Annotated in this window: 51 protein-coding genes, 5 tRNA genes and 1 riboswitch (1 of these 57 only partly in view); of the genes, 28 read left to right on the forward strand and 28 right to left on the reverse strand. The window is 58.5% G+C overall.

Annotated features, from left to right (window positions below; genetic code table 11):
* The 3 genes from HBN61_RS13470 to HBN61_RS13480 form a co-directional block, all read right to left on the reverse strand.
* A partial coding sequence (locus HBN61_RS13470; RefSeq protein ID WP_170046965.1) for a ribonucleotide-diphosphate reductase subunit beta occupies positions 1-433 on the reverse strand: 433 nt, incomplete at its 3' end.
* 504 nt (positions 434-937) lie between these two features.
* Positions 938-1195: a heme utilization protein gene (locus HBN61_RS13475; RefSeq protein WP_170046966.1), complete on the reverse strand. Its 258-nt coding sequence runs from the start codon at positions 1193-1195 to the stop codon at positions 938-940.
* A 115-nt stretch (positions 1196-1310) separates the two neighbouring features.
* Positions 1311-1574: a DUF2790 domain-containing protein gene (locus HBN61_RS13480; RefSeq protein ID WP_094993798.1), complete on the reverse strand. Its 264-nt coding sequence runs from the start codon at positions 1572-1574 to the stop codon at positions 1311-1313.
* Positions 1575-1993: 419 nt separating this feature from the next.
* Here HBN61_RS13480 and acs point away from each other — a divergent pair, with 419 nt between their 5' ends.
* From acs to argR, 7 genes are all read left to right on the forward strand, one after another.
* The gene (gene acs, locus HBN61_RS13485; protein ID WP_094993800.1) at positions 1994-3949 is read left to right on the forward strand and encodes an acetate--CoA ligase; all 1956 of its coding nucleotides are present in this window, start codon (positions 1994-1996) and stop codon (positions 3947-3949) included.
* Positions 3950-4456: 507 nt separating this feature from the next.
* Positions 4457-5239: an L-arginine-binding protein AotJ gene (aotJ, locus tag HBN61_RS13490; RefSeq protein ID WP_170046967.1), complete on the forward strand. Its 783-nt coding sequence runs from the start codon at positions 4457-4459 to the stop codon at positions 5237-5239.
* A gap of 90 nt (positions 5240-5329) precedes the next feature.
* Positions 5330-6019 (forward strand): ABC transporter permease, encoded by a 690-nt coding sequence (locus HBN61_RS13495; protein WP_094993802.1) that lies wholly within the window; start codon positions 5330-5332, stop codon positions 6017-6019.
* Positions 6016-6714: an ABC transporter permease gene (locus HBN61_RS13500; RefSeq protein ID WP_094993803.1), complete on the forward strand. Its 699-nt coding sequence runs from the start codon at positions 6016-6018 to the stop codon at positions 6712-6714. The genes HBN61_RS13495 and HBN61_RS13500 overlap by 4 nt, the downstream gene beginning before the upstream one ends.
* Before the next feature lie 3 nt (positions 6715-6717).
* Positions 6718-7830 carry a succinylglutamate desuccinylase/aspartoacylase family protein gene (locus HBN61_RS13505; RefSeq protein ID WP_170046968.1) on the forward strand — a complete coding sequence of 371 codons (1113 nt, stop codon included), beginning with the start codon at positions 6718-6720 and terminating at the stop codon, positions 7828-7830.
* A gap of 23 nt (positions 7831-7853) precedes the next feature.
* Positions 7854-8618 carry an ABC transporter ATP-binding protein gene (locus HBN61_RS13510; RefSeq protein WP_094993805.1) on the forward strand — a complete coding sequence of 255 codons (765 nt, stop codon included), beginning with the start codon at positions 7854-7856 and terminating at the stop codon, positions 8616-8618.
* 124 nt (positions 8619-8742) lie between these two features.
* The gene (gene argR / locus HBN61_RS13515; protein ID WP_094993806.1) at positions 8743-9723 is read left to right on the forward strand and encodes a transcriptional regulator ArgR; all 981 of its coding nucleotides are present in this window, start codon (positions 8743-8745) and stop codon (positions 9721-9723) included.
* 3 nt (positions 9724-9726) lie between these two features.
* Here argR and HBN61_RS22660 read toward each other — a convergent pair whose 3' ends face one another.
* Positions 9727-13860, reverse strand: coding sequence for a leucine-rich repeat domain-containing protein (locus tag HBN61_RS22660; protein ID WP_170046969.1), 4134 nt, complete (start codon positions 13858-13860; stop codon positions 9727-9729).
* 396 nt (positions 13861-14256) lie between these two features.
* Between HBN61_RS22660 and HBN61_RS13525 the strand changes: the two genes are divergently transcribed.
* The 7 genes from HBN61_RS13525 (at position 14257) to astE (ending at position 21910) form a co-directional block, all read left to right on the forward strand.
* Entirely contained in the window at positions 14257-15477 is a 1221-nt protein-coding gene (locus tag HBN61_RS13525) for an aspartate aminotransferase family protein (RefSeq protein WP_094993808.1), read from the forward strand.
* Between the two features lie 82 nt (positions 15478-15559).
* Positions 15560-16579 carry an arginine/ornithine succinyltransferase subunit alpha gene (gene aruF / locus HBN61_RS13530; protein WP_094993809.1) on the forward strand — a complete coding sequence of 340 codons (1020 nt, stop codon included), beginning with the start codon at positions 15560-15562 and terminating at the stop codon, positions 16577-16579.
* A 55-nt stretch (positions 16580-16634) separates the two neighbouring features.
* Positions 16635-17672 carry an arginine N-succinyltransferase subunit beta gene (gene aruG, locus HBN61_RS13535; protein ID WP_094993810.1) on the forward strand — a complete coding sequence of 346 codons (1038 nt, stop codon included), beginning with the start codon at positions 16635-16637 and terminating at the stop codon, positions 17670-17672.
* On the forward strand, positions 17669-19135 hold the full coding sequence (astD, locus tag HBN61_RS13540) for a succinylglutamate-semialdehyde dehydrogenase (protein ID WP_170047003.1): 1467 nt from the start codon (positions 17669-17671) through the stop codon (positions 19133-19135). Before aruG ends, astD begins: the two co-directional genes overlap by 4 nt.
* A gap of 40 nt (positions 19136-19175) precedes the next feature.
* Positions 19176-20522 carry an N-succinylarginine dihydrolase gene (gene astB / locus HBN61_RS13545; RefSeq protein ID WP_169966051.1) on the forward strand — a complete coding sequence of 449 codons (1347 nt, stop codon included), beginning with the start codon at positions 19176-19178 and terminating at the stop codon, positions 20520-20522.
* A 64-nt stretch (positions 20523-20586) separates the two neighbouring features.
* Positions 20587-20874, forward strand: a complete 288-nt coding sequence (locus tag HBN61_RS13550) for a hypothetical protein (RefSeq protein WP_047276959.1) — start codon at positions 20587-20589, stop codon at positions 20872-20874.
* Positions 20875-20887: 13 nt separating this feature from the next.
* Positions 20888-21910, forward strand: a complete 1023-nt coding sequence (astE, locus tag HBN61_RS13555) for a succinylglutamate desuccinylase (protein ID WP_170046970.1) — start codon at positions 20888-20890, stop codon at positions 21908-21910.
* Here astE and HBN61_RS13560 read toward each other — a convergent pair.
* Together HBN61_RS13560 and HBN61_RS13565 are read right to left on the reverse strand one after the other, a co-directional pair.
* Complete coding sequence (locus HBN61_RS13560; RefSeq protein ID WP_170046971.1) at positions 21895-23361, reverse strand: M91 family zinc metallopeptidase; 1467 nt, start codon at positions 23359-23361, stop codon at positions 21895-21897. The two genes, astE and HBN61_RS13560, sit on opposite strands and share 16 nt — an antisense overlap.
* Positions 23362-23506: 145 nt before the next feature.
* A complete protein-coding gene (locus tag HBN61_RS13565) occupies positions 23507-24019 on the reverse strand; it encodes a 6,7-dimethyl-8-ribityllumazine synthase (RefSeq protein WP_047276954.1) in 513 nt (170 codons plus the stop codon).
* 129 nt (positions 24020-24148) lie between these two features.
* Positions 24149-24319: riboswitch (FMN riboswitch) on the reverse strand.
* A 214-nt stretch (positions 24320-24533) separates the two neighbouring features.
* On the opposite strand from HBN61_RS13565, the gene ltaE reads away from it, so the two are divergent.
* The 9 genes from ltaE to mgtE all read left to right on the forward strand — a co-directional run bounded on the left by ltaE (position 24534) and on the right by mgtE (position 32511).
* Positions 24534-25538, forward strand: coding sequence for a low-specificity L-threonine aldolase (gene ltaE / locus HBN61_RS13570; protein ID WP_094993816.1), 1005 nt, complete (start codon positions 24534-24536; stop codon positions 25536-25538).
* 146 nt (positions 25539-25684) lie between these two features.
* On the forward strand, positions 25685-28303 hold the full coding sequence (gene alaS / locus HBN61_RS13575) for an alanine--tRNA ligase (protein ID WP_094993817.1): 2619 nt from the start codon (positions 25685-25687) through the stop codon (positions 28301-28303).
* Positions 28304-28386: 83 nt separating this feature from the next.
* A complete protein-coding gene (locus HBN61_RS13580) occupies positions 28387-29622 on the forward strand; it encodes an aspartate kinase (RefSeq protein WP_094993818.1) in 1236 nt (411 codons plus the stop codon).
* A 187-nt stretch (positions 29623-29809) separates the two neighbouring features.
* Positions 29810-29998 (forward strand): carbon storage regulator CsrA, encoded by a 189-nt coding sequence (gene csrA, locus HBN61_RS13585; protein WP_003175645.1) that lies wholly within the window; start codon positions 29810-29812, stop codon positions 29996-29998.
* 61 nt (positions 29999-30059) lie between these two features.
* Positions 30060-30150 (forward strand) — tRNA-Ser (locus HBN61_RS13590).
* Between the two features lie 107 nt (positions 30151-30257).
* Positions 30258-30334: transfer RNA gene (locus tag HBN61_RS13595), tRNA-Arg, on the forward strand.
* Positions 30335-30403: 69 nt separating this feature from the next.
* A tRNA-Arg gene (locus HBN61_RS13600) sits at positions 30404-30480 on the forward strand.
* A 70-nt stretch (positions 30481-30550) separates the two neighbouring features.
* Positions 30551-30627 (forward strand) — tRNA-Arg (locus HBN61_RS13605).
* A gap of 441 nt (positions 30628-31068) precedes the next feature.
* Positions 31069-32511, forward strand: coding sequence for a magnesium transporter (mgtE, locus tag HBN61_RS13610; protein WP_047276945.1), 1443 nt, complete (start codon positions 31069-31071; stop codon positions 32509-32511).
* A gap of 116 nt (positions 32512-32627) precedes the next feature.
* Here mgtE and HBN61_RS13615 read toward each other — a convergent pair whose 3' ends face one another.
* Positions 32628-32954 carry an Arc family DNA-binding protein gene (locus tag HBN61_RS13615; RefSeq protein WP_047276944.1) on the reverse strand — a complete coding sequence of 109 codons (327 nt, stop codon included), beginning with the start codon at positions 32952-32954 and terminating at the stop codon, positions 32628-32630.
* A gap of 363 nt (positions 32955-33317) precedes the next feature.
* On the opposite strand from HBN61_RS13615, the gene phnN reads away from it, so the two are divergent.
* A complete protein-coding gene (phnN, locus tag HBN61_RS13620; protein ID WP_170046972.1) occupies positions 33318-33896 on the forward strand; it encodes a phosphonate metabolism protein/1,5-bisphosphokinase (PRPP-forming) PhnN in 579 nt (192 codons plus the stop codon).
* Here the strand turns inward: phnN and HBN61_RS13625 are convergent.
* Together HBN61_RS13625 and HBN61_RS13630 are read right to left on the reverse strand one after the other, a co-directional pair.
* On the reverse strand, positions 33888-34067 hold the full coding sequence (locus tag HBN61_RS13625) for a PA3371 family protein (RefSeq protein ID WP_170046973.1): 180 nt from the start codon (positions 34065-34067) through the stop codon (positions 33888-33890). The two genes, phnN and HBN61_RS13625, sit on opposite strands and share 9 nt — an antisense overlap.
* A gap of 18 nt (positions 34068-34085) precedes the next feature.
* Entirely contained in the window at positions 34086-34322 is a 237-nt protein-coding gene (locus tag HBN61_RS13630) for a hypothetical protein (RefSeq protein WP_170046974.1), read from the reverse strand.
* A gap of 356 nt (positions 34323-34678) precedes the next feature.
* On the opposite strand from HBN61_RS13630, the gene HBN61_RS13635 reads away from it, so the two are divergent.
* Positions 34679-34755, forward strand: a tRNA-Arg gene (locus HBN61_RS13635).
* A 31-nt stretch (positions 34756-34786) separates the two neighbouring features.
* Here HBN61_RS13635 and HBN61_RS13640 read toward each other — a convergent pair.
* From HBN61_RS13640 to HBN61_RS13685, 10 genes are all read right to left on the reverse strand, one after another.
* On the reverse strand, positions 34787-35056 hold the full coding sequence (locus HBN61_RS13640) for a hypothetical protein (protein WP_178088655.1): 270 nt from the start codon (positions 35054-35056) through the stop codon (positions 34787-34789).
* A 168-nt stretch (positions 35057-35224) separates the two neighbouring features.
* A complete protein-coding gene (locus tag HBN61_RS13645) occupies positions 35225-36124 on the reverse strand; it encodes an SDR family oxidoreductase (RefSeq protein WP_170046975.1) in 900 nt (299 codons plus the stop codon).
* Positions 36125-36244: 120 nt separating this feature from the next.
* Positions 36245-37552: an MFS transporter gene (locus HBN61_RS13650; RefSeq protein ID WP_170046976.1), complete on the reverse strand. Its 1308-nt coding sequence runs from the start codon at positions 37550-37552 to the stop codon at positions 36245-36247.
* A gap of 46 nt (positions 37553-37598) precedes the next feature.
* On the reverse strand, positions 37599-38834 hold the full coding sequence (locus HBN61_RS13655; protein ID WP_170046977.1) for a sugar MFS transporter: 1236 nt from the start codon (positions 38832-38834) through the stop codon (positions 37599-37601).
* A gap of 45 nt (positions 38835-38879) precedes the next feature.
* Positions 38880-39248 (reverse strand): L-rhamnose mutarotase, encoded by a 369-nt coding sequence (locus tag HBN61_RS13660; RefSeq protein ID WP_094993825.1) that lies wholly within the window; start codon positions 39246-39248, stop codon positions 38880-38882.
* Complete coding sequence (locus tag HBN61_RS13665; protein ID WP_170046978.1) at positions 39245-40021, reverse strand: L-fucose dehydrogenase; 777 nt, start codon at positions 40019-40021, stop codon at positions 39245-39247. Before HBN61_RS13665 ends, HBN61_RS13660 begins: the two co-directional genes overlap by 4 nt.
* A complete protein-coding gene (locus tag HBN61_RS13670; protein ID WP_169966026.1) occupies positions 40018-40881 on the reverse strand; it encodes an amidohydrolase family protein in 864 nt (287 codons plus the stop codon). Before HBN61_RS13670 ends, HBN61_RS13665 begins: the two co-directional genes overlap by 4 nt.
* A 33-nt stretch (positions 40882-40914) precedes the next feature.
* The gene (locus HBN61_RS13675; protein ID WP_170046979.1) at positions 40915-42192 is read right to left on the reverse strand and encodes an L-fuconate dehydratase; all 1278 of its coding nucleotides are present in this window, start codon (positions 42190-42192) and stop codon (positions 40915-40917) included.
* A gap of 14 nt (positions 42193-42206) precedes the next feature.
* Positions 42207-43055 (reverse strand): ureidoglycolate lyase, encoded by an 849-nt coding sequence (locus HBN61_RS13680; protein WP_094993829.1) that lies wholly within the window; start codon positions 43053-43055, stop codon positions 42207-42209.
* Between the two features lie 38 nt (positions 43056-43093).
* Positions 43094-43834, reverse strand: a complete 741-nt coding sequence (locus HBN61_RS13685; protein WP_169966022.1) for an SDR family oxidoreductase — start codon at positions 43832-43834, stop codon at positions 43094-43096.
* 239 nt (positions 43835-44073) lie between these two features.
* Between HBN61_RS13685 and HBN61_RS13690 the strand changes: the two genes are divergently transcribed.
* Positions 44074-44835, forward strand: coding sequence for a FadR/GntR family transcriptional regulator (locus HBN61_RS13690; protein ID WP_170046980.1), 762 nt, complete (start codon positions 44074-44076; stop codon positions 44833-44835).
* A 36-nt stretch (positions 44836-44871) separates the two neighbouring features.
* Here the strand turns inward: HBN61_RS13690 and HBN61_RS13695 are convergent, their stop codons facing one another.
* The 7 genes from HBN61_RS13695 to HBN61_RS13720 all read right to left on the reverse strand — a co-directional run bounded on the left by HBN61_RS13695 (position 44872) and on the right by HBN61_RS13720 (position 52013).
* Positions 44872-46182, reverse strand: coding sequence for a histidine-type phosphatase (locus tag HBN61_RS13695; protein WP_094993832.1), 1311 nt, complete (start codon positions 46180-46182; stop codon positions 44872-44874).
* 149 nt (positions 46183-46331) lie between these two features.
* Complete coding sequence (locus HBN61_RS13700) at positions 46332-47636, reverse strand: histidine-type phosphatase (protein ID WP_170046981.1); 1305 nt, start codon at positions 47634-47636, stop codon at positions 46332-46334.
* Positions 47637-47673: 37 nt separating this feature from the next.
* Entirely contained in the window at positions 47674-48432 is a 759-nt protein-coding gene (locus tag HBN61_RS13705) for an oligogalacturonate-specific porin KdgM family protein (protein ID WP_170046982.1), read from the reverse strand.
* A 152-nt stretch (positions 48433-48584) separates the two neighbouring features.
* Positions 48585-48881, reverse strand: coding sequence for a hypothetical protein (locus tag HBN61_RS22665; RefSeq protein WP_262498773.1), 297 nt, complete (start codon positions 48879-48881; stop codon positions 48585-48587).
* Positions 48871-49941: an MFS transporter gene (locus tag HBN61_RS13710; protein WP_262498774.1), complete on the reverse strand. Its 1071-nt coding sequence runs from the start codon at positions 49939-49941 to the stop codon at positions 48871-48873. The genes HBN61_RS22665 and HBN61_RS13710 overlap by 11 nt, the downstream gene beginning before the upstream one ends.
* Before the next feature lie 79 nt (positions 49942-50020).
* Positions 50021-50854 carry an inositol monophosphatase family protein gene (locus HBN61_RS13715; RefSeq protein WP_170046983.1) on the reverse strand — a complete coding sequence of 278 codons (834 nt, stop codon included), beginning with the start codon at positions 50852-50854 and terminating at the stop codon, positions 50021-50023.
* A gap of 148 nt (positions 50855-51002) precedes the next feature.
* Positions 51003-52013 carry a LacI family DNA-binding transcriptional regulator gene (locus HBN61_RS13720; protein WP_170046984.1) on the reverse strand — a complete coding sequence of 337 codons (1011 nt, stop codon included), beginning with the start codon at positions 52011-52013 and terminating at the stop codon, positions 51003-51005.
* A gap of 279 nt (positions 52014-52292) precedes the next feature.
* Here HBN61_RS13720 and HBN61_RS13725 point away from each other — a divergent pair, with 279 nt between their 5' ends.
* Both HBN61_RS13725 and HBN61_RS13730 read left to right on the forward strand, forming a co-directional pair.
* Positions 52293-53534, forward strand: a complete 1242-nt coding sequence (locus HBN61_RS13725) for a glutamine synthetase family protein (RefSeq protein ID WP_170047004.1) — start codon at positions 52293-52295, stop codon at positions 53532-53534.
* 103 nt (positions 53535-53637) lie between these two features.
* The gene (locus HBN61_RS13730) at positions 53638-54978 is read left to right on the forward strand and encodes an MFS transporter (protein WP_094993839.1); all 1341 of its coding nucleotides are present in this window, start codon (positions 53638-53640) and stop codon (positions 54976-54978) included.
* Between the two features lie 46 nt (positions 54979-55024).
* Here HBN61_RS13730 and HBN61_RS13735 read toward each other — a convergent pair whose 3' ends face one another.
* Positions 55025-55765, reverse strand: a complete 741-nt coding sequence (locus HBN61_RS13735) for a flagellar brake protein (protein WP_094993840.1) — start codon at positions 55763-55765, stop codon at positions 55025-55027.
* Between the two features lie 93 nt (positions 55766-55858).
* Positions 55859-56307: the 3' portion of a flagellar protein FlgN gene (locus tag HBN61_RS13740; protein ID WP_094993841.1), read on the reverse strand. 19 nt of this gene lie beyond the right edge of the window; only the last 449 of its 468 coding nucleotides appear in the window; its start codon lies off the right edge, out of view — the gene reads right to left on this strand; the stop codon is at positions 55859-55861.

Here is a 56307-nt window from a genome sequence, read left to right on the forward strand (position 1 = left end):
TGCGGCGTTCGTCGTCAGTCAGGCCTTCCGGGTTTTTCCAGAGGGCGATGTCGGCGGTCATGTTGACTTCTTGCGGCATCCAGTGGTTTGCGCAGCCGTCGAGGTACTTCTGCCAGGCCCAGTCGTACTTGAACGGCACGAGCTGGTTAAGGTCGGCGCGGCAGTTGATCATCATCTTTTCATCAACGGCGACACGGGCGCTGGCGCCTTCGAGTTCGGCCAGACCTTCAGCGATGTCGAGGTTGTCCAGGGCTGCCTTGGCACGCTTGATAGCCTCGGAGTCAGTGGCCGTGACAGCGCGAGCTTCTAGCGCCGCAACGCCGCCGGCGGTGTCCAGGCGGTCCATGTTGGCTTCGGTTGCGTGACCGGCATTGGCGCCTTTGACGGCGACTTCGCCTTCATCTTCTTTATCGAATTCGTCCCAGCTCAGCATGACGTGTCGTCTCCTGCGTGAGGGCCTGACGCCCGTGTGATAACGCTTAATAGTTGGGTTGTCACACGGCCATTGGCCGTTTGGATCTAAGGAATGTTGCTTGCAGCAGCGGTAAGCGCACGCAAAAACATGAATGTATTCGTAGGGTTGGCCCGCTGTCGCTGAGGGGATGCAGTGGTTTGTGCATCGCAGCCTGGCCTTGGGCCGGAGCAGCGTGGGTTTATAACCCGTGAAGGGGATATATCAAGCCCTTTTGACGGCGGCAGTATACGGGTTTTGTACAGGGTATTTCAGCCAGTTTTTTTTTGCGGATGCGACGAAATGCCCTGATTTTCAGGTGGACTTGGGCGAGGCTGCGGCTGGGCGAGGGTTTGACTGGGCGGATTTTTTTTGCGTGGGGCCTGGCGAGGAGCGCGCGAGGTGCGCAGAGGTGGGGAGGGGGCAGGCATTTCCCATTCGGGGGACTAAGCCCGGTTAAAACCGGGCGTTAAGTCACTCGCGGTATCAGCTCAAGCGATGACCATTGGTGCGGTCATAACCATCTTCGGCAAATGAAGCCGAGCGGGTGTTGTCGTAGCCGTCCTCGGCAAAGGAGGCCGAACGGGTGTTGTCGTAGCCGTCCTCGGCAAAGGAAGCCGAGCGGGTGTTGTCGTAGCCGTCTTCAGCGAAAGTTGCTGAATGAGTGCGGTCATAACCATCTGCTGCAAAGGCAGCACTTGCCAATACCGATAGACTAAAAGCCAATACCAGTGAGCGTTTCATTTACGCGTGTCCTGAGTTGTTACTGGCGGGTATTAACGCATCACCTGTAAACCTAGTGTGCTGTTAACGTTGCGCCCTGAATAAAGAAGTTGTCGTTTTAATTTAAAACAGCAAGTTAGCCGTTAGAGCAGCCATTACCCATAACGCGGTATTCCAGGGTGTGCTGCATGCCGTGGGAGTCTTCGTAAACCATCTGTGCCGGTACGACTTCGCAAACGTTGGGCACTTCAGTCATTGAGATAACTTTGGCAATGTCCAGTTCGGAAGAGTAGGAATAGTGTTCAACGGCAGGTTGCGGGTTGGAAACCGGGGTGTTTGATGTATCGGCCATGGCGGTTAAACACACACTGCTGAGGGCCAGAACTAACAACGCTTTCATTTCAGGGGTACCTGTTTTTGGTCGAGTGGGGTCACGTAGCCCTTATGAGGCCACGTGTGAAACTTAAAAAGTTAAGTGCGACTAAGCGTGCCTTCGTGGGGGCTGTAACGTGTGTTAATCGCGGTGCCTTGGTTGGCGAGAGGAATTTTATGCCTGCACCGGGCCTGCATATAGAGGGCGTTTTGATAAAGACTGTTGACAGATTCTGCAACAATCGCCGAAAACAGGGCGTCAAGGGCGCTTCGCGGCACGTCGTTTTGCAGGGTGAGAGGCTGTAAGTACCGAGCTTGAGCCTTCTGCCTATAAATGACGCTTTTCAGGCTGGTTTCTTACTACCAACGTCGAATGGAACTCACGCAGTGGCCCGGCTACAACAGGGTCATAAAACAACAACTACAAAAAAAATTGAGGTGTGGAACATGAGTGCAGCTTCCCTGTATCCCGTACGCCCCGAGGTCGCAGCCAACACGTTGACCGATGAGGCGACGTACAAGGCGATGTACCAGCAATCTGTCGTCAATCCGGATGGTTTCTGGCGCGAGCAGGCCAAGCGTCTCGACTGGATCAAGCCTTTTACTACGGTCAAGCAGACCTCTTTCGACGATCACCATGTCGATATCAAATGGTTTGCCGACGGCACCCTCAACGTGTCTTACAACTGCCTGGATCGACACCTTGCCGAGCGTGGCGATCAAGTGGCGATTATCTGGGAGGGCGATGACCCTTCCGAGCAACGCAACATTACCTACCGTGAATTGCACGAAGAAGTGTGCAAACTGGCGAACGCCTTGCGCGGTCAGGACGTGCACCGTGGCGACGTGGTCACGATTTACATGCCGATGGTGCCCGAGGCGGTCGTTGCCATGCTGGCTTGTACCCGCATCGGCGCGATTCACTCGGTTGTGTTTGGCGGCTTCTCACCTGAAGCGCTTGCCGGTCGTATCATCGACTGTAAATCCAAAGTGGTCATTACCGCCGACGAAGGTATTCGCGGCGGCAAGCGCACGGCCCTCAAGGCCAATGTCGACGAAGCGCTGACCAATCCTGACACCTCCAGTGTGCAAAAGATCATCGTGTTCAAGCGTACTGGCGGTGATATTGCCTGGTACAAACACCGTGACATCTGGTACCACGACCTGATGGCTGTCGCCTCGACGCACTGCGCGCCAAAAGAGATGGGTGCAGAAGAAGCGTTGTTCATCCTTTATACCTCCGGTTCCACTGGCAAACCCAAGGGCGTACAGCACACCACCGGTGGCTATCTGCTGTATGCGGCCCTGACCCATGAGCGTGTGTTCGATTACCGTCCGGGCGAGGTGTACTGGTGCACGGCCGACGTGGGCTGGGTCACCGGTCATACCTATATTGTCTACGGGCCGTTGGCCAACGGTGCCACCACGGTGCTGTTTGAAGGGGTACCGAATTACCCGGACATTACCCGCGTATCGAAAATCATCGACAAGCACAAGGTCAACATCCTCTACACCGCGCCGACAGCTATTCGCGCGATGATGGCCGAAGGTCAGGCAGCTGTTAAGGATGCAGACGGCTCCAGTCTGCGTTTGCTGGGCTCGGTGGGCGAGCCGATCAACCCGGAAGCCTGGAACTGGTACTACACGACTGTCGGCAAAGAGCGCTGCCCGATCGTTGACACTTGGTGGCAGACCGAAACCGGTGCCTGTCTGATGAGCCCGTTGCCGGGTGCGCATGCGCTCAAGCCGGGGTCGGCTGCCCGGCCATTCTTTGGTGTCGTGCCAGCGTTGGTGGATAACCTGGGCAACATCCTGGAAGGCGCTACCGAAGGCAACCTGGTGATCCTCGATTCATGGCCGGGTCAGTCGCGCACCCTGTACGGCGATCACGACCGCTTTGTGGACACCTACTTCAAGACGTTCCGTGGCATGTATTTCACCGGTGACGGAGCGCGCCGCGATGAAGACGGCTATTACTGGATCACCGGTCGCGTGGATGACGTACTCAACGTCTCAGGGCACCGCATGGGCACCGCGGAAATTGAAAGCGCGATGGTTGCGCACCCTAAAGTGGCCGAAGCGGCTGTTGTGGGCGTGCCCCACGACATCAAGGGGCAGGGCATTTATGTGTATGTCACGTTGAATGGCGGGGAAGAGCCGTCCGAAGCGTTGCGCCAGGAGTTGAAGAATTGGGTGCGCAAGGAGATCGGTCCTATCGCTTCGCCGGATGTCATTCAGTGGGCGCCGGGCCTGCCGAAAACCCGCTCGGGCAAAATCATGCGTCGCATTCTGCGTAAGATCGCCACGGGTGAGTACGACGGGCTGGGGGATATCTCGACGCTGGCAGATCCGGGCGTGGTGCAGCATTTGATTGAAACCCACAAAGGCATGAAGGTCGCGTAATACGTGGCCGCATCGTAAAAGCCCCGCCTGGCACAGTCAGGCGGGGCTTTTTGTTTTGTACAGGCGAGAAGCCTGTGTAAGGTGTTACCGCTGATGTAACCGGGCGCACGGAAACGGGGCTTTGCGAAACGAAGAGCACTGTTTTGGCGCAGCTTTTGCGGGCCAAATAAATTAGATGAAACGCTGCACTTGCCGGAATAGAAGGCTTTGCGAATAATAGGCCCGCTATTTGCAACTCATATAGGTTCTGCACCTTTTGCTCTTGCATGATTTTGGAGAGCTGTCAATGCCTGGAGTCGCCTTTCTCGGTGCATTTGTAATTAGTTGTCGCATTGAAGAAATAACGGCTTGAAGCCTGTCGTTAGAATGCCGATCACTCGCTCGTCGTTGTTGTGCTGACCTCAGCACAACGCCAGTAGGACGTGGCGCCGCATTCCCGGTTTAACCTCCGCATATTGGGCTCAGGCTCACTCTGCATTTTTTGCCCTTTACCGATGGAGTCCTAAGATGAAGAAACTCGTGCTTCTTGGCGCCCTGGCACTGTCTGTGCTGTCCCTGCAGGCTTTTGCTGATGAAAAACCTCTGAAAATTGGTATTGAAGCTGCTTACCCTCCGTTTGCCTCCAAGGCACCGGATGGCAGCATTGTCGGCTTTGACTACGACATCGGTAACGCCCTGTGCGAAGAGATGAAGGTCAAGTGCGTTTGGGTTGAGCAAGAGTTCGATGGGCTGATCCCTGCGCTGAAAGTGCGCAAGATCGACGCCATCCTGTCCTCGATGTCCATCACCGAAGATCGCCAAAAATCCGTTGACTTCACCCAGCGTTACTACCTCACTCCAGCACGCCTGGTGATGAAGGAAGGCACTGCCGTCAGCGACAGCCTGGATGAACTCAAAGGCAAGAAAATCGGTGTGCAACGTGGTTCGATCCACGACCGCTTTGCCAAGGAAGTGCTGGCGCCTAAAGGGGCCACTGTTGTTCCTTACGGTTCGCAGAACGAAATCTACCTGGACGTACAAGCCGGTCGCCTGGATGGCACCGTTGCCGACGCCACCCTGCTGCAAGACGGTTTCCTGAAAACCGACGCAGGTAAAGGTTACGCGTTCGTAGGCCCGCAATTTACCGACGTCAAATACTTTGGTGACGGCGTAGGCATCGCGGTACGCAAGGGCGATGCGTTGAAAGACAAGATCAACAAGGCCATCGCCGGTATCCGTGAAAACGGCAAGTACAAGCAGATCCAGGACAAATATTTCGACTTCGATATTTACGGCGCCGACGCGCAGTAAGTCATCGCAGCACCCTGTCCGAAATGGCGCAAGCAACAGGAATTCTGAAGTTTGCGCCATTTTTTCATCCAAATTTTGAGGACCTGAATCATGTTGAAAGGCTACGGGGCTGTCATCCTCGATGGCGCTTGGTTGACGCTTCAGCTCGCCTTGTCGTCCATGGCCCTGGCCATTGTTCTAGGTCTGATCGGTGTTTCTTTGCGCCTGTCGCCGGTGCGCTGGCTGGCCTGGTTGGGCGATTTGTATTCCACAGTCATTCGCGGCATTCCCGATCTGGTGCTGATCCTGCTGATTTTCTACGGTGGTCAGGACTTGCTGAACCGCGTCGCGCCCCTGCTGGGCTATGACGACTACATCGATTTGAACCCGTTGGCGGCCGGTATCGGCACCTTGGGTTTTATCTTTGGCGCGTATTTGTCCGAAACGTTTCGGGGTGCCTTCATGGCCATTCCCAAAGGACAGGCGGAAGCGGGGATGGCGTATGGGATGAGCGGTTTTCAAGTATTTTTCCGGGTGTTGGTGCCGCAGATGATTCGCCTCGCGATTCCGGGCTTTACCAACAACTGGCTGGTGTTAACCAAAGCCACGGCCCTGATCTCGGTGGTCGGGTTGCAAGACATGATGTTCAAGGCCAAGCAGGCGGCAGATGCCACGCGCGAACCTTTCACCTTCTTTCTGGCCGTCGCGGCGATGTACCTGGTGTTGACCAGCGTATCGCTGCTGGCGTTGCGACAACTTGAGAAGCGCTACTCGGTAGGCGTTAAGGCGGCTGATCTATGATCTTCGACTACAACGTCATTTGGGACAGCATGCCGCTGTACCTTAATGGCCTGCTGGAAACCCTCAAGTTACTGGGTATTTCACTGTTCTTCGGCTTGTTGGTGGCAGTGCCACTGGGGTTGATGCGCGTCTCCAAGCAGCCGCTGGTCAACTTTCCGGCCTGGCTCTACACCTATGTGATTCGCGGCACGCCGATGCTGGTGCAACTGTTCCTGATCTACTACGGGCTGGCTCAGTTCGAGACCGTTCGTGAGAGCTTTATGTGGCCGTTGCTGTCCAGTGCAACCTTCTGCGCCTGTTTGGCGTTTGCCATCAACACCAGCGCTTACACCGCCGAAATCATCGCCGGTAGTCTCAAGGCCACACCCCACGGCGAAATCGAAGCGGCCAAGGCGATGGGCATGTCGCGCGGCAAGATGTACCGCCGCATTCTGTTGCCGTCTGCCATGCGCCGGGCGCTGCCGCAGTACAGCAACGAAGTCATCATGATGTTGCAGACCACCAGTCTGGCGTCCATCGTCACCCTGATCGACATTACGGGCGCCGCGCGTACCGTGAATGCGCAGTACTATTTGCCGTTCGAGGCCTACATCACCGCCGGTGTTTTCTACTTGTGCCTGACGTTCATTCTGGTGCGCCTGTTCAAAATGGCCGAGCGCCGCTGGTTGGGCTACATGGCCCCGCGCAAGGCCTGACCCATGGAACGTATCGATCATCCATTGCCCTGGAGCAGCCTGGGCACCGAGCGTCATCTGTCGGTGTTTCGTTTTGGCGCGGGAGAGCGCAAGGCCTACATTCAGGCCAGCTTGCATGCGGACGAGTTGCCTGGCATGCGCTGCGCCTGGGAGCTGAAAAAGCGCTTGAGTGCACTGGAAGCTCAAGGGCTGTTGAACGGCGTGATCGAACTGGTACCCGTGGCCAATCCGCTCGGGCTCGGGCAATTGCTGCAAGGCAATCACCAGGGGCGTTTTGAGTGCGGCAGCGGCAAGAACTTCAACCGCGACTTTGTCGAGCTGAGTGCGCCGGTGGCTGCACGGCTTGAAGGGCGCCTCGGGGATGACCCGCGAGCGAATGTTCACCTGATCCGTCAGGCCATGCGCGACGTGTTAGCTGAATTGCCAGCTGCCACCACTCAGTTGCAAGGCATGCAGCGTGTGCTCCTGAATCATGCCTGCGATGCCGACGTGGTGCTCGACCTGCATTGCGATGCCGAAGCGGCCTTGCACATGTACGCCTTGCCCCAGCATTGGCCGCAGTGGCGCTCGCTGGCCGCGCACCTGAATGTGCGTGTTGGTTTGCTGGCTGAAGACTCGGGCGGTAGCTCTTTTGACGAGGCGTGTTCCTTGCCCTGGTTGCGTTTGCAGCGTCACTTTGGCGACGCGCAAATTCCGCTGGCCTGCATGGCCACCACTGTGGAGCTGGGCGGGCAGGCAGACACCGGTCGTGAGGAGGCGCAGCGCTATGCCGAAGGGATTCTGGCGTTTCTCGCCGAGCAGGGGCTGATCGGCGGGCAATGGCCGGCTGCGCAACATGAAGCGTGTGAAGGCATGCCTTTCGAGGGGACTGAGTTGTTGTTTGCACCGCACCCCGGTGTGGTGAGTTTTTTACGTCCGGCGGGCGCCTGGGTTGAAGTGGGCGAGCCGCTGTTCGAAGTGATTGATCCTTTATCCGACCGGGTGAGTACGGTATGCGCAGGTACGGCCGGTGTGCTGTTTGCCGTTGAGCGCCTGCGCTATGCGCAACCCGGTTTCTGGCTGGCCAAAGTGGCGGGGCGCGAGCCTCTGCGCCACGGGCGCTTGCTCAACGACTGACTGTTTCTGTGAGAACCGACAGCATGTACAAACTTGAAGTCCAAGACCTGCATAAACGCTACGGCAGTCACGAAGTGCTCAAAGGCGTTTCGCTGGCCGCCAAAGCAGGCGATGTGATCAGCATCATCGGTTCCAGCGGTTCCGGTAAAAGTACCTTTTTGCGTTGCATCAACCTGCTTGAGCAGCCGCACGCGGGCAAAATCTTGCTCAATGGCGAAGAACTGAAGTTGATCGCCAACAAGGACGGCGGCCTCAAAGCCGCGGATCCCAAGCAGCTGCAACGCATGCGTTCGCGCCTGTCGATGGTGTTTCAGCATTTCAACCTGTGGTCGCACATGACTGCGCTGGAAAACATCATGGAAGCGCCCGTGCATGTGCTGGGCATGTCCAAAATAGAGGCGCGGGAAAAAGCCGAGCATTACCTCAACAAGGTCGGTGTTTCTCATCGCAAGGATGCTTACCCGGGCCATATGTCCGGCGGTGAGCAGCAGCGTGTGGCGATTGCCCGGGCGCTGGCCATGGAGCCGGAAGTCATGTTGTTCGACGAACCGACGTCGGCCCTTGACCCCGAGCTGGTGGGTGATGTGTTGAAGGTTATGCAGGACCTCGCCCTTGAAGGCCGCACCATGGTGGTGGTAACGCACGAAATGGGCTTTGCCCGCGAAGTGTCGAACCAACTGGTGTTTCTGCACAAAGGGATCGTCGAAGAGCGCGGCGACCCGCGCGAAGTTCTGGTCAACCCGAAATGTGAACGTTTGCAGCAGTTTCTTTCAGGTAGCCTGAAGTAACTGCGATTTCAAGACTGCCGCTGTGCACCAAAATAGGTCATGCTCCGCACCGTGCGCGGCTGGCCTGGTTCAGTGTCTGGCGTATGTGGTTTCTCACTCTCGTTTTCGTTCCGGATAGCACGCTATGACCGCCCATCGAATTGGTTTCCTCATTTGGCCCAGCACCAAAGCCTTGACCCTGGCGCTGGCCGAAGAGGCGTTGCGTGTTGCCCAGCGCGTGCACCCGGAAGTCGTTTACGAGTTGCTGTTTCTACAAGCAGAACCCCCTGTAGAAGGCGAGTGGCGTTTGCCCGGTGAGCCGTGGGGCGGAAAGATTGAAGGCTGCCAGAAGCTGTTTTTGCTGGCCGATGAGCCGCCGCTTTCAGTGGCGCCGGCGCTGAGTACTGCCCTTAAGCAAGTGGTGCGGGCCGGGTGCGTGATTGGCGGGTTGTCGGCGGGTGTTTATCCGCTGGCGCAGTTGGGGTTGCTGGACGGCTATCGCGCAGCCGTTCACTGGCGTTGGCAGGATGATTTTGCCGAGCGCTTCCCCAAGGTGATTGCCACCAGTCACCTGTTTGACTGGGACCGCGACCGCCTAAGTGCCTGCGGCGGGATGTCGGTGCTGGATCTGTTGCTTGCTGTGCTGGCCCGCGACCACGGTGCCGAGCTGGCGGGGGCTGTGTCCGAAGAACTGGTGGTGGAACGCATCCGTGAAGGCGGCGAACGCCAGCGCATTCCGTTGCAGAACCGTCTGGGTTCCAGTCACCCCAAGCTGACGCAAGCGGTGTTACTGATGGAAGCCAATATTGAAGAACCCTTGACCACCGACGAAATCGCTCAGCATGTGTGCGTGTCCCGTCGGCAGTTGGAGCGGATCTTCAAGCAATACCTCAATCGCGTCCCAAGCCAGTACTACCTTGAGTTGCGCCTGAACAAGGCCCGGCAAATGCTGATGCAGACCAGCAAGTCGATCATCCAGATCGGTTTGTCGTGCGGCTTTTCGTCCGGGCCGCACTTCTCTAGCGCCTACCGCAATTTCTTTGGCGCCACACCGCGTGAAGATCGCAATCAACGCCGCAGCAGCAGCCCGTTTGAGTTGTCCTCTGCGCCCGCCGAGCGTGGTTGAGGGTCACTCTTCGATATCCGGCGCCTCCTCCGGGACGTCAACGTCCAGCTCGATGTTCATGTCCAGGCCTGTTTGAGCGAAATAGTCGCGAACGCGATTCAGGCTGGTCACTGACAGCGGATTGCCTTGCAGGTCGAGGCCTTGGGTGATGGAGGCGGGGGCCTCAAACAGCGCTTCGGGCAACTCAATAATCAGGTTTTCACTCAAATCAATCACCTCCAGCCCCGGCAGGTCCAGCACGGAAAGCGGGAACTCCGTCAGTTCGGTGTTGCTCAAGTGCAGGGTGTTCAAATTTGTCATGCTGCTGAAGTCGGGCGTGACATTGAGCGGGTTGTCATCCAGGTCGATGTACTCCAGACGCTCCATTCCCGCCAGCCTTTGGGCTGTCTCAGGGGTCAAGGTGATTGCGCTGCTTTCGAGGTGGATATCGGTGAGGTTGGGCATCGAAAAAATCGACTCGGGCAGCACGTCCAGCTCAAACCCTTGGAGTTGCAATACACGCACTCGCGGGAAGCGCTGAAGAAACTCATCCACCCCGGTCACAGGCCCGAAGCCTCGCAAGGAAAGAAACGTCACATGGCTGAAATCAGCGTTGACTGGCGGCATGCTGTCGACTATTAACCGTGTGAATGTCAGTTCAAAGCCATCACGTTCAGGGTCGGCATAGTGGTTGTCGAACGCTGTTTGATGGCGCCAGCAACGCTCCAGTTCACGGCTGAATGCGCGGCGGTCCTGAACATTGGCCACGCGCTGGCTCGGTGGGAGTAACTCCCCTGTACGCTGATTCACCGCAGGTGCGTCAAGGGTCCAGGCTTCGAGGTCATCACGTAAGCCCTGCAACGCTTGCCCCAGATCGGTCAGTGCCTGATGGGCCTGAACCCGGTCTGTGGGCAGGCCCCGGATGATCCGTGCCCGCTCCCTGATATTCAGGCTGGGGTACAGCTCATACACCCGCTGGTCGAGCGGGTCGGGTGCGGAACCGGGGGCATCGGCGCCCAACAGGGGGTAGTCGCGGGCGGTTTGTGGCAGATTCGCGAGAGGGTCTATATCCAGCACGGTGCGGGCGGGTTCAATCTGTGCGCTGACCCTGTGACGTGGCAGGAGGGGATGGTGGCGAACGGCACGTTTCAAATCACTCCCCTGACCGACATGCGGGAAGCCCAATTGATTGCGTTCGGCATCCGGCAACGCATGCAGCACCGCGGCATAGAGGTCGTCGGGGCCATGTAATTCCCGGTCTTCAGCATCCCGGGCGCTGTAGCGGTTTTCAGATTTGATCAATACCTTGCGTACAGCGGCCTGCTCATCCCCGAGGCTGTTAAGCAGAAGGCCGTCAAAGTGGTCCTGGCGAACCTCCAGGCGCAGCGCTTTTGACCAGCCGGGGAGGGATTCGATCGTGTTCAATATCAGCCATTCGGTCTGCGGGCTGGACGTGGAATCGAGGAATAACCCTTCGTAGGTGCGATTGACGCGTGATTCATGCAGGAGCTGCAAGGCCTGGGTATGCAAGCGGGGCGCCAGGGTGCGTTGATTGAGCAGTTGCAGCAGTTCGTCACCCCGGGCATTCCAGATCAATGCCTGAGCCGCCGCTGTCGGCAGCTCGGGACAGGCCGCCTGCAACACGCGTATTTCGTCATTAGTGGCCGGTGACGCTGACGCATAGTGGGACTTGAATAACTCGACACGCTGGCGGCGAGCCTGTTCGGCCAAAAGGGTGCGCAACCGACTGATTTGAAGAGGCGTATCCGGCAGCGGATCACCAAACGCGGGGTCGATGGCCAGTAACGTTTTGGCATCTGGCTCATCCAGAGCCTGCAACACGTCCTCCAATAAATGGCCCTCACGCACCCGGCTGTGACGGACCTGCAGGCGCTCTGATGAACCGGAGGCCGGCGGGTAATCGGCCATCACTTCGCCGCTTTCACTGACGACCCTTAACCCTTTGGGCACATTCCACAGGTCGCGGTGGGTTAACAGCTGCAGTTGTGTCTGAGTGTGTGTCTGTTGCTGTACCAGCGGGTCCAGGCTTTCCATGTCGTCGATAAAGCCTTGGATTTCGCCCTCGATCACGAAGCGTGAAATGCTGTCAGCCAGTAAGGGGGGGGTGGGCAGAGCGTCCACATGAAGGCGGCGCAGCAGATCGGGCCCGGTGTCGGTGAGGGCCAGCAGGCGTGAGGCTTGGTCCGCCGGTAGCCTGGCGGCGGTCGGGCTCAGGCGTTGAAATAATTTCACGTCATCCCAGTACAGCGGCTGCTCGGTTTCTGCCGACCATGCGCCCGTACCGTTGTGCCGCAAGCGGGGCGAGTACGCCCGTGTGCGGGAGGGGTGTTTGATGCGCAAGCGCTGGGTGCGGGCTTCTTGTTCCACACGATAGGTGCGATCGTCCAGGGTTAAAAACTGGGCTTCTTCGTGCAGCTGCAAGCCGCTGTCGTTAACCGGCACATGCTCGGGTAACGGTGCGGTGTGGGCGTAGGGGGCGAGGTCCGGTTCCCACAGACGGCTTTCACCAGTGGGCAGGGTGACGGGTTTTAAGCGCGCAATAAACGGAGTGAGCGCGTCACCGGCAATTTTGCCGCCAATCGCCAATGCGCCTGCCTGGGTCAGGCTTGAAACCACATTAAACAGATGATCCCACGCTTCCAGGGTTTTGCCTTCGGTCCAGTCTTTGATGCCCTCATACGTGTCATCCAGAATTTGATAGGCCATTTGCAAGAGCATCAACTCCCCGAGACCCGGCACGAAAATGGCACCGACCATTTCGAGTGCATTGAGTGCCCATTCCCCGACTTTCTTCAGGCGCGCCTGCCGGTCATGGCGCGTTTTCTGGTCTTCGGCGTCGGTGCTGACCGCAATCAGGGGCGCGTCGGCCAGCAGTTTGCGGCGCTTCTCCTCAAACAGGTACTCGTCGAAATCCTGAGGGATGTCGCTCAGGGTGTACTCCAGTACGGGGTGTTCAATCACGCGGGTGCGAATGTCGAGGGGGTAATCCTCGGGCCAGCCTTGTCCCTCGGGAAGGGAAGGCGGGTCTGCGGTGATGTGAAACAGAGCGCGTTTTAAATCAGCGAAAAATTCGCCCACATGCTGGTGGTCGATGAAGCGGCAGAAGTACTGCTGGTACAGGGGGGCGCGTAATTGAAGTGCGAGCTGGGCAACGAAGTCAGCCATTGAGGCGTAGCGTTTGAGCGGGTTCAGTGGATCATCCGGCACGTAAGCAATGATTTCGCTGTTGGCCGGCGGCAAAACCCGATGAGCACTGAAAATCAGGACCCCGGTCAAGGTTTTGCCCAGTAAGGTCATGCTGTGCGGGTACAGCGGGGCCGGGCCGGCACGGGTCCAGCCCCGGACTTCGCCCAGGTCGTTGAGGGACGCCTGCTGGCTGGGGGTAATCTGGCCGTGCGCCTCTGCACGATGGGCGCAGGCTGCCAGCGCGTTTTTTGCGTAGTCGCGTACAGCGGTTTTGAGCGCGAGCGCTTTGCGGCGATCCGTCAGGCCGAGCGCGTTGTCCAGATGCGCTTTGTACTGTCGGCCAATGTCCAGTTGGCGGCACAGTTGGATGAAACCTGGCACGGGCAGTTGCCGGGTTAACCCATGCAGCACGTGAAATTGCCCGCTGGGTGTCGGTTTTGAAATGAAGCCCGAGTCCCCAGTATGTGCACCCGGCTCGCCCTCAAACGCTTCAAAATTATGCAGGGCAGCCCCCAGCATGGACGTGCGCCAGTTTTTGACGGCGCCGGTCGGGATGTTCAAGAGGGGCGTGGTCAGCGGGATATACAGGTTGATGAAGGTGGCCTTGAGGTCCAGTGCGGGGTCAATGGCGTACTGGCGTATTAGTGCCTCTCGCAGCAAAGAAGTGGCGAATGCCTCAATGTCCGTGAGCGTGTCGAGGTGTTGGCGAGTGGCGTGATGGGATTTCCAGTGCGCAACGTGGGCTTGGTTAAGGGCTGTTCGTTGTGCGTGAGGTAACTCGGGCGGCCAATGCGCGGGCGCGGGCTTGATCTGCCTGAGTGTTTGGCGCGCTGCCTCGGGGGCCTGCACCAGCCAGTCAGGCAGCGTACGTTCAATCAGTCGCTGGTGAGCCAGTACAGGCGCTGCGGTGGGGGTTGGAGGGGGGGAAGCGGCATTGATGGCATCAGGCATTGATTCACTCATTGATCAGCGGGTAAGAGCCCTAAAGATCGGCCCCGGTGTCACTGATAAAAAGCGCAAATACCTGCTTAAAGCCGCACCCAACAGATCGCAACTATGCAATCAAGGGATAAAAAAATAGCCCCAGGTGCGCCGTGAAGGGGTTGGGGCTGAGTGCCCGTGTCCAAGCCTCTGCAAATCAACCTGACGTGGCGCTGCCGTTAAGCGTGCTCAGCGTTTAAACTGCGCCTTTGTGACGCAATATGTCGCATTGCCGAAAGCCTGAGAAAATCGTGGTTGAGCGCTATAAGAAGTTGTCGCTTGGCGGCAAGGCGTGATGCCCACGTGTCCTTACAATCCTCCCATCGCTCGCCAGTTTAGGCAGGCGTTCCTCTTCAGGAGACTCCGATGTCCGTTGAGCAAGCCCCGGTGCAACGCGCCGATTTCGATCAGGTCATGGTGCCTAACTACGCACCTGCCGCCTTCATTCCTGTGCGCGGTGCGGGTTCCCGAGTATGGGATCAGTCGGGTCGCGAGCTGATTGACTTCGCGGGCGGCATTGCCGTTAACGTATTGGGCCATGCGCATCCGGCACTGGTCGGGGCGTTGACTGAGCAGGCCAACAACCTGTGGCATGTGTCCAATGTGTTCACCAACGAGCCGGCACTGCGCCTGGCCAAAAAACTGGTGGATTCGACCTTTGCCGAGCGCGTGTTCTTCTGCAACTCGGGCGCTGAAGCCAACGAAGCAGCTTTCAAGCTCGCACGTCGTGTGGCCCACGACCGCTTTGGTCCTGAAAAATACGAAATCATTGCCGCGCTCAACAGCTTCCACGGGCGCACCCTGTTCACTGTTAACGTGGGCGGGCAGTCGAAGTATTCCGATGGCTTCGGGCCAAAAATCACCGGCATCACCCATGTGCCGTTCAACGATCTGGACGCGCTCAAAGCGGCCATTTCCGACAAGACCTGCGCCGTTGTGCTGGAACCGGTACAGGGCGAGGGCGGTGTGCTGCCTGCCGAGCAGGCTTACCTGCAAGGCGCGCGTGACCTGTGCAATCAACACAACGCGCTGCTGGTGTTTGATGAAGTGCAAACCGGCATGGGCCGTACGGGCGAGCTGTTTGCCTACATGCACTATGGCGTGACCCCGGACATCCTCACCAGCGCTAAAAGCCTGGGCGGCGGTTTCCCGATTGCAGCGATGTTGACCACTGAAGCGCTGGCCAAGCACCTGGTTGTCGGCACCCACGGCACCACATACGGCGGTAACCCGCTGGCGTGCGCGGTGGGCAATGCTGTAATCGATGTGATCAACACGCCTGACGTGCTGGACGGCGTGAAAGCCAAACACGACCAGTTCAAGACCCGTCTTGAAGCGATCGGTCAGCAGTACGGCCTGTTCACGCACGTGCGTGGCCTGGGCCTGTTGATCGGCTGCGTATTGAGCGATGCCTGGAAAGGCAAGGCCAAGGACATCTTCAATGCCGCCGAAAAGGAAGGCCTGATGATCCTGCAAGCTGGCCCGGACGTGGTGCGTTTTGCCCCGAGCCTGGTGGTCGACGAGGCCGACATCAAAGACGGTCTGGACCGCTTTGAACGCGCAGTGCAGAAGCTGACCCAAGCCTGATCGGCACCCCTGACGGGAGCGTGCATGCTTCCCGTCAGGGTTTCTTCGTTTCTTTCTATTTCAAGAATTAAGGAGTGACACCATGCTGGTGATGCGCCCTGCGCAAATGGCTGACCTGGGCGAGGTACAGCGTCTGGCTGCGGACAGCCCGATTGGTGTCACTTCATTGCCGGACGATGTGGAACGCCTGCGCGACAAGATCGCCGCGTCCGAGGCATCGTTCGCCGCCGAGGTGAGTTTCAATGGCGAAGAAAGTTATTTCTTTGTCCTCGAAGACACCGCGACCGGCACGCTGGTGGGCTGTTCGGCCATCGTGGCATCGGCCGGTTACTCGGAGCCGTTCTACAGCTTCCGTAACGAGACCTTCGTCCACGCCTCCCGCGAGCTGAAGATTCACAACAAGATTCATGTGCTGTCGCAGTGCCACGACCTTACCGGTAACAGCCTGCTGACCAGTTTTTACGTGGTCCCGGAGCTGGTGGGTTCGGCTTTTTCCGAACTCAATTCCCGTGGCCGCCTGCTGTTCGTTGCCAACCATCCCGAGCGGTTTGCCGACTCGGTTGTGACGGAAATCGTCGGCTACAGCGACGAAAACGGTGACTCGCCGTTCTGGGATGCTATCGGCCGCAACTTCTTTGACCTCAACTACGCTGCCGCCGAGCGCTTGTGCGGGCTGAAGAGCCGTACCTTCCTCGCCGAGCTGATGCCGCATTACCCGATCTACGTACCGCTGTTGCCTGACACCGCGCAAGAAGCCATGGGGCAAGTGCATCCACGGGCACAGATCACCTTCGACATCCTGATGCGCGAAGGCTTTGAAACCGATCATTACATCGACATTTTCGACGGCGGCCCGACCCTGCATGCGCGGGTGTCCGGTATTCGTTCGATTGCGCAAAGCCGCGTGGTGCCGGTGAAAATCGGTGAATTGTGCAAAGGCGGTGGCCGCCAATACCTGGTGGCCAATGCGCAGCTCCAGGACTACCGCGCGGTGCTGATGGAGCTCGATTGGGCGCCGGGCAAGCCGGTCACGCTGGACCTGGAAGCGGCCGAAGCCCTGGGCGTTGGCGAAGGTGCCAGCGTGCGAGTGGTTGCGGTTTAACGCCTTTGAGCGAGTTTCGCGGGGTTCGTCAGCGAGCCCTGCATGAGGAGATAGCATGATCGTTCGCCCTGTACGCAACAGCGATTTACCTGCCTTGATCGAACTGGCCCGTAGCACAGGGACCGGTCTGACCACGCTGCCCGCCAATGAAGAGCGCCTGCTGCACCGCGTGACCTGGGCCGAGAAAACCTTCCGCGGCGAAGCTGAGCGCGGCGATGCCGACTACCTGTTTGTGCTGGAAGACGACGACGGCAAAGTGGTCGGTATTTCGGCCATTGCTGGCGCCGTGGGCCTGCGTGAGCCCTGGTATAACTTCCGCGTCGGACTGACCGTCAGCGCGTCGCAAGAACTGAATATTTACCGCGAAATTCCGACGCTGTTCCTGGCCAACGACCTGACCGGCAATTCCGAGCTGTGCTCGCTCTTTCTGGGTGAGGGGCACCGCACCGGCCTGAATGGGCGCTTGCTGGCCAAGGCGCGGATGCTGTTTATCGCCGAGTTCCCGGAGCTGTTTGGCAACAAGATCATTGCTGAAATGCGCGGTATGTCTGATGAAGCCGGGCGTTCTCCGTTCTGGGAAAGCTTGGGTCGGCACTTCTTCAAAATGGAATTCAGCCAGGCCGATTACCTGACCGGGGTCGGTAACAAAGCGTTTATCGCTGAACTGATGCCCAAGTTTCCCGTGTACACCTGTTTCCTGTCCGAAGACGCGCGGGCCGTGATCGGCAAGGTGCACACCCACACCGAGCCGGCCCTGAATATGCTCAAAAGCGAAGGGTTTAGCTATCAGGGCTACGTCGATATTTTTGACGCAGGCCCGGCAGTGGAGTGCGAGACGGACAAGATCCGGGCCGTGCGCGAAAGCGAAGCGCTGGTGCTGGCCATTGGCACGCCCGGCGACGACGCCACGCCTTACCTGATTCACAACCGCAAGCGCGAGGACTGCCGCATCACGGCGGCGGCGGCGCGTCTGGCTGCGGGCACGCTGGTGGTCGATCCGCTGACTGCCAAACGCCTGCAATTGAGCGCGGGCGATCAAGTGCGCGCGGTGACGTTATCCGCCCAGCCAGTGGCCCCACGGGAGAAAAAATAATGAGCACGTTGTACATCGCAGGCGCGTGGCAAAACGGGCAGGGCGAAGCCTTTGAGTCGCTGAACCCAGTGACCCAGCAGGTGCTGTGGTCCGGCCAGGGCGCCGATGCCAATCAGGTGAATGCCGCCGTCAACGCAGCACGTCAGGCTTTTGCGGGGTGGGCCAAGCGTTCTTTTGAAGCGCGACTGACAGTTCTGGAGGCCTTTGCCGCCAGCCTCAAGGCCAATGCCGACGCGTTGGCGCGCTGTATCGGTGAAGAAACCGGTAAGCCGTTGTGGGAGTCGGCGACTGAAGTCACCAGCATGATTAACAAGGTGGCGATTTCGGTTCAAAGCTACCGCGAGCGCACGGGCGAGAAAAGCGGCCCGCTGGGTGACGCCACGGCCGTGTTGCGCCACAAGCCGCATGGCGTGGTGGCGGTGTTCGGTCCGTACAACTTTCCTGGGCACCTGCCTAACGGTCACATTGTTCCGGCCTTGCTGGCCGGCAATAGCGTGGTGTTCAAGCCGAGCGAGCTGACACCGAAAGTGGCCGAGCTGACGGTCAAGTGCTGGGTCGAAGCCGGTCTGCCAGCGGGGGTGCTGAACTTGCTGCAAGGCGGGCGCGATACGGGCATTGCGCTGGCGGCCCATGCGGGTATCGATGGCCTGTTCTTTACGGGGTCGAGCCGCACTGGTAACGCACTGCATCAACAGTTTGCCGGTCGCCCGGACAAAATCCTGGCGCTGGAGATGGGCGGCAATAACCCGCTGGTGGTCGATCAGGTGGCTGACGTCGAAGCGGCGGTGTACACCATCATTCAGTCAGCGTTCATTTCAGCGGGTCAGCGTTGCACCTGCGCCCGCCGCTTATTGGTGCCTGAAGGCGCCTGGGGCGACAGTTTGCTGACGCGTCTGGTTGAGGTCAGTCAGCGCATCGAGGTGGGCGCGTTCGATCAGCAGCCTGCACCGTTCATGGGGTCGGTTATTTCGTTGCAAGCCGCGCGGGCCTTGATGGATGCCCAGGAAGTGTTGCTCGGTTCCGGGGCAGTGGCTCTGCTTGAAATGAGTCAGCCGGACAGCAATGCCGCGTTGCTGACGCCGGGCATCATTGATGTGACCGAAGTCAGCGAGCGCAGCGATGAAGAGTTGTTCGGGCCGTTGCTGCAAGTGATCCGTTATGCCGATTTCGACGCCGCGATTGCAGAGGCCAATAACACGGCCTTTGGTCTGGCAGCCGGTTTGCTTTCCGATTCCGAAGCGCGTTATCAGCAGTTCTGGCTCGAAAGCCGTGCCGGTATCGTCAACTGGAACAAGCAATTGACGGGGGCTGCCAGCAGCGCACCTTTTGGCGGAATCGGCGCCTCGGGTAATCACCGTGCCAGTGCGTATTACGCAGCCGATTATTGCGCCTACCCGGTGGCCTCGCTCGAAACGCCGATGCTCGCGTTGCCAGCGGCGCTGACGCCGGGCGTACGTTTGTAATTTCGAAATGCTTATAAAACCGTTTGCCGGAGCCTCGCTGATGAAGTCCTTTGAAGTCAATTTTGACGGTTTAGTGGGGCCGACCCATAACTACGGCGGGTTGTCCTTCGGCAACGTCGCGTCCCAGAGCAACAGCCAGCAGGCTTCCAACCCCAAGGAAGCCGCGCTGCAAGGCCTGGAAAAAATGAAAGCGCTGATGGACATGGGTTTTGTCCAGGGCGTTCTGGCCCCGCAAGAGCGCCCGGACGTGGCTGCCTTGCGCAGCCTGGGGTTTGGCGGCACCGATGCTCAGGTCATTCAAAAAGCGGCCAAAGACGCCATGCCGTTGCTGGTAGCCAGTTGCTCGGCATCAAGCATGTGGGTGGCCAACGCGGCGACGGTCAGCCCGAGTGCCGACACGGCCGACGGGCGGGTGCATTTCACCGCCGCCAACCTCAACTGCAAGTTTCATCGCAGTATTGAACACCCGACCACCAGCCGTGTGCTGGGGGCGATGTTTGCGGACCCTCAGTATTTTGCCCACCACGCGGCTTTGCCGGCCGTGGCGCAATTTGGTGATGAAGGTGCGGCAAACCACACCCGGTTCTGCCGGGACTACGGCGAAGCCGGCGTCGAGTTCTTTGTGTATGGGCGCAGCGCCTTCGACAGCCGTTATCCGGCACCTCAGAAATACCCGGCACGCCAGACGCTTGAGGCCTCTCAAGCGGTGGCGCGCCTGCACGGCCTGAGTGAGGCGGGCGTCGTGTTTGCGCAGCAGAACCCGGCGGTCATTGACCAGGGTGTGTTCCATAACGATGTCATTGCGGTAGGCAATGGCGAACTGTTGTTCCATCACGAAGATGCCTTCCTGAACACTGACCAGGTGCTGGCCGAGTTGCACGGCAAGCTGCAGGCACGTGGCGCGCAATTCCAGTCCATTTGTGTGCCGCGCGACCAGGTGGCCGTTGAAGATGCGGTGCGCTCGTACCTGTTCAACAGCCAATTGTTGAGCCGTGCGGATGGTTCGATGCTGCTGATCGTGCCTGAAGAGTGCCGCAGCAACCCGCGTGTCTGGCAGTACCTGCAAAGCCTGACCGCCTGCGGCGGACCGGTTCGTGAGGTTAAGGTTTTTGATCTCAAGCAAAGCATGCAGAACGGCGGTGGCCCGGCTTGCCTGCGGCTGCGGGTCGCACTGAAAGAAACAGAGCTGGCGGCGGTCAATCCGGGGGTTATCATGACGCCCGCGTTGTACGGCACGCTCACCCGTTGGGTGAACAAGCACTACCGCGATGCGCTGCGCGAAAGCGATCTGGCGGATCCGCAGTTGTTGCTTGAATGCCGCACGGCACTGGATGAACTGACGCAAATCCTTAAACTGGGCGCGGTCTATCCATTCCAGATCAATTGAACACCGCTTTGTACGGGCGTTGATGCCCGTACTGGCCACTCCACTTTCCACTGAGTACGAAACTATGAGCGATTCTCTGCAGCTGATCCTTGAAGACACCGACGGCACGCAATTGCAAACGTCCTGCACCCGCGTTGCGGTCATGTGGCAGGGCAAGGAGCTGTGGATCCAGCAAGACGGCCGCGGCCAGTTGTTGATCGGTGTAGACGTGGAAGAAGGCGACGCCGAATATGCCAACCTGCTGTTGCGTCCACTGGCCACCAACCTGGTGAGCCTGCAACTGGAAATGGAACCGGCTGACATGAGCGATGACGAAGACGGTCACGTCCACGGCCCGGACTGTAATCACTGATTAAGGATGCTCTATGCTCGCCCTCGGCAAACTGCTTGAACTGACCCTGGCCGGTCGTGAACCGGCCCAGAAAATTCAACTGACGGCCGAAGGCGTGCGATTGCGCTGGCTAGGTGAGGGCGCACTGGATGTTACGCCGCCCAGTGGCCAGGACGTTGGCCTGGATTTACTGTTGTCAGCGGGCATTCACGGTAACGAAACAGCGCCGATCGAGCTGCTCGATCGCCTGTTGCACGGCATCGCACGTGGACACATCACGCCGCGTGCACGCATTCTGTTCTTGTTCGGCAATCCGGGTGCCATGCGCACCGGTGAGCGTTTTGTCGAGGAGGACCTCAACCGGCTGTTTAACGGCCGTCACGAAAGCAGCTGCGGCCCTGAAGCCCTGCGCGCTTGTGAGCTGGAGCGTTTGGCTACGGTGTTTTACAGCCAGCCGGACCGCACACGTTTGCACTATGACCTGCACACCGCGATTCGCGGTTCGAAACTCGAACAATTTGCCCTGTATCCGTTTAAGAAAGATCGCGTCCCGTCGCGTCGCGAACTGGTGCGCCTGCGTGCGGCGGGCATGGAAGCGGTTTTGTTGCAAAACAAGCCGTCGATTGTGTTCAGTGCTTTCACCCGCGAAAAACTGGATGCCGAGGCGTTCACCCTTGAGTTAGGTAAAGCGCGGCCGTTTGGGTGCAACGCAAGTGTGAATGTAGAGCGCCTTGAGCAACGTTTGAAACAGATCATTGAGGGCACTGAGCCGTCACTGGACGAGGCGTCGCTGGACGGCTTGCAGCTGTTTCGCGTGGCGCGAGAAGTCATTAAGGAAAGTGACGCGTTTATTCTGCATTTGCCGTCCGATGTTGAGAACTTTTCAGAGTTGCCCAAAGGTTATTTGCTGGCTGAAGATGCCGGGAAAACCCGCTGGATCATTGAGGAGAAGGGCGCGCGGATTATCTTTCCCAATCCCAAGGTCAAGAGTGGTCTGCGCGCCGGGATCATTATTGAGCCCGCGTCTGAAGCGTTGCTGGATCAATCATTGGCGTAATAAATGTAGGTTTTGCGCAGTTGCAGGCCCAGCTCCTCGAGTAACGCATTTTCGGTGTAGGGGGTTGGGTTGGTCACTCGGGCAGGGGTGGCTGGGTCATCGTCGAAGTCAAACGGTTCAATGTTGCAAGGCAGTCCCACAACCTGCAGTTCGAGGTTGTTGACCATCGGCGCGGACTTGGTCCCGCCGTGTCCGTCAGGGCTCATGCCCCCGAAAACCGAGCCTGTCACAAAGTTATAGGCATGGCACAGTTCGTGATAGAGCGCTGCGAGCGGCACGTCTTCGGATTCTGAGTAGGTTGGATTGTAAAAAACCGTGCCGCCATAGGTTCGAGTGCCCGGCTTTCCCGACGCAGCGAATGCGGTGCCATCATTGAGCGTGGGGACATACAGGCCGTTTCGAACATGCTTGAACTCACGAATGGTGATGGGTTTCTTGCTGTCACGAATACTTTTGGTGAGTGCCCTTAACAGCTGGTGGCCATTGTCCGAACCGAGCAATAACCTGAGGTCATCCTGAACCCGCTCAGTGAAGGTGTCGCTGCCTTCAATAATCAGACCGGTTTCGGACAGTGGTTGCGACGTGACCTTGAATACCGTTCCGATTTGCTTATCTGGCGTGTACGCGCCTTCTGTAATGGGCGTGATTTGACTCCCCGTGTAGATCCGGTCACTGGCCTTGAGGTTATCGATGATGTTTTGCCCGTCGCCTGTGTAGATCACGTTGGTGGCCGGGCCTGCGGTGATCAGGTCGTCCCCGTCGTTGCCACTTAATATGTTGTGTCCCTGGCCACCGATGATGAGATCGTCACCTTTGCCGCCATCCACAAATACCCTGCCAGCGTCTCCCCGGAAAAAGTCGGCGCCACTGCCCAGATAAGCCGAAGTGGTGCCTGAGCCACTGACATTCACGATGTCGTTGCCGACGCCCGTGTTGACATAACTGCGCTCGGAGCCAGTCAACACCATGTCGTTACCAGCGCCGGTGAGGATGTTTGTTTTTTTCGCGTGGGTGATGACGGTGTCATTACCAGCGCCGGTTTCGATATGAAACGGATTTTTGAATGCGCTGGCGATATACACCGTGTCATCACCTTGGGATGTGTGTATTTCAATGATCTGTCGGGTGTTGGCGGGACGAATGTGGAAGCGCTGGTGATTGAGGTCAACGATGATCGTGTCGTTTTCCCCTTGGGTGACGAACAGGGACGTACGTGGCGCAGAGGTACGAAACTCCAGCCGATCGACCGGCCGTTCGTACAGCACGCCCTCTGTAACGTAACGAAAGATCGAAACATACGCGCTCAGATGCAGCAGGCTTCTGGTAGTGGTTTCCACAACATGGGGGGTTGGGCTGGAGACGGTTTTTTCGGTCAGCTCCGGTGGGCCTTTGCTGGCGCCATCAATATGGAATTCAGGGCCCTCAGGCGCTGCAGGGGGGGTAGGGCACATACGGTAAGGCTCCATAGCATGTGGTTCAAACGTCTGGGGCAACCCCATTGATAACGATTGAAACGCTTTGAGTGCTTACGCGTGCTTTAGATAGTTAGTGCGCAATCCCGACTGACCGGGGGATGGTCAGTCGGGAATTCAGGCGTTATACCGCGCGCTTTTGCTGGGTATCGAGACGCTTGATGTGGCGGATTTTCTGCAAAGTGTCGACGCAGGTCTTTGCCGCTTCCTGGCCTTTGTGCACAAAGTGGTCAAAGAAAAATTTCTGGTGCTCTTCGCCCGCGTGGAAATGATGCGGGGTCAGGCTAACCGAGAACACAGGCACTTCGGTTTCCAGCTGCACTTGCATCAGGCCGCTGACCACTGACTGCGCGACGAAGTCATGGCGATAGATGCCGCCGTCCACCACCAGGGCTGCACCCACAATGCCTGCATAGCGGCCGGTCTTAGCCAGCAGCTTGGCGTGTAGCGGGATCTCGAAGGCGCCACCGACTTCAAAAAAGTCGATGTCACTTTCCTGATAGCCCTGCTCCAGCATTTCGGCCAGAAAGCCCTTACGGCTTTGATCGACGATTTCTTTGTGCCAGCTGGCCTGAATGAACGCGACGCGCTCGTTGTGGTGGTTTTTGCTTTTGCTGTCGATTGCGGTGGGTTGCATGTTCAGACTCCTGTTTGTGTGAAAAACAGGGCATATGAATCGAATGGGATTTAAGGGTGCATCCAGACAGGCCGCACGAGTGTGTAACCTCGACACTGGCCTGCCCGACTGACGGCCCTTTGGCGCCAATCCCGTTCTCTCTTCATCCGGACTATGACCGTCGGCCCCGGAATCACACCGGGTCTGCTGACCTTGCCAAGCCGTCTGCCGTAGCCTTCGGACCTGCCAAGCGCTCGCGGGCTATACGCATTGCGCGCAATTACCGCCGGTGGGGAGTTACACCCCGCCCTGAGAACGTTGCCGCCAGCCTTTCTGGCGGCGGGCATTTTGTATCACAAATGTTTCAGGGATGCATTGATGCTTTTTGCTAATGGTCATCGAAATTTCTGATGATTTTATCGGCTGGCTCGGACAATGCCGTTTGATTAATCTCGCGATAACCTGCACTCCTCTTGTTCGACAGGTATTTCACCGCTTAGCATCCAGTGCTTATCTCCTTTGGCTGAGGCTTCCAATGACTGTTATCGATCTTCGCAGTGACACCGTGACTCAACCCGGGCCAGGCATGCGTGCGGCCATGGCCGCCGCGCCGCTAGGGGACGATGTGTATGGCGAAGACCCGACGGTCAATCACCTGGAGGCTGAGTTGGCGCACAGGCTCGGGTTTGCGCAGGCCCTGTTCGTGCCCACCGGGACCATGAGCAATCTCTTGGCGCTGATGGCGCATTGCGAGCGGGGCGATGAATACATCGTCGGGCAGCAGGCCCACACGTATAAATATGAAGGCGGCGGGGCGGCGGTACTGGGGTCTATCCAGCCGCAGCCGCTGGAGGTACAGACCGACGGGTCGCTGGACTTGAAGCAGGTGGCGGCCGCGATCAAACCGGATGACTTCCATTTCGCCCGTACCCGTTTGTTGGCACTGGAAAACACCATGCAGGGCAAAGTGCTGCCGCTTGAGTACCTGGCGGCGGCCAGTCGCCTGACCCGTGAGCATGGGCTGGCGCTGCACCTGGACGGGGCGCGGTTGTACAACGCAGCGGTCAAGTCAGGGGTGGACGCAGCCGACATTACCCGTCATTTCGATTCGGTTTCGGTGTGTTTGTCCAAGGGGTTGGGCGCGCCGGTAGGCTCGGTGCTGTGCGGCTCGGCCGAATTGATTGCCCGGGCCCGACGCCTGCGCAAAATGGTCGGTGGTGGTATGCGTCAGGCCGGGCAATTGGCCGCGGCAGGTTTGTATGCACTGGATCATCAGGTGCAGCGCCTGGCGGACGACCATGCCAATGCGCAGCATCTGGCTGACGGGCTGCGCGCCTGCGGCTATGCCGTCGAACCGGTACAAACCAATATGGTGTACGTCGATCTGGGCGACCGGGCCCAAGCGTTAAAAGCCTTTGCCGCCGAACGCGGCATTAAGCTGAGCGCCGCGCCGCGCTTGCGGATGGTGACGCACCTGGATGTCAATCGCAGCCAAATTGAGCAGGTGGTCACGGTTTTGGACGAATTTAATCGACAATGAGTGCGTAACCCGTCCAATTGAGTGTGCCTATCGTATAAACACGCTGTACCCAAGGCGCAGGGCCGATATAATGCGGCCCTTTGCGAGTCGCACTGTCGACCGACCTGATTGACTTGCCTCTGGCCTCAGCCTCCGTGGAAGAACCTATGAAAAGCGCAGAAATCCGTGAAGCCTTCCTTCGCTTCTTCGAGGAGCAAGGTCACACCCGTGTCCCTTCCAGCTCCTTGGTGCCAAATAACGACCCGACCCTGCTGTTCACCAACGCGGGGATGAACCAGTTCAAGGACTGCTTCCTGGGTCAGGAAAAGCGTGCTTACACCCGTGCAACCAGCAGCCAGAAGTGCGTGCGTGCCGGTGGCAAGAACAGTGACTTGGAAAACGTCGGTTATACCGCGCGTCACCACACCTTTTTTGAAATGCTCGGCAACTTCAGCTTTGGTGACTACTTCAAGAAAGACGCGATCAATTTCGCCTGGACCTTTCTAACCGGCGTACTGAAGTTGCCAGCGGACAAGCTGTGGGTGACTGTCTACGCCAGCGATGACGAAGCCTATGACATCTGGACCAAAGACGTCGGCGTGCCCGCTGAGCGCATGATCCGCATTGGCGACAACAAAGGCGCCCCGTACGCGTCCGATAACTTCTGGACCATGGGCGATACCGGCCCGTGCGGGCCCTGCACCGAGATTTTCTACGACCACGGCCCCGAAATCTGGGGCGGCCCGCCAGGCTCGCCAGACGAAGACGGCGACCGTTACATCGAAATCTGGAACAACGTGTTCATGCAGTTCAACCGCACCGCCGATGGCGTGTTGCATCCGTTGCCAGCACCGTCGGTGGACACCGGCATGGGCCTGGAGCGGATCAGTGCGGTGATGCAGCACGTCAATTCCAACTACGACATCGATTTGTTCCAGAGCCTGCTCAAAGCGGCAGCCGACGCCATTGGTTGCGCCAATGAGGGCCAGGCTTCGCTTAAAGTCGTGGCGGACCACATTCGTTCGTGCAGCTTCCTGATCGCGGATGGCGTATTGCCGTCCAACGAAGGTCGCGGCTACGTGCTGCGTCGGATCATTCGCCGCGCTTGCCGCCACGGCAACAAGCTGGGCGCGACCGGCAACTTCTTCTACAAGATCGTGGCTGCACTGGTAGCCGAAATGGGCGCCAGCTTCCCCGAGCTGGTGCGTGAACAGGCCAACATTGAGCGTGTCCTCAAGGCTGAAGAAGAGCAGTTCTCCAAGACGCTCGAACAGGGCCTGAAAATCCTGGAGCAGGATCTGGCTGACCTCAAGGGCACCGTGGTGCCGGGCGACGTGGTGTTCAAGCTGTATGACACCTACGGTTTCCCGATGGACCTGACAGCGGACATCGCCCGTGAGCGCAATCTGACCGTGGACGAAGCCGGTTTCGAACGCGAAATGGAAGCGCAGCGGGTGCGTGCCCGTTCGGCCAGCTCGTTCGGTCTGGACTACAACACCCTGGTCAAGGTGGATGTGCCGACCGAATTCATCGGTTACAACGCAACTCAAGGTTCTGCGAAGGTGGTTGCCCTCTATAAAGAGGGTCAGTCGGTCGACACCCTGAATGAAGGTGACGAAGGTGTAGTCGTGCTCGACCAGACGCCGTTCTACGCTGAGTCCGGCGGTCAGGTGGGTGACTGCGGTTACCTGCAGGCAGGTGCTGCGCGTTTTGACGTGCGCGACACCACGAAAACCGGCGGTGCCTTCCTGCACCACGGCGTGGTTGCGAAGGGCGGCCTGAACGTTGGCGAAACGGTTGAAGCTCAGGTTGATGCCGATGTGCGTCACGCGACGGCGTTGAACCACTCGGCCACTCACTTGCTGCACGCCGCATTGCGCAAAGTGCTGGGTGAGCATGTTCAGCAAAAAGGTTCGTTGGTTGACAGTCAGCGCATGCGTTTCGACTTCAGCCATTTCGAAGCCATCAAGCCTGAGCAGATCAAAGCCCTCGAAGATATCGTCAACGCCGAGATTCGCAAGAATACCCCGGTACAAACCGAAGAAACCGACATCGAAACCGCCAAGCAAAAAGGCGCCATGGCGCTGTTCGGCGAGAAGTACGGCGACAACGTGCGCGTACTGAGCATGGGTGGCGATTTCTCCGTGGAACTGTGTGGCGGTATTCACGCCAAGCGCACGGGCGATATCGGCCTGATGAAAATCACCAGCGAAGGCGGCGTGGCGTCGGGTATCCGTCGAATTGAAGCGGTGACCGGTGCTAGCGCACTGGCTTACTTGAACGCAGCGGAAGAGCAGCTCAAGGAAGCGGCGAACCTGATCAAGGGGTCGCGGGAAAATCTGGTCGACAAGCTCTCGGCGGTGCTGGAACGTAACCGCCAGTTGGAGAAGCAACTGGAGCAATTGCAGGCCAAGGCCGCAAGCGCGGCTGGCGACGATCTGTCGGCGTCGGCTGTGGACATCAAAGGCGTGAAAGTCTTGACCGCTCGCCTGGACGGTCAGGATGGCAAGGCGCTTCTGGCGCTGGTGGATCAGCTGAAGAACAAGCTCGGCCGCGCAGTGATCCTGCTGGGTGGAGTTTACGAAGACAAGGTCGTACTGGTTGCAGGCGTAACCAAAGACCTGACCGGCCAACTCAAAGCCGGTGATTTGATGAAGCAGGCCGCTGCGGCAGTGGGCGGGAAGGGCGGTGGTCGCCCGGACATGGCGCAAGGTGGCGGTGTAGATGCTGCTGCTCTGGACGCCGCGTTAGCCCTGACTGTGCCATTTGTCGAACAGGGTATCTGAGGTCCAGAACGCGCCGCTGTCTAGTGGCGGCGCGTCGTTTGAATGATAAATGGGCGCCCTTTAGGGGCTGAGGCTGCTTTGAAATGGCTTTGATCGTACAGAAATTCGGAGGCACCTCGGTCGGCACTGTCGAACGAATCGAACAGGTCGCCGATAAAGTTAAGAAGTTCCGCGAAGCCGGCAATGACCTGGTGATTGTATTGTCGGCAATGAGTGGCGAAACCAACCGCCTGATCGATCTGGCCAAACAGATCAGCGATCAGCCGTTGCCGCGCGAGCTGGATGTCATCGTTTCTACCGGCGAGCAAGTGACCATTGGCTTGTTGGCCATGGCGCTGAACAAGCGGGGCGTGCCCGCGGTGTCCTACACCGGCAGCCAGGTGCGTATCCTCACCGACAGCTCTCACACCAAAGCCCGCATCCTGAAAATAGACGATCAGAAGATTCGCGCAGACCTCAAGGCCGGGCGTGTGGTTGTGGTCGCCGGTTTCCAGGGCGTGGACGAGCAGGGCAACATCACCACGTTGGGCCGTGGCGGCTCTGATACGACGGGTGTGGCGCTGGCGGCTGCGCTGAAGGCTGACGAGTGCCAGATCTACACCGATGTCGATGGTGTCTACACCACCGACCCGCGTGTGGTGGCGCAAGCTCAACGTCTGGAGAAGATCACCTTCGAAGAAATGCTGGAAATGGCCAGCCTGGGCTCCAAGGTGTTGCAGATCCGTGCGGTCGAGTTCGCCGGCAAGTACAACGTTCCGCTGCGCGTATTGCACAGCTTCAAGGAGGGTCCTGGCACCCTCATTACTATTGATGAAGAGGAATCCATGGAACAGCCGATCATTTCTGGTATCGCGTTCAATCGCGATGAAGCCAAGCTGACCATCCGTGGCGTGCCAGACACCCCGGGCGTGGCGTTCAAGATTCTGGGCCCGATCAGCGCGGCCAACATTGAAGTCGACATGATCGTGCAGAACGTGGCACACGATAACACCACCGACTTTACCTTCACCGTGCACCGCAACGATTACAGCGCGGCGCAGACCGTGCTGGAAAACACGGCGCGTGAGATCGGTGCGCGTGAAGTGGTCGGCGATACCAAGATCGCCAAAGTGTCGATCGTGGGTGTGGGTATGCGCTCGCACGCTGGTGTGGCCAGCCGCATGTTTGAGTCGTTGGCTAAAGAGAACATCAACATCCTCATGATCTCGACCTCCGAGATCAAAGTGTCGGTGGTGATAGAAGAGAAATACCTGGAGCTGGCAGTACGCTCCTTGCACACCGCTTTTGAATTGGACGCGCCTGCCCGACAGGGTGAGTAATGCGTTGCCCAAAGGGCGTGGTTGATCCGCGCCCTTTGTTTTTTTGATAAATGTGAACGAAGGCCTCTTGTTTCGTCATGTTGGTCAATACTTAAGGCGCGTCGGGCTATAGCTGTTTAGCTAGTAGGCCGAAGCCCTTTTTTTTTGCAGACTGTTGTCCCTGAATGAATAGCGTGAGGAGAAAGCTATGCTGATTTTGACTCGCCGGTGCGCAGAAAGCCTGATCATAGGCGACGGTGAAATTACTGTGACCGTGCTCGGCGTCAAAGGAAACCAAGTGCGAATCGGTGTGAATGCCCCCAAAGAAGTGGCCGTGCACCGGGAGGAAATCTACCTGCGGATCAAGAAAGAAAAGGACGAAGAACCAAGTCTTTAATTTTATTTAAGTTTTTGGTTGCATACGGGGAAAAGGCTGGTTATTATACGCCCCGTGTTGCGGAGAGGTGGCCGAGTGGCCGAAGGCGCTCCCCTGCTAAGGGAGTACATCTCAAAAGGGTGTCGGGGGTTCGAATCCCCCCTTCTCCGCCATTATTCATGTAGAACGTTAGAATCTAGCCGTTTCAGTAAGTTGTTGAATTTATTGAAAAAAACACTTGGCAGAGAGATTCAACGGTCTATAATACGCAGCTTCAAATGCACTCGTAGCTCAGCTGGATAGAGTACTCGGCTACGAACCGAGCGGTCACAGGTTCGAATCCTGTCGAGTGCACCATATAAGAGTTAGTTGCTTCGGTAGTTAACTTGGCTTCAACCAGGGTGTCTGGTCTAACAAACACAACTTGCACTCGTAGCTCAGCTGGATAGAGTACTCGGCTACGAACCGAGCGGTCACAGGTTCGAATCCTGTCGAGTGCACCATTTAAGAGTTAGTTGCTTCGGCGGTTAACTTGGCTTCAACCAGGGTGGTCTGGTCTAACAAACACACCTTGCACTCGTAGCTCAGCTGGATAGAGTACTCGGCTACGAACCGAGCGGTCACAGGTTCGAATCCTGTCGAGTGCACCAAACACCAAAAAGCCCGCCTTTAAAGCGGGCTTTTTGCTGTCTGAGATTTGACATACTTCTGGCGTGTTTGACTGGATTGCGCCTTGTGCGGATACACCCTCAATCAATCAGGAATTAACCCGCTCCCGGGCTGTCTGTTAAAGAGCATGCCGCGCTTGAACGGTTTTTAGCGTGCACGTGTGTTCTCTTCCTTGAATCCGGCGTCGCAGATTCAGTCTCGCGAGCATTGAGCTTCGCCTGATCGCAAGCATTTGTTATCCCCGAGATTTTTAACGTCATTAATTTTTTAAGCCGTGTATGATTGCGCCCGTCAGCCCCGCCGGGGCTTGTGGAATACCTCCATGGACTTACCCAGTAGTAATTCAGCATCCCGCTTTACCAATCATGAATTGACTGATTGATCCTTCCGGCGTGCCCTGCTGCTGGGAGTGGAGTTCGCCTATGACCGAAGTTGAAGTAAAAAAGACTCAAGACAGCCTGCAAAGCCGTCTTGCGCAAGTGATTGAACTGCTTAACCGCCAGCGTGTGGTCGAAGACCTGACACATCGTCAGGAAGGCCATCACCATGATCGGGTCGAAAACCTGGTCCACCGGCAAAATCTCGTTGAGCTCCAGCGCAAGCTGGAAGACCTGCACTCCGCCGACGTTGCTTACATTCTTGAAGCGTTGCCTCTGGATGACCGTCTGACGGTCTGGCAGTTGGTCAAGGCTGACCGCGACGGCGACATCCTGCTTGAAGTGTCGGACTCGGTTCGAGAAACCCTGATCGCCGACATGGACGATCACGAGCTCCTGGCAGCAGCCAAGGAGATGGACGCTGACGAACTTGCTGACCTGGCCCCCGAGCTGCCGCGAGACGTCGTCCATGAACTGATGGAAACCCTTGACGGCCAGCAGCGTGAGCGCGTTCGCTCCGCGTTGTCCTATAACGAGGATCAGGTCGGCGCCCTGATGGACTTCGAGATGGTGACCATCCGCGAAGACGTCAGCCTTGAAGTGGTTCTGCGTTACCTGCGGCGTCTCAAGGAGCTGCCGGGCCATACCGACAAGTTGTTTGTGGTGGATTACGACGGTGCGCTCAAAGGCGTGCTGCCGATCAAGCGCCTGCTGGTAAATGACCCTGAAAAACAGGTGTCCGAAGTGATGGCCAGCGATCCGGTGAGTTTCCATCCGGATGAAGACGCCTACGATGCGGCGCAGGCATTTGAGCGGTACGACTTGATCTCGGCTCCGGTGGTCGACAAGAACGGCAAGTTGATCGGTCGTTTGACCATCGATGAAATGGTCGACTTGATCCGTGAAGAAAGCGAAACCGAAGTTCTCAACATGGCGGGTTTGCGCGAAGAGGAAGACATTTTCGCGTCTGTCTGGAAATCCCTGCGCAACCGTTGGGCTTGGCTGGCGATTAACCTGATCACCGCGTTTCTTGCGTCGCGGGTCATTGGGTTGTTTGAAGGTTCGATTGAAAAGCTGGTGGCACTGGCAGCCCTGATGCCTATTGTGGCGGGCATTGGCGGCAACTCCGGTAACCAGACCATCACCATGATCGTGCGGGCGATGGCGCTGGACCAAGTGAACACAGGCAGCACGTCGCGTCTGATGCGCAAAGAACTCGCGGTGGGCTTGATTAACGGTCTGGTGTGGGGTGGTGTGATCGGTGTAGTGGCCTATCTGCTCTACGGCAGTTGGTCGCTGGGAGTGGTGATGACCGCTGCCATGACCCTCAACTTGTTGTTGGCAGCATTGATGGGGGTATTGATCCCGATGACGCTGGCCCGGTTGGGCCGTGACCCGGCCATGGGTGCCAGTGTGATGATTACCGCGGTAACTGACAGTGGCGGATTCTTCATCTTCCTGGGGTTGGCCACGATCTTCCTGCTCTAGTCACCAACGGCTTGATCTGACTGTGTCGATCAAGCCGTTTTTGTGACTGCTTGCTGCGTTCGGGCCGCCCACAAAAAAGCCAGCACAAGGCTGGCTTTTTTGAAAAGGCGTCTAGATCACGAGGCGTCGGATGCCATTTCGACATCGTGTGCAATCAGTGAAACCAGCGCATTTTGTTGACGATGTGACAGCTGGCGGAAGCGTTGCAACAACTCGCGTTCATGCATCGAGAGCTCAGGGCTGTCGAGGCGCAATGCGGGCTCGTCGCCCAAAGCGCCTTCCTGGATGAGGCTCTGTTCCAGGCGGGCAATGATTTCTGAGTTCATGCTGCGATGGTGATTACGTGCCACCTCGGCAATGCGCTCGCGCATTCCGTCTGGCAGGCGCACTACGAACTTGTCAGCCGTACGGCTGGAATAAATAGCCTGTTTCAATGGGCGCATATAGTTAACCGGTTAGTTCAGGGGAGCGGTTCTCGGGATTGGCCGCAGGATGTGTTTTAAGACCATCTTTGGGGCCAAATGTTCAACCTGAATTGCTAAGAGGCCGGCATCATGCCTCAAATTAGCCACTTCCCTGGCGTCAATTCTGTGACAAATATTGAACCGGATACAGGCTTTTTGCCAGTAGCGATTATCAGAAATGCGCACTGCGTTTGATAGCGGTACTGGGCTCCATTCATCTGAAACGCCTCATACAAAGCAATTACCACGCAAATTGTTTGGAAGATCCAGCTGCAACCCTCACTTAAACCGTGAGAGGGCAGTGCCCGGACTTAAAAGATCAACAGCAGAAGGGGGTCGCAGATGCCAGGCAACTTGATCTATTTGATGGGGCCTTCTGGTTCGGGCAAAGACAGCCTGATCGAAGCGGCCCGTCATTCTCTGGCCGAGCGGGGTTGTGAGGTGATGCGGCGTGTCATCACGCGCTCAGCCGAATCCGTGGGGGAGGACGCGCAGGGTGTTTCAGCCCAAGCGTTTGAGGCGCTCAAAGAGCAGGGCGCCTTTGCCTTGCACTGGCAGGCGCATGGCCTCAGCTACGGGATTACCACGCTACTGGATGACTACCTGCGCCAGGGTCGCCATGTACTGGTGAACGGTTCGCGCGCGCATCTGGAGCAGGCCCGTCAGCGCTATCCCGATTTAGTGGCAGTCATGTTGTGTGTGAGCACAGAGGTTTTGCACGAAAGGCTGCTCAAACGGGGCCGCGAAACGCCTGAGCAAATCCGGCAACGGTTGCAGCGTAATGAGTTATTTCTTGAAGGCATGCCACGCCATGAGGCTGAGGCTATTAAAGTGCTCGATAACTCCGGCAGCTTGACCGTGGCGGTGCAAGGCTTGCTGGCCTTGATTGATCACGGCGTGGACTACCCGGCCTCAGCGTAATTGCGGGTCGAACTTGATCCGGCGTCCTACTAGCAACGCCAGCAGCCAACAGCCGAAGAACGTAGCGGCGGCGAACAATGGCGCGTCGCCCAGATCCCCATTAGGGATAAATATATCCAGCGCCAGACTGGCCAGCGCCAACATCAAAAAGCCAAATGCAATTTTGGACATGATTCGTTAAAGCTCTCTTTAGAAAACCCAGCTGTCGCCCTGAACCGCTTGCGTCTGCGCAGGGTGCTCGGCGGTCAGGTGAGGTGTGCCGCTTTGATCTGGAGTCATCACCGCCAACTGTGGCAATGGCGAGTGGGGTTTATACGTACCCGCAATCTCAGCGCTCTGTTGACCAGACGCCTCATCGGGTTGGAATTGAAAAAAGACCAGAACGGCCAGCGCGAGTGCATTCAACAGGATCAGTGTGCTGTTCATGGCGGTCATCTCTGAGGGCATGGACTTAATACTGTTGTGATTGCAGTCTTCGTGCCAACGCAGGATACCTATAAAAGCCTTGTAAAACAGTCATTTAGTATCAGTTTTTAAGGTGCGTGAGTTGCAAATTGCAATGAAGCCTTTTTGCTGCAATGCAAATTGCACGATGGCAGGGATGATGCAGTCCTGCACGCTGCTTTAGCGTGTTTTGCACGCTATCCTGGCGGTTGCCCTGTCTACCGGGCCTTAAGGCCCTTACACGTAAAAAGCCAACGGACGACATGACAAATCACGGTATCGCCGTTAACATGCTCGCCGACCTGCACACCGCACCCTGTGCGTGGTACGCGTGATCAGTCTCAGTAGCTCAATTGGATAGAGCATCCCCCTCCTAAGGGGAAGGTTGCAGGTTCGAACCCCGCCTGGGACACCATTTCACGTCATTGCCTTTCAGTCTTTCCCCTTCAAATTTTTTCCTCCTGCCCTTCGAGCTCGGCTTGTTTTAGCCAAGATTCGGTGATGCGGCGTTCCAGTTCTTCAAGGTCCGCCATGCCCAACACGCGTGTGGTGTTCAGGCCGCGTATATACCCCATTAATTGATTGGCCGCGGTGCGTTGAGCGTCAGGGCATGCATGGCTGTCGTGAAGCACGTCTTCGTACCTCGTCAGGTATTCGGCCACCCGTTCGCGGTATTGCGGCAGTACCGCGTCACGGATGCGGTCGAAGGTTCGCAGTTTTTGATTGGTATTCACGGTTGACCCTTATTTGAAGAATGGGCTGTTGTTTTTGTTACAACCAGAATTGAATGTAACCCACCCGTGACCCCGACCGCGATACCTGTGCACGTTTCAGCGGTCGGGCCGCACCGGGCGGCCCTGTTCGCGTTTTAACGTGTCATGCCATTACGCAATGGAGGTCCCGCCGGTAATGCCGAAGATCTCACCCGTGATGTAGCTCGACTCCTGACTGGCCAGCAGTACGTAAATCGGCGCGCACTCGGCCGGTTGTCCTGCTCGGCCGATTGGAGTTTCGGCGCCGAAGGTAGGGATTTTTTCCTGAGGCTGCCCACCGCTGGGTTGCAGCGGTGTCCAGAACGGGCCGGGTGCCACGGCATTGACGCGAATGCCCTGGCCGATCACCTGTTTGGCCAGCGCTTTGGTAAACGCCGCAATTGCTGATTTGGTCGGCGCGTAGTCGAGCAACGTTTCCGACGGCTGATAGGCCTGAATCGACGTCGTGTTAACGATGGTGGCACCGGCCGGCAAGTGCGGCAGCGCGGCTTTGCACAGCCAGAACAATGCGTAGACGTTGGTTCTGAAGGTTGCGTCAAACTGCTCGGTGGTCAGGTCGGCAATGGCTTTTTGCGCAGTTTGTTTACCTGCGACGTTCACCAGAATATCCAGCCCGCCCAAGCCTTTGACAGCTTGGCTCACCAGCTCCAGGCAAAACGCTTCTTGGGACAAGTCGCCAGGTATGCAAATGGCCTTGCGACCTTCGGCCTCGATCAACGCGACCACGTCCCGGGCGTCCGCTTCTTCCTCGGGCAAATAGTTCAGCACGATGTCCGCGCCTTCGCGGGCGTAGGCAATAGCTACGGCGCGGCCGATACCCGAGTCAGCCCCGGTAATCAGCGCCTTGCGGCCCGCTAACCGTCCAAAACCTTTGTACGACGTTTCGCCATGGTCGGCGTGGGGCTGTAATTTGTGCACTGAACCGGGAGCCGGTTGCGGTTGTTCGGGGAAGCCCGGCTGAGGGTATTGCGTCACCGGGTTCTGCATTGCGTACTGGTTTTCGGTCGTCATGTGGGCTGCTCCAGCTCCGATTGAAAGTACAAGCGCTGTTGCGCCTCTCAAAAAATCGGAGTTGGAGCAGGGTTTGATCGTTCAATCGGATTTTCAGGCGCCTGTCCCCCGTGCTGGTATTCAGCGGGTGGCTGCGGGCACCCCCTGTTGCGCTGACCCAGTGCTGGTCTTGCTGGTGCGTAAGAGCATCAGTGCGCCCAGTAAGGCCGTCCCGGCCAGGAAGTACATGCCCGCATGGGGGTTGTCGAAGTGCTGCTCCACAAACGTTTTCACGGTCGGTGCCAGAAAACCGCCCAGATTGCCCAGCGCGCCGATCACCGCAATGCCACTGGCAGCCGCTGCGCCGCTCAGCAGTCGGGTTGGCAGGGTCCAGAACAGCGGTTGCACGGTGATAAAGCCCGACGCAGCCAGGCAAAACGCCAGGATCACCAGCGGCAGGCTGGCGCTGAGCGTCGAACCCACCATGCCCAGCGCTGCTAGCCCCAACATCCAGGCGGCATAGCGGGTTTGCTGGCCTTTGCGGTCGGCACGTCGTGTCACCGCGTACAGCATGCACACTGTGGCAATCCACGGAATGGAGGTTAGCGCGCCCACCTGCAGCCCGATCACGGTGCCCAGCAGCTCGGCAATTCGCGTCGGCAGGTAAAACAGGACGCCGTACACACTGACCTGAATCGTGAAGTAGATCAGCGTGAAATACAGCACGGCAGGGTTGATCAGGGCGGCGCGCCAGGATGAAGGGCCTTGATTGGCTTTTTGCCGCTGTTCTGTCTCCAGTGCTTGCTCAATCGCGGCTTTTTCCTCGATGTTCAACCACTTCGCATCACGTGGACGGTCATTGAGGTAGAAGAACGCAATCACCCCGATCACGGATGCAGCCAATCCTTCTGTCACAAACATCCATTGCCAGCCGGTCAGCCCAAACTGGCTGCTCTCCAGCAACCAGCCCGAGACCGGGCCGCCGATCATCAGCGAAAGCGGTACGCCGAAGTAGTAAATGCCATACGCCGAACCGCGCTGGTTTTGCGGGAACCAGTAGGTCAAATACAACACCACCCCCGGCGACAGACCTGCCTCAGCCACACCTAGCAAGAAACGCAGGATGTAGAAGCTGGTTTCGTCATGAGCAAACATCATGGCCGCGGAGACAAGCCCCCACGTGACCATGATCCGGCTCAACCAGACGCGGGCGCCGATCTTGTGCAGCATCAAGTTGCTGGGGACTTCAAACACCGCATAACCGATAAAGAAAATCCCGGCCCCCAGTGCAAATGCTGCGTTGCTCAGGCCGGTGTCGGCCTGGAAGGCATGTTTGGCGAACCCGATATTGGAGCGGTCAATGATGGCCATGGCGAACATCAGCGCCACAAACGGCAGGATGCGCCAGCGGATCTTGCTCAAGGCTTGTTTCAAGGCGGGATTGGACATGCAGAACTCCGGTTATTGTTTTTGTGGAGTGCAACAACATCGGGTGTCAGTGGGGCTGCGGGCTGCGCAATGCACGGCGGGCGTAGACCGCGACAATCAAAAAACACCCCATCGGCAGCAGATACGCCAGTGCGGTTGAAGAGTGGTCGGCCACCAGCCCCATCACGTAGGGCAGCAACGCGCCGCCGACAATGGACATGATCATGAACGAGCTGCCGCGCTTGGTGTGCGGACCAAGGTTTTTCACGCCCATGGCAAACAAGGTCGGAAACATGATCGACATAAAGAAGAACGTGGCCACCAGTGCGATCACCGACACGCCTTCCAGGCCGCTGACCACCACCGCGCACAGCGCGGTATTAATCAATGCATAGATCAGCAGCAGGCGCTGGGCATTGACCCGGCCCATTAGCCAAGTACTGAAGAAACGCCCGAACATGAAACTGAGCATTGCCACCGACAGCAGGTAGGCGGCTTGCTGACTACTCATCTGCGCCCAATGCTCCGTGACGTAGTTGATGAAGAATGCCCCGACCCCGACCTGCGCGCCGACATAAAAAAATTGAGTGATGACCCCGGTGACGAATTCGCGATGCTGCCACAGGGTTTTGTCACTGCGTTGTTGCACGGCGTTTTCCTGTTCGCGCAAATCCGGCAGCGGGGTGCGGCCGATCAGCAGCGCGACCAGCAATACCAGGCCGGCGATCACCAGGTATGTCATCTGCAGCGATTGGGTGGATTCGAGATGGCTGGCACCGCCGAAGAACAGCGCGCCGCCAATCAGCGGGCCAAAAAACTGGCCCAGCCCGTTGAATGACTGCGCCAGATTCAAGCGCCGCTCGGCGCCTTCGGGTGCACCCAATACGGTGGCGTAGGGGTTGGCGGCTGTTTCAAGGCAGCCAAGACCGCATGCGATCACGAACAGGGCAAACAGAAAAAACGGGAAACTCTGCGCCGATGCGGCGGGCATGAACAGCAACGCGCCGATGGCATACAGGCACAGGCCGAGAAGAATTCCCGCCTTGTAACCGTATTTATCCATCAAAAAACCGGCGGGCAGGGCGATTAGAAAGTACGCGCCGAAATAGGCGCTCTGCAGCAGCCCGGACTGCGCCTTGCTGACGTGCAGCGTGTCCTGAAAGTGCTTGTTCAACACATCCAGCAAGCCGTAGGACAGGCCCCACAAAAAAAACAGGCACGTCACCAGTATCAGTGCCCGGCGATAGGAAGAAGCCGCCGCCAGACGGGGCGACGCTGCAACGGTGGAATGCTTGAGTGACATAACGCATCTCCTGCTTATTGTTGTTGTGATGTCGTTGCCTTGTGTTTAAACGTGTTGCGCTTCGCCTGTTTCGGTCGCCTGCAGGCTGAAAATCTGCGTCATCGGTGTCCACTTCTGGTGCTCGGCCGTCCACGGTGTGGGCTGCTGAAAACGCCACATCAGCGCCTCCCATGCCTGCACGTCAGGGTCACTGGCCTGCGCGCGGGCAAACGCGTGGGCATCGAATCCGGGGGCGGTGTCCATGACCATGAACAGCCGCGTGCCCAGTCGCCAGATCTGCATGTCCAGTACTCCGTGAGCGAGCAGGTGCTGGCTGATCTGCGGCCAGATCTGCCGATGCAGGGCTTCGTATTGCGCGATCAGCGCCGGGTCGTCTTTCAGGTCAAGGGCCAGGCAGTGGCGTTGTGCGTTCATGTCAGCGCCCGGTCCAGGTGGGTGTAACCGCCGTCGACCACCAGCCATTGTCCCGTGGTGTGGGAAGACCGGGACGACAGCAAGAACAGCACGCTGTCAGCAATTTCTTCGGCGCTTGTCATTCGCTGACCAAAGGGAATTTTCTCGACGATGCTGGCCAGTTTGGCCTTGGGGTCGGCAAAGGTGTCGATCCAGCGCTCGTACAACGGCGTCATCACCTCGGCTGGAACCACTGCGTTGACGCGTACCCCATCATTGCGCAGCGCGGTGGCCCATTCCCGGGTCAGTGACAGCTGCGCCCCTTTGGCGGCGGTATAGCCACTGGTGCCACCCTGACCGGTAAGCGCGGTTTTGGAACTGATGTTGACGATGGCCCCGCGGCTGGCTTTGAGGGCATCCACGCACAAATGGGTCATGACGTAATAGTGGATGAGGTTTTTTTCCAGCGACTCGACAAAGCCCGCACGCCCGGCCTCCAGTCCTACGCCGTCATTGACCCCGGCATTGTTCACCAGCCCGTCGATACGTCCGAAACGCGCCAGCACCTGGGCCACTGCGGCGCGGCAGGCGTCCTCGTCGCGCAACTCCACTTGAATGAACAGGCTTTGCGCCTGACGCTGGTCCAGTGCCCGCGCCAGCTCATCCGGTAACGGGCTGTGGCCAAAAATCACCGGGATCGCGCCTTCATCGGCCAGCCCCAATGAAATGGCCGCGCCAATCCCCGAACCGCCACCGGTGACGATAAACACCTTGTCTTGCAGGTAAAGATTCATGGGTTAACTCCTTCAATCCCGTAGACACGGCACGCGGTGCCGCCCCAAATGGCTGCCTGTTCAGACGCGCTGAGTGGCTGCAAGGCCTGCTCAACCAAGGCGCAAGTGCCTGCATACTCGCTGGCCAGCAGGCACACCGGCCAGTCAGAGCCGAACATCAGTCGATCGGCGCCAAACAGCTCCAGCGCAGTGTGCAGGTAGGGCAGTAGCGGCGCGCTGTGTCCGGTTTGCCAATCCGCCTCGGTCATCAGCCCCGACAGTTTGCAACTGACATGGGGCAGTGCAGCCAGTGGCGCGAGCTGTTGCCGCCACGCCTGCACGTCGCGGGCACGGACGTCGGGCTTGCCCAGATGATCGAGCACCAGATGATGCCGGTCGTGGTGTTGGCACCACTGTGTCGCGGCAGGCAGATCCCGCGCTTTGATCAGCACCTCATACACGTAGCCTTTGCCTTGCAACGTGCTGAGACCGCGGTTAAACGCCGCGTCCTGCATCAACGTGGCGGGCACTGGCTCGTCTTGCAGCTGATGACGGAAGCCGCGCAATGTGCTGGCCTGTGCCCATCGCTCAAGTGACGCCTCAAGGGTGATCGAGCGCAGGTCGGCCCACCCCACCACGGCCCGCACCCACGGATACTGCCCGGCCAGGTGCAGCAGGTGGTCGGTCTCGCTTGGGCAGCCGCGGGCCTGCACGGCAATACAGCCGTCAAACCCGGCCCGGTCCAGCAAGGGACGCAAATCCGCGGGCTGAAAATCCCCGCGCAGGCGCGGCATGTCGTGGGTAATCCACGGGTAACTGGCCGCATCGTAGCGCCAGAAATGCTGGTGAGCGTCCAGCCGAAGTGAGTGTCGGGACGACATTGTTGTTGTACTCCGTCCGCTGATGACTGTGGTTCAACCCCGGTAGCGATAGTGCTCGCGGGAGGCGGCCTTCATCTGAATCGAAAACCCCGGTGCCTGCGGCGGCATATACGCCGCATCGCGGATTACACAGGGGTCTTCGAAGTGTTCATGCAGGTGATCGACAAACTCCACCACCCGCCCTTCGTGGGTGCCTGCGATACACAGGTAATCAATCATCGACAAGTGCTGCACGTATTCGCACAGCCCAACTCCGCCCGCGTGCGGGCACACCGGCAAGTCGTACTTGGCTGCCATCAGCATCACTGCCAGCACTTCGTTAACCCCGCCCAGTCGGCAGGCATCGATCTGCACCACGTCGATGGCTTCGCGCATGATCAATTGCTTGAATACGATGCGGTTCTGGCACATCTCGCCGGTGGCTACTTTGACCGGGGCGACGCCCAGGCGAATTTTTCGATGACCTTCGACGTCGTCCGGGCTGGTGGGTTCTTCAATAAACCACGGATTGGCGAAGGACAATTCGCGCACCCAGTCAATGGCAGTGTCGACTTCCCACACCTGGTTGGCATCAATCATCAACTTGCGATCCGGCCCCAATACCTCGCGGGCGATGCGCACGCGGCGGATGTCATCTTGCACGTCATGCCCGACTTTTAATTTGACGTGGGAAAACCCTGCGTCCACCGCTTCTTGGCACAGGCGCCGCAGCTTGTCGTCGGCGTAACCCAGCCAGCCGGCTGAGGTGGTGTAGCAGGGGTAGCCGTGGGCCTGGAGCAGTGCCATGCGATCGGCCTTACCCTCGGCGCGCTCGCGCAGCAGGCTCAGGGCCTCGTCAGGGGTAATGCAATCGGTGAGGTAGCGAAAGTCGATGCAGCGCACCAGTTGCTCGGGGCTCATGTCGGCTACCAGGCGCCACACCGGTTTGCCTTCAGCCTTGGCCCACAAATCCCACGCGGCGTTGACCACGGCGCCGGTGGCCAAGTGGATGGCGCCCTTGTCCGGGCCGATCCAGCGCAGTTGGCTGTCGCTGGTGACATGGCGCCAGAAACGGCCCATGTCCTCAGCGATCCAGTCCAGCTTCAACCCCACCAGCAGGCCCGCCAGCGCCTTGATCGAGGCACAGCAGATTTCATTGCCGCGGCCGATGGTGAACGTCAGCCCGTGGCCTTCAAGCCCGGGGGTGTCGGTTTCGAGGATGACATAGGCCGCGGAATAATCCGGGTCGGGGTTCATCGCATCGGAGCCGTCCAGCGATTGCGAAGTGGGGAAGCGAATGTCTTCAACCCGTACGTCGGTAATGGTGGTCATGGCGCAACTCCCTGTCAGTCGGCATTTACCGTGCGTTGGTTTTGTTCACCGAGGCCACTGATGCCCAGGCGGATCTGCTGGCCGGCGCGCAGGTACACGGGCTCGGGTTTGATGCCCAGCCCGACGCCGGGCGGGGTGCCGGTGGAAATCACATCGCCGGGTTGCAGGCTCATGAATTGGCTCAGGTAGCTGATGATTCTCGGGATCTGAAAAATCATCGTCCGTGTATTGCCGTTTTGATAACGCTTGCCGTCCACTTCCAGCCACAGGTCAAGTTGGTGCGGGTCGGGGATTTCATCACGGGTCACCAGCCACGGGCCGAGTGGACCGAACGTGTCGCACCCTTTGCCCTTGTCCCAGGTGCCGCCCAGCTCCAGCTGGAACTCACGCTCGGACACATCGTTGATGACGCAATACCCGGCCACATGCTCCAGCGCGTCGGCTTCGCTGATGTAACGGCCGCCCTTGCCGATGACCACGCCCAGTTCCACCTCCCAGTCGGTCTTGCGCGAATGGCGCGGGATTTCAATGTCATCGTTGGGGCCGACAATAGCGCTGGTCCATTTGCCGAACACCACGGGCTCGGCCGGAATCGGTGCGCCGGTTTCGGCAGCGTGATCGGCGTAATTGAGACCAATACAAATGAATTTTCCGACCTGACCGACGCACGCACCCAGGCGCGGCGAGCCCGCAACGCGGGGCAGCGAGGTGGGGTCGATGTCCCGCAGGCGGTTCAGGCTGTCGGGGCTCAAGGTTTGGCCGGCAATGTCCGTGACTACCGCAGACAAATCCCGCAGCTCACCGTTGTCATCCAGCAATGCAGGACGTTCCTGGCCTTTTTCGCCATAGCGCAGCAGTTTCATAAAAGCTCCTTGAAAGGAAAGGGGGTTGCAGCGGGGGGCTAGTTGCTCCAGCCGCCATCAATGATTTGCGTTGTGCCGGTGGTGAAACCGCTGGCGCTCGACCCGAGGTACAACGCCAGTTGCGCGATTTCTTGCGCCGAACCGATGCGGCCCATGGGCTGGCGGCTGACAAACGCGGCGTACACCTCGTCTTCGCTGCGGTGCTCGCGCAGGGCCTGTTCAGTGATGCGCTGGCGCAGGGAAGGGGAGTCCACCGTGCCAGGGCAAATGGCGTTGCAGCGAATGTTCTGGCTGACGAAGTCGGCCGCTACGGCACGGGTCAAGCCAATCACTGCCCCTTTGCTGGCGCAGTAGGCGAAGCGGTTGGGCACGCCTTTGATGCTGGACGCCACCGAGGCCATGTTGATGATCGACCCCCCGCCGTGTGTCAGCATCGCCGGGAGAAAGGCGCGGATCATGCGGTACATGGCCGTGACGTTCAGGTCGAGGGCGAAGGCCCAGTCCTTTTCGTTGCAGTCGAGGATGTTGCCGCTGTGCACCACGCCCGCGCAGTTAAACAGCACGTCCAGCGGCCCCAGCTCGGCGGCGAGGCGTTCAATGGCGTGTGGGTCGGTGACGTCGAGCAGGTGTGTGCGCGCGCCTTTCAGCGTGTCGAGGGCGTCGGCATTAATATCGGCGGCGAAGACCTCGGCGCCAGCGGCGAGGTAGGCCTGCACACTGGCCAGGCCGATACCCTGGGCTGCTGCCGTGATGAGGACGCGTTTGCCGGAAAGATCCATGGAAACTCCGTAACTCTGTTCATTATTGTTATTTGGTCCAATGGTCAGGCTATTGGGGGCGTAGCAACTGGCAAACCGCACAAGGTTTGGAGCACGCTTTGCGTTATGATCGCACTACGAGACCCATCCAATGGTCAGGCCATTGAACCTTTTGTAGCACGCACGTTGCGTAGCAACAAGCGCCTTTTTGACGGCGCTGTGGTGTGCAGCGCATGGAATTGAGCAGGACAACAATTGATATGCCATTTCAAGTGATTGATAACCAACGGCTTTACCGACAGATCGCAGATCAATTGCGTGCCCTGATCGACAGCGGAGAATTTCCGCCTGGCAGCCGTTTACCCGCCGAACGCGAATTGGCCAAGTTGCTGGGGGTAAGTCGCGCATCGGTGCGTGAAGCGATGATTGCGCTGGAAGTGATCGGGCTGGTGGATGTTCGCGTAGGCAATGGCGTTTTGGTGTGTGAGCCGCCGACCAAACCCGTATCGGATGAACCGGTGATGCGGCAAGTCACGCGCAATCAGTGGCAAGAGCTGGACCCGGAACTGGGTATCGACGTGGATTTCAGCGCAGAGATCCCGCCGTTCGCCTTGCTACAGGCCCGTCGCCTGATTGAGCCCGAAGCCGCGGCACTGGCCGCACTGAATGCCAGCGATGAAGAACTGGCCGGGATTCGTGAAGCGTTCGAGCGCAACGTCCAAGACAACCGCGAAGGCTCGCATACCCACCCCGGCGACCGCCTGTTTCATATCCGGATTGCACAAGCATCTGACAACCCGGCGTACGCACTGATGATTCAGCATTTGTTGGGTCACCGTTACGGCAGCCTGTTCCAGCGCCTGCAAAGCCATTACACCTCGGGCGACATGCCGCACCGTTCCGAAGACGAGCACCGCACTATTCTGCACGCCCTGGAGCAGCACGACGCACAAGGCGCGCGTCAGGCAATGGCCGACCACTTGGACGAAGTGATCCGCATCTTCAGTCGTAACGGGCAATAAGCGGCAGGCATTGCGCCTGCCGCGTTGAGTGACGGCTTATTGGAAGCTGTAAGGCGTGAGCGCTGTCGGGTCAATGTTTCGCTCGACAGTCGCCATTGCGTCTTTGAGCGGGCACAGCAAACCGACGCTTGTGGTGCGGCAGTCGTTGGCGCTTTTGAAGTCGCTGTTCAGCGGTTTGGCCTGGCCTTGCAGTTGCGTCAGGTTGCGGATCTGATCCATCGACTGTGCTTCAAAGGCGATGCGCAGGAAGTAGTCGCCGGTTTTGACTTCCTTGTAACGTTCGAACTGCAACGTGCCCACGGGCGGGATGTTGTTTTCGAGGTAGTCGCCCAGCTTCCAGCCAAAACCAAGCATGGTGCGCAAGTAAGAAATATTGGTGTCGTGGGCCACCAACAGCATCAGCGGTACGTCAGGCGGAGCGCCAGTGGCGTCTTTGGCGGCCAGTGCCGTGCCTTGTTTGAGTTCCAGTGAAATCTGGTTCATCAGCTCCGAGGCGCCCCGGCTGGCGATGTACGGGATGTCATTAAGAAAGTCATATTTGGCTTTGGTCAGCACCATCAGGCTCGACACTTCAGCGGGCGTGCGGGCATGGCCGAACGCGACCTTCTCCAGCGGCAGGCCCTGACTGTATTCAAGACGGAACACTTCACCCATGTTGGCGCCCGCGCTCAGGCCCTTGATTGAAAACCGGCCTTTCTCGTTCTGCACCAGCTTCCAGGGTTCCTGCCCGTATGGGCAATTGGCGTCAGGCAAACACGTGATTTCACGCAGGGTGTGTTCAAAGGGGGCGTAACGCTTTTGGGCCGCCTCGACGCTGCCGCCCAACGCCTTGAGAATTTGTGCCTTGGCCTTTTCGGGGTTGAGGGCGGCGAAGCTCATTTCATTGGCCTGAAACAGGGCGTCCTGTTTGCCCGCTACGTAGGTCGGCTGGAAGCCGCAGCCCGGGAACATGCCGTCGAGCAGGGCTTGGGCCGTGGCTTTGGTACGTTGCAGCGGGCTGGCGTGTACCAGCAGGTGTTTGGCGTCTGGACAGCCCGCGGGAATCAGCCCCGCGTTGCGCAGAACCGCACCGCGATAGCGGCCCATTTCCACGGCCCCGCTGTAACCATGGCCGGTCAGATCACCCAAGGGCACCAACCAGGTCGGCCATTGCCGCTGGGTGACATGGGTCAACAGCTTTTCATTGGACTCGGTGGGTGGACGTACCCCGTGGCGACTGACTTGAACCACTTTATCCAGCACATAGCCATCACTGCTGGGCGTTTGGGCGAAGGCGGCAGGGCTCAGGGCGCTGCCCAAAAGCAGGGCCAGGGCGAGGCGGGAGACAGAGAACGCAGAGTGTTTCATGAGATTTCCTTTTGGCAACGCTGCGCAGGGGAACCTGCTGGTTCATCCAGGACACAATTGGCGACAGAGTTTAGTCGGCCGAAATAGGATGCGCGGCATTTGTGTGCGCTGGCGCAGGCAACGACGCGTCGCAGCCTGCGCCACCGTCGTCAGGGATAGCGATACGCGGTCAGGGCTGTGCGGTCGATGGCCTTATTCAGGTGCTCGGCAAAATCGTTGAGTGGGCATAGGGTGCCCACGCGGGTGAGTTTGCAGCCCGGCATATTGAAGTCGGTTTGCAGTGGCGTGTTGTCGGCTGTCAATGGCGTGAGATTGCGCATTTGATCCGGGCTTTGCGTCACGAACGTGGTGCGAATGAAGCGCTCGCCGCTGTCTGCGTCGCGGTAACGTTCAAATGCCAGGGTGCCGGTGGGCGGGATATTGCCCGGCTGGTACTCGCCCAGCGTCCAGTGAAACCCGAGCATGGTGCGCAATTGCGAGAGGTTGGTGTCATGGGCCACGATCACCAGCAACGGTGCCGCAGGTGGATTGCCCAGCGGATCGGCCTGCTCCAGTGGCGTGCCTTGCTCCAGCGCCAGCCGCAGCTGGTTCATGAGTTGCGAACCGCCGCGTTTGGCGATGTGTGGCGTGTCGTTGACGAAGTCATATTTGGCGCGGTGCAAACGGGTCAGCGCCATCACCTGTTTGGCGTCTGCCGCGTGACCGAACGCCACCTCGTTCAAGGGTTTGCCCTCGCTGTATTGCAGGCGGAAGGTTTCGCCCAGGGAGGAGGCCTTGTCCAGCCCTTTGATTTTCAGGCGCCCCTCATCGTTTTGCTTGATGACCCATTCAGCGTCGTAGAACGGGCACGGTTTGCCCTCAATGCACGCGGCGGCTTTGAGCAAGTCCATATCGGGTTTCAGGCGGGCCTTTGCAGCTTGCAGGTCGCCGCCCAGCGCTTTGAGGATTTCAGCTTTGGCGATGGCCGGATCGACGCGGGCGAAGTCCATCTTGTCAGTCTGAAACAGCGGATCGTGGGACTGTGCGCTGGCATTGGGTTTCTCGCCGCAGCCGGGGAACATGCCGTCCATCAACGCCGCTGCGGTGGCGCGGGTACGTTGTTTTGGGCTCGAAACCGCGTATAGCGTGCCGTCTTTTGGGCAGCCCGCTGGCAGCAAACCGGCCTGACGATACTGTTCGGCTTGCCAGGCGCCCATCAAACTGGTGGCCAGATAGCCGTGGCCAGTGAGTTCGCCATCGCGCACCAGCCAGGTGGGCCACTGGCGTTGAGTGGCGTCTACCAGTTTGGCGGTGTCGGTTTGCGGACGAATGCCATGGCGGCTGACTTGCACGGCTTTTTCAAGCACGTAGTGGCCATTGTCCTGAGCGTATGCCGTCAACGGTGTGGTCAGGCTCAAAGCGACGCTCAATAGCGGGGCGCCCAGACGGGCAAAGTGTGAGAGAGAAACGTTCATTCACAGTCTCCAGCAAGGTTTGAAGGGCGGGACGCGGTCAGAATTTGTATTTGAAGCCCACGCGATAGCGGGCCTGACGCTCGTCCGTGTTTTTGTCGACGTAGACGTCCGCCACTTCAACGTACGGGGTGAAAGAGTGGGTCAGCTTGTAGTCGATATACAGCTTGTTGCTGTAGTTTCGTTTCTTGCCATCGAAGGCGATCTGGTTGCTGTAGATCTCTTTGCGCGCCACGCCGATGGACATGTGCTCGGTCTTGTATTTGCCACCCAGCGACCAGACGTTGTCGCGTTTGGTTTCGTTGCCGTTTTTGTAGGTCGTGACTTTGTAGTAGTAGCCGGGCGTGGCTGAGAAGCCGTAACCCAGTTCATACGGGAACTTCAGTGCAGGTTTGTAGGACTTTTTATCTTTGCCTTGTGAATAGGTGAACTTGGGTTTGAATTTCAAATGCTTGGTGAGTTTGTGCGAGTACTTGACCTTGCCCTTGAGGGAGTCCTTGGTCATGTGTTCAAACGGCTGACCCGGCTGGCCATTGCTCTTCTCGGCCGGGCTGGCGACGAACTGGAAAGAGAACGCCAGGCCGTTATCCAGTGCCTGGGTGATCATCACCTTGTCGGTGTGATCGCGTTCCTTTTCGTTGTACTGGTGTTGGTAATCCAGTTCCAGCGCCTGAACGGCCGCCGGCATTAACAACAGGCCACCTTCCATCGCGGTGAAGCACAGGGCGGCCAGCAATCCTTTGTTCAGTGCAGGTTTGCACACGTGTGCATTTTGGGGCGTATTCAATGGGTTAGTCATCTTGTTAGCTCATTTATTGTTGTTGTTAGATCCAAGACAAATACGAGGGGGTGTCAGGGCTTGGTTAACACAACTCCTTGCTGGCATTTGCCAACTATGCAGGGTGAATGTTTCAGGGGTATGTCACTTTTTGTTTCAAAATCAACAGGCTGTTAGGGCTGCACAGGCACCAGGGTTTCTTCGCGCTTTGGCAAAGTCGGCGGCTGGCGTTTTTGCAAGTGCAGGGCAAACAGGGCCGTCATCAGGACTGAGATCAGGGAGGCGCTGACCCAGAAAATTGACAGCGTCTGGAAGTCGTAGGCCTTGCTGCCATCACCGAGCACGGTGGTGCCGTGTTCGATCAACACCCCGGTGAGAATTTCCCCGGCGGCGGCCCCTGCGTAACTGGCGATGCCAATCATGCCCAATGCGGCACCCGCAGCACTTTTGGCCGCAATGTCAGTGGCCATGAGCCCGCCCAAAAAACATCATCGAAACCGCGTCCAGCCAGTAGTGCCCGGCGGGGACGAACAGGAAAGCGCTCAGTGACAGGGTGTTCATCAAGCCGAATATCATTGCCAATGCATTGCGTTTGCCGTTGAAGAAACGGTCGGAGATCAAGCCGCTGAGCCCGGTGCCAATGATGCCGAACACCCCGGTGATGGAAATCAGGGTTGAGGCGCTCAGGGTGTTGTAGGCCTTGGCGTTCTCCAGAAAAAACACCCCCCAGGAGATCACTGCGTAACGACCGATGTACATCAGGCAAGACGCCAGTGCCAGCAGCCACAGGGCCGGGTTTTTCAGCAGGGCCAATTGTTTGCTGAAGATGCTGGGGGCGGGCGAGTGGTCGGGTGTGGGTGTTTGCGCTTCATGGTGCACGGGTGGGTAACCGCAGCTTTGCGGCGAGTCGGCCATGAAAAAGAAAATCAGTGCCAGCCCGGCCAGCCCCATCAAGGTCGCCAGCCCGTAGCCATATTGCCAACCCCACGTCACCACCACGGCGGCCACGGCCACGTAGGTCAACGCCTCGCCCAGGCTGTGGGCAATCGACCAGAAGCCATAAAATGTGCCGCGTTCCTTGTCGCTGTACCAGCGTGACAGCGAGACCACGCACGGTCCGACGCCCATCGACTGCGCCCAACCGTTCAGGCCCCAGATCAAAGTCAGAATGACAGTATTGGTGGTCAGGCCCATGCAGGCGTTGACGATGGCGCTGAGCAGCAGGCCCAGCATCATGAAGCGGCGCACGTTGGCGTGGTCGGCCAGAAACCCGTTGACCAGTTTGCCGATGGCGTAGGCAAAAAACAGCGCCGAGCCGATGATGCCCAGTTGGGTGGGGTTGAGCAGGTTGTTAGCGACCAGTGCGGGCTTGACCACGTTGAACGACAGGCGGCAGACGTAGAACAGCGCGTAACTCAGGGACATCGACAGAAAGGTTTGCCAGCGCAACCGCTTGAACCGATCCATATCCGGGGTAGCCGGTCCTTGCCGGGCAGGCGCAGCCTTAAAGGCATTGAGCAGAGAAGTCATGGTGCAAGGTTTCCTGTTTATTGTTTTTCAGTCCGCGCCTTGCAGGCACGGCCGGTTCCAGGTCAGGCAACGCAATGTATCAAGCCGTTAGCGAGGGACCTATCAGGTTCGCCAGCGCCGGGTAGAGCTGTGGTGCGGCCACCAATAACGGATTGCCCTCGGTCAGGCCGCCGTCGCGTAGAAAGTCGCTGCATTGCCCGCCTGCTTCGCGCACCAGCACCAACCCGGCGAGGCAATCCCAACTGTTGATGTGGGTTTCGTAGTAGCCCAGCAGGCGTCCTGCGGCGACATAGGCAATCATTAAGGCCCCCGAACCGTTACGAATGAACATGCCGCCTTCATCCAGTAGCTGCTTGAGAAAAGGCAAAAAGTGCTCTTTGCCGCGTCGGTGAGAGGTACCGACACCGGTTACGCCCTGCGTCAGGTCAGTGGCAGGGTTCACTTCGATGCGGGTCTGGTTCACAAAGGCGCCATGGCCCCGGCACGCGTGAAACAACTCGTCATGGTTGGCGTCAGCGACTGCGCCCAGCCACGGTTCGCCATCGACCAGCAGGCCAATCGACACGCACCAGGTGTGCAAACCGTTCACGAAGCAGCTGGTGCCATCAATCGGGTCAACCACCCAGATGCAGCGTGCCTGCAACTCGCTGCCGCCGGTTTCTTCACCCAGAAAACCGTCCTGGGGGAAATGTTCAGTCAGTTGCTGTTTGATGAAGTCTTCCAGTTCGCGGTCCGCGATGCTGACCACGTCTTGCCCCACGCCTGCTTTGTGGCTGACCTCAAGGCTGGCGCGCTGGCGGTAGTAGTCGAGCCCCAACTGAGCCGCCTGCACGGCGATGCGCTGGGCGTGCCGGTAACGCTCGTCGAGGTCGAGCGATTCGGGCGGCAGAAGGGCAGAGAGACTGTTGGGCATGCTGACATCCTCAAGTTTGCACACGTGTGCAATCAGGCTTCTAAAAAAGTGAATCGTCCGGCTGCAGGAGAGAGAGGGCAGGGGACGACTCACTGTTGGGGTCATACAACACGAAATAAAAATTCAATTCAAGCTCAAAATAAAATAATTATTCCAATGTGCTGCTGCGTCTGACCAGCGTGACCGGGATAGAGCTGTGCGGCGTCGGCAACTGAAAATTTTTCCGACGGGCGATAATGGCCGCCACGGCACTTCTGGCTAATGCCTGGCTGTCCTGACGCAGGGTGGTGAGGTGATAGGCCAAGTGGGCCGCTTGAGGAATATCGTCGAAACCGACGACCTGCACGTCCTTGGGCACTGACAAATTCAACCCCAGGCGCAAGCCGTCCAGCGCCCCCAACGCCAGCATGTCGGTGGCGCAGAACAAGGCATCTGGCCGAACCCCGGTATTGAACAAATGGCACACCGCTGCGCGTCCGCCGTCATAGCCGGGGGCCGCGTCTTGCACCGCCACAGGGGTGATACCCGCCTCGGCCAGGCGTTCGCTGAACCCCAGCCAGCGTTCGCGGCTGCTGAAGTTGTGCTGGCCCTGACCGATGAACGCGGGACGCCTGGCACCGCTGGCCAGCAGGGTTTGTGCCGCCAGACGACCGCCGCCACGGTTGTCGCTGCCGATGACGTCGGCGCCTTCCAGCTCGTGGCCACGGTTAATCATCGCCACCGGGATGTGATGCTTGAGGTAATGCTGCACCACCGACAGGGGCGGCGAGGCCGACGTCAGAATCACCCCGGCGATTTGATAGCTCAGCAATTGGTGCAGCGATTGCTCCAGTTGCTGGGGATCGTCGGCATTCATCAGCAGCGGCATCAGCCCCTGTTTATTCAAGGCGTCCGTTATCGGACCGAGCAGGCTGGCACGAAACGGGCTTTCGAGGCCGGCGGTGACTACGCCGACAAAGTTGCTATAGCCCTTGTTCATCGTGCGGGCGATCAAATTGACCTGATAACCCAGTGCCTGCGCGGCGGCCATCACTTTGTCGCGGGTGTGGGGCGAGACACTGGCGCCCGGGGTGAACGTGCGCGAAACCGCCGAACGCGAGACCCCGGCGTGCCGGGCGACATCGTGGGCGGTGATTAAGTGGGCGTCGTCTTTAGGCATAACGGGCACTGCGCGAAAAAGTAGAATCGCCACCCTAATGGCTTGCGCCGTAAATGCCTAGTGAGCCAAGCGCAGGATTTCAGGGAATTGACCCACGTGCGCTTGAAATCCCGAACAGGTGATGCGTATTTTGTACGGGTCGCCGTTCGCGGCTTGTACAACAACAAGGAAAGAGTCATGACGACCGATGGCCAGGGTTCACTCGCGCAGCGACTGACCGGCATTGATGAGATTGAATGTGTGACGCCCGATTTGAATGGCGTGCCCCGCGGCAAGGTAATGACCGCTGAAGGGTTCCTCGAAGGGCGACGCTTGCAGATGGCCCGTGGGGTGCTACTGCAATGCATCATGGGGGGATACCCCGAATCGCGGTTCTATGGCAGCGATGACGGCGATCTGGCACTGGTGCCGGATGCCGCGCACATCCATCGCCTGCCGTGGAGCGCAACACCCCGCGCGCTGGCCATTTGCGATGCCGACGAGCTGACGGGCGAAAGTTCGCGCCTGTCGACCCGTGGCCAGCTCAAAGCCGTGATCGCCCGTTATGCCGCCCGCGGCCTGGCACCCGTGGTCGCCACAGAACTTGAATTCTTTGTGTTTGCGCCCAACACCGACCCGACCCAGCCGTTCCAGCCGCCGCTGGGCCTGGACGGTCGCCGAGAAGTTGGCTTCTCGGCGTTCAGTATCAGTTCCAACAACGGCCTGCGCCCGTTCTTCAATGACGTCTATGAATGCATGGCCGCGCTGGGGTTGCCCCGTGACACCTTCATGCACGAAATGGGCGTCAGCCAGTTCGAGATCAACTTGCTGCACGGTGATCCACTGCTGTTGGCCGATCAGACTTTCCTGTTCAAGCACCTGCTCAAAGAGGTTGCGCTCAAGCATGGCCTGACGGTGGTGTGCATGGCCAAGCCGCTGGCGAAAACGGCCGGCAGCTCAATGCACATTCATCAGAGCGTGGTCGAACTGGGCATCGGGCGTAACGTGTTCAGTGATGCGGCGGGTCAGCCAACCGCTGCCTTCCGCCATTTTATCGGCGGGCAACAGGCAGGCATGGCGGACTTCACGGCGTTGTTCGCACCGAACGTCAACTCCTACCAGCGCCTGTGTCACCCCTATGCGTCGCCAAACAATGCGTGCTGGTCCCATGACAATCGGGCGGCGGGCCTGCGCATCCCGGCCAGTTCGCCGGTGGCACGGCGTGTCGAAAACCGTTTGCCGGGTGCCGACGCCAACCCGTATCTGGCGATTGCCGCCAGCCTCGCGGCGGGTTTGCACGGCATCGAAAATCAGTTGGAGCCGACTGCTGCGATTCAGGGGGAATTCGAGGTGCCGGACGCATTGTCATTGCCATGTACCTTACATGCCGCTCTGGAGCGTCTGAAACGCAGTCACTTGGCGAAGGAACTGTTCGGCAAGGAGTTCATCGAAGGTTACATTGCGTCCAAGACGATGGAGCTCACCAGCTTCTTTGATGAAATCACACCCTGGGAACGCCGCGTGTTAGCGGCTCAGGCTTAATCGTCCAGACGGCACAGGCTTCGGCTCAACCGTTTGAACCTGCTGCATGCGGGCTGCCACCGGGCAGTTCGCATGCCATTGCATGGAGTCGCGGGGAACGCCGATGCGCCAAATCTGGAAGTCTTTTAAAGCGTTATATTTCGCCTCGCTGATGATGTTGATCGGCTCGGGCTTGCTCAGTACCTACCTCGCCCTGCGCCTGGCAGCCGACAATGTCGACGGCCTGTGGATCGGTGCGCTCATGGCGGCCAACTATTTTGGTCTGGTGCTGGGGGGCAAAATTGGACACCGATTGATTGCGCGGGTGGGGCATATCCGCGCGTATGCCACGTGTGCCGGGATTGTCGGCGCCGCCGTGCTGTGCCACGGCCTCACCGACTGGCTGCCGATCTGGTTGCTGCTGAGGGTGATCGTCGGTCTCGGCATGATGTGCCAGTACATGGTCATTGAAAGCTGGCTCAACGAACAGGCAGACGCCAAGCAGCGCGGTGTGGTCTTCAGTCTGTACATGATTGCGTCCTACCTGGGCCTGGTGCTCGGGCAACTGATTCTGGTGATACACCCGGCCCTCGGCCCGGAATTGCTGATGCTGGTGGCGATGTGTTTTGCACTGTGTCTGGTGCCTGTGGCCATGACCCGGCGCATTCACCCGGCGCCGCTGCACCCCGCGCCGATGGACCCGAAGTTCTTTATCAAACGTGTCCCGCAATCATTGATCGCCGTATTGGGTGCGGGGTTGCTGGTGGGGTCGTTCTACGGCCTGGCGCCGCTGTATGCCACGCAGCAGGGCTTGTCCACCGAGTTGGTCGGCCTGTACATGGGGTGCTGCATTTTTGCCGGGTTGCTGGCGCAATGGCCATTGGGCTGGTTGTCCGATCGCTATGACCGACCGCTGCTGATTCGCGTGTTCGCGTTCATTCTGGCGGTGGTGTCGCTGCCGCTGGCGATCCTGCCTTCAGTGCCTCTGCAAGTGCTGTTCGTCGCGGGCTGGTTGAGCGCGCTCGTGCAGTTTTGCATCTACCCGCTGGCGGTGGCGTTTGCCAATGACCACGTGGAAGCAGACCGCCGGGTATCACTGACGGCGATGCTGCTGGTGACCTACGGTATCGGGGCCAGTATTGGGCCGTTGGTGGCGGGGGTATTGATGAAGGTGTTGGGCAGTCAGATGCTTTACGCGTTTTTCAGCCTGACTGGCCTGGTGCTGGTGTGGCGCATTCGCCCGAATGCGGTGACCAATCTGCATCAGGTCGACGATGCGCCGCTGCAACACGTGGCCATGCCGGACAGCATGTCCAGCTCGCCATTGGTAGCGGCCCTTGACCCTCGGGTCGATGAGCAAGTGGTGCAGGATCAGATGCAGGACACCGCAGAGCCGACGGTAGAACCACACGCCCCAGAAGCCCCTCTCCCGGAGGCAGAAGAGGCCGATCCGCGGCAGGTGTGAGTCAAGGTGCATGTTGTGCCCTCTCCCATTGGGAGAGGGCCAGGCCTCAATAATCGTCGTCTTTATCGAACCGTCGCGCATCACGCTGCAATTGGTACACAAAACGCTCGACCTGACGCTGAACGCCGCCGCTCATATTGTGAAAGCGCATACCGGCAAAGGTAATGTTGAGGCGTTCTTCAAAATGCAGGTAGCGCAACTCCACGGGCGTGGTCATGGGCCCGAAGGGCAGGGCGGCGTTGAAGCGTTCGTACACTTGCCCCAGTTGCAGGCGCTCACTGATGTCGCCTTCAAACCGCAATTTACAACCCGTCGCTGACACATCCAGCAACTTGCCTTCAAGCGCGGATTTAATCTTGTCGCCATCCACTTTTACCGTTACCAGATCCGCCAGCTTGAGGGCTGCGCGGAACGCATTGCGGCGCTGGTGGTAGACGATCTCGGTCGGCAAAGCGCCGTGGTAACAGCGGTGGCCGTCTTTGTCGTCAATGGTCAGTTGCGTGGTGCACTCCCAGGCAATGCGAACACCGTCATGAAAGCCTTCCACGCGAAACGGCTCACCGGCCTCAAGGAAACGCTCACCGTCACGCGGGATCATTTCGTCAAAAGCCAGGGTCGCGGACTCGCGATCCACTTCGACCAGGTAGCTCTGAAAACGCTGACTGCGCTCGTGGAAGGTGATGATCAGCGGGTCATGGCTCTCTTGTAGCATCCGCAAATGTGCGGAAATTTCCAAAGGTGTAGTGAGCACCTTGGGAGGCTGCGGAGCATCTTCAGCATGGGACACGGTTCATCAATCTCCAGACAAAATACAACAACACGCAAAAAGGAGGCATTTTGCCAGTATGTTGCGTCGTTAGGATAGTGCGGTCACACGGGCTCACGCCTGGCTGAAAGCGCGTGGTTTGTTGACCAGTGCAGTGGTGCCGCGGGCGTCATACAGCGTATGGGCTTCGCCGCCGTGCAAGATGCGCTGTTGATTGGCCGTGATGAGTTGTTGCGTCTGGATGGCCTGACCGTTGATCACGTTGGCCGCCTGACAATCGGCTAGCACCTGATTCAATGCGTCGCTTTGGGCCAGCAGTTGCGGGCCAAGGTCCGAGTGGCTGGCCAGTTGCTCAAGCCCGCTGCGGTTGGCCGGCAAGCCAAGGCCCGCGAGAATTTCGCTGCGCTTGCGACCATGCTGATCGAGCAGAATGATCAACGACTGTTTGCGCGCCAGAATGTCTTCGAGCACCAACATGTCGCGCCCTTGCAGGGCAATGGTTTCGTCCTGCAGCAAGGCGAGAAGTTTCTCGGCAGGGGCGAAGTCGTCGTTGATCAGTTGCA

Source organism: Pseudomonas sp. WS 5071 (genome assembly GCF_012985765.1).
GTDB lineage: Bacteria > Pseudomonadota > Gammaproteobacteria > Pseudomonadales > Pseudomonadaceae > Aquipseudomonas > Aquipseudomonas lundensis_A.

Bases quoted from the DNA above. Each gene is read 5' to 3' on its own strand.
- HBN61_RS13475 (WP_170046966.1), bottom strand. From the start codon at position 1,195: ATGAAACGCTCACTGGTATTGGCTTTTAGTCTATCGGTATTGGCAAGT.
- HBN61_RS13480 (WP_094993798.1), bottom strand. From the start codon at position 1,574: ATGAAAGCGTTGTTAGTTCTGGCCCTCAGCAGTGTGTGTTTAACCGCC.
- acs (WP_094993800.1), top strand. From the start codon at position 1,994: ATGAGTGCAGCTTCCCTGTATCCCGTACGCCCCGAGGTCGCAGCCAAC.
- aotJ (WP_170046967.1), top strand. From the start codon at position 4,457: ATGAAGAAACTCGTGCTTCTTGGCGCCCTGGCACTGTCTGTGCTGTCC.
- HBN61_RS13495 (WP_094993802.1), top strand. From the start codon at position 5,330: ATGTTGAAAGGCTACGGGGCTGTCATCCTCGATGGCGCTTGGTTGACG.
- HBN61_RS13500 (WP_094993803.1), top strand. From the start codon at position 6,016: ATGATCTTCGACTACAACGTCATTTGGGACAGCATGCCGCTGTACCTT.
- HBN61_RS13505 (WP_170046968.1), top strand. From the start codon at position 6,718: ATGGAACGTATCGATCATCCATTGCCCTGGAGCAGCCTGGGCACCGAG.
- HBN61_RS13510 (WP_094993805.1), top strand. From the start codon at position 7,854: ATGTACAAACTTGAAGTCCAAGACCTGCATAAACGCTACGGCAGTCAC.
- argR (WP_094993806.1), top strand. From the start codon at position 8,743: ATGACCGCCCATCGAATTGGTTTCCTCATTTGGCCCAGCACCAAAGCC.
- HBN61_RS22660 (WP_170046969.1), bottom strand. From the start codon at position 13,860: ATGCCTGATGCCATCAATGCCGCTTCCCCCCCTCCAACCCCCACCGCA.
- HBN61_RS13525 (WP_094993808.1), top strand. From the start codon at position 14,257: ATGTCCGTTGAGCAAGCCCCGGTGCAACGCGCCGATTTCGATCAGGTC.
- aruF (WP_094993809.1), top strand. From the start codon at position 15,560: ATGCTGGTGATGCGCCCTGCGCAAATGGCTGACCTGGGCGAGGTACAG.
- aruG (WP_094993810.1), top strand. From the start codon at position 16,635: ATGATCGTTCGCCCTGTACGCAACAGCGATTTACCTGCCTTGATCGAA.
- astB (WP_169966051.1), top strand. From the start codon at position 19,176: ATGAAGTCCTTTGAAGTCAATTTTGACGGTTTAGTGGGGCCGACCCAT.
- HBN61_RS13550 (WP_047276959.1), top strand. From the start codon at position 20,587: ATGAGCGATTCTCTGCAGCTGATCCTTGAAGACACCGACGGCACGCAA.
- astE (WP_170046970.1), top strand. From the start codon at position 20,888: ATGCTCGCCCTCGGCAAACTGCTTGAACTGACCCTGGCCGGTCGTGAA.
- HBN61_RS13560 (WP_170046971.1), bottom strand. From the start codon at position 23,361: ATGTGCCCTACCCCCCCTGCAGCGCCTGAGGGCCCTGAATTCCATATT.
- HBN61_RS13565 (WP_047276954.1), bottom strand. From the start codon at position 24,019: ATGCAACCCACCGCAATCGACAGCAAAAGCAAAAACCACCACAACGAG.
- ltaE (WP_094993816.1), top strand. From the start codon at position 24,534: ATGACTGTTATCGATCTTCGCAGTGACACCGTGACTCAACCCGGGCCA.
- alaS (WP_094993817.1), top strand. From the start codon at position 25,685: ATGAAAAGCGCAGAAATCCGTGAAGCCTTCCTTCGCTTCTTCGAGGAG.
- HBN61_RS13580 (WP_094993818.1), top strand. From the start codon at position 28,387: ATGGCTTTGATCGTACAGAAATTCGGAGGCACCTCGGTCGGCACTGTC.
- csrA (WP_003175645.1), top strand. From the start codon at position 29,810: ATGCTGATTTTGACTCGCCGGTGCGCAGAAAGCCTGATCATAGGCGAC.
- mgtE (WP_047276945.1), top strand. From the start codon at position 31,069: ATGACCGAAGTTGAAGTAAAAAAGACTCAAGACAGCCTGCAAAGCCGT.
- HBN61_RS13615 (WP_047276944.1), bottom strand. From the start codon at position 32,954: ATGCGCCCATTGAAACAGGCTATTTATTCCAGCCGTACGGCTGACAAG.
- phnN (WP_170046972.1), top strand. From the start codon at position 33,318: ATGCCAGGCAACTTGATCTATTTGATGGGGCCTTCTGGTTCGGGCAAA.
- HBN61_RS13625 (WP_170046973.1), bottom strand. From the start codon at position 34,067: ATGTCCAAAATTGCATTTGGCTTTTTGATGTTGGCGCTGGCCAGTCTG.
- HBN61_RS13630 (WP_170046974.1), bottom strand. From the start codon at position 34,322: ATGAACAGCACACTGATCCTGTTGAATGCACTCGCGCTGGCCGTTCTG.
- HBN61_RS13645 (WP_170046975.1), bottom strand. From the start codon at position 36,124: ATGACGACCGAAAACCAGTACGCAATGCAGAACCCGGTGACGCAATAC.
- HBN61_RS13650 (WP_170046976.1), bottom strand. From the start codon at position 37,552: ATGTCCAATCCCGCCTTGAAACAAGCCTTGAGCAAGATCCGCTGGCGC.
- HBN61_RS13655 (WP_170046977.1), bottom strand. From the start codon at position 38,834: ATGTCACTCAAGCATTCCACCGTTGCAGCGTCGCCCCGTCTGGCGGCG.
- HBN61_RS13660 (WP_094993825.1), bottom strand. From the start codon at position 39,248: ATGAACGCACAACGCCACTGCCTGGCCCTTGACCTGAAAGACGACCCG.
- HBN61_RS13665 (WP_170046978.1), bottom strand. From the start codon at position 40,021: ATGAATCTTTACCTGCAAGACAAGGTGTTTATCGTCACCGGTGGCGGT.
- HBN61_RS13670 (WP_169966026.1), bottom strand. From the start codon at position 40,881: ATGTCGTCCCGACACTCACTTCGGCTGGACGCTCACCAGCATTTCTGG.
- HBN61_RS13675 (WP_170046979.1), bottom strand. From the start codon at position 42,192: ATGACCACCATTACCGACGTACGGGTTGAAGACATTCGCTTCCCCACT.
- HBN61_RS13680 (WP_094993829.1), bottom strand. From the start codon at position 43,055: ATGAAACTGCTGCGCTATGGCGAAAAAGGCCAGGAACGTCCTGCATTG.
- HBN61_RS13685 (WP_169966022.1), bottom strand. From the start codon at position 43,834: ATGGATCTTTCCGGCAAACGCGTCCTCATCACGGCAGCAGCCCAGGGT.
- HBN61_RS13690 (WP_170046980.1), top strand. From the start codon at position 44,074: ATGCCATTTCAAGTGATTGATAACCAACGGCTTTACCGACAGATCGCA.
- HBN61_RS13695 (WP_094993832.1), bottom strand. From the start codon at position 46,182: ATGAAACACTCTGCGTTCTCTGTCTCCCGCCTCGCCCTGGCCCTGCTT.
- HBN61_RS13700 (WP_170046981.1), bottom strand. From the start codon at position 47,636: ATGAACGTTTCTCTCTCACACTTTGCCCGTCTGGGCGCCCCGCTATTG.
- HBN61_RS13705 (WP_170046982.1), bottom strand. From the start codon at position 48,432: ATGACTAACCCATTGAATACGCCCCAAAATGCACACGTGTGCAAACCT.
- HBN61_RS22665 (WP_262498773.1), bottom strand. From the start codon at position 48,881: ATGGCCACTGACATTGCGGCCAAAAGTGCTGCGGGTGCCGCATTGGGC.
- HBN61_RS13710 (WP_262498774.1), bottom strand. From the start codon at position 49,941: ATGACTTCTCTGCTCAATGCCTTTAAGGCTGCGCCTGCCCGGCAAGGA.
- HBN61_RS13715 (WP_170046983.1), bottom strand. From the start codon at position 50,854: ATGCCCAACAGTCTCTCTGCCCTTCTGCCGCCCGAATCGCTCGACCTC.
- HBN61_RS13720 (WP_170046984.1), bottom strand. From the start codon at position 52,013: ATGCCTAAAGACGACGCCCACTTAATCACCGCCCACGATGTCGCCCGG.
- HBN61_RS13725 (WP_170047004.1), top strand. From the start codon at position 52,293: ATGACCGCTGAAGGGTTCCTCGAAGGGCGACGCTTGCAGATGGCCCGT.
- HBN61_RS13730 (WP_094993839.1), top strand. From the start codon at position 53,638: ATGCGCCAAATCTGGAAGTCTTTTAAAGCGTTATATTTCGCCTCGCTG.